This window comes from Dyella humi, from assembly GCF_044904605.1.
In the GTDB taxonomy this organism is placed as follows: domain Bacteria; phylum Pseudomonadota; class Gammaproteobacteria; order Xanthomonadales; family Rhodanobacteraceae; genus Dyella_B; species Dyella_B humi.
In genome coordinates, this window is sequence record NZ_JADIKI010000021.1 from 747,120 (window position 1) to 804,036 (window position 56,917).

The window sequence follows — 56,917 nt, forward strand, 5'->3', positions numbered from 1 at the left end:
TTCAGGCGAATACCGGTGGGGGCGTCGATGCTTTTCAGTTTTTCGGCATCACTGAGGTTGATCAGGCCAAGGCCGGAATCGAACTCCTCCATGCCCATTTCGAAGATGCCGCTAACGCGAAAACCGCGGATACGCGGCACCGCACCCATCGGCGTTGCGCGCAGCTCCGGCACTACCACGGTGACTTTATCGCCGACGTTCACGCCAAGCTGCAGCGCCAGATCTTTGCCGAGAATGATGTTCCAACTATCAGGCGTGAGCGAATCGAACGAGCCGGCGACCATGTGCTTGTTGATGTCCGACACGTTCGGCTCTTGCGTCGTGTCAATGCCGCGCACCATCGCACCGCCGGAGCGGTTTGCCTGCAGAAAGGATTGGATCTCCACATACGGCGCTGCTCCCTTCACATGCGAGTTGGCTTTCACCTGCTGCATGGCGTACTGCCAGTTCTGTATCGTCTCACCCGACAGGCTGGACACAGTTGCATCGGAAATGGCGCCGAGAATGCGCGAACGGAGCTGGTAGTCGAAGCCGTTCATCACCGACATCACTGTGATCAGCGCCATCACGCTGATGGTGATGCAGACGATGGATACGGTGGAAATGAAGGAAATGAACTGATTGCGCCGCTTGGCGCGGACGTAGCGCAGGCCGATGAAAAGCTCGAGCGGTCGGAACATGAGGGCTTCGCTTAGGGAATGTGGGCGGCGGGCCGGTGGAATTCATCAGACCGTGCCGCGCGCGCAGAGTGCCCGAAGTGGGCTTGGCGGGCAACTTGGACGAAACCTGCACGGATCGTAGGCTGGGATGCCAATCCCAGCAGCACCAGCAGGAAGCTGGGATTGGCATCCCAGCCTACGAACTCTCCTCCGCGTCATTGGCCAAAACAGCCAGCCGCATGCGCAGGCGCCGCCGGATATCCGCATCGGTGTTGTCCGGCATCAGCCAGAGCGTGAGCTTGCCGTAGCGAACACTGGCCAATCGCAGCAAGACCAGCTGGCGCATGATGCGAAACGACACAAGCGTTGCTACATCGTCCGCACCATCCAGGCCGCGCAGCGTCCAGCCGCTTTGACTTGCCCAGCCTACCGCGTAAATCGGTAGACGCAGGCGGCGAATGGCGTGAACGCAGGCCGCAGCCGAAGCCAGCGCCAGCGCGATCCGTGCAAGCAACGGCACGCCCGACATCATGATCGCCAGCGCGGCAAGACCCGTCACGACTACCAATAACCGCGAGGGCCAGCGCGAAGGCCGGTACTCAAAGCCGATGGCGGGTGCGGATGTCATCGATGATGGCCTGCCAGTCGTCGCGCGGCGGCCTGGCGTGACCCATCACCCAGTCCCATAGGTCCGGATCCTGCACGTCGAGCAGTTCGTCGAAGGCCTGTTGAAGGGCTTCATCCGCAGCGGGAAAGGAGGTGTCCAGCCAGCCGCCGAATAAGGAGTCGAGTTCGCGGGTGCCGCGTCGGGTGCGCCATCGCAAGCGTTTGAGGCGGGCTTCATCCATCTATCGCACCTCTCCCCTTACCAGCCGAGGTATCCCCTCCCTCGAGGCCGTCATTCCCGCGAAAGCGGGAATCCATCTTCGCCTTTTGATCCAGAGCAACATAGATTCCCGCTTTCGCGGGAATGACGGCAAGGTAAAAACTGCCCATCGCATCGAATTGAAATTCCAGGGCAGGAAAAGCGAATCAAGCCGACCGCCGCTCCACCAGCAACTTTTTGATCTCCGCAATCGCCTTGGCCGGATTCAAACCCTTCGGACACGTGCGCACGCAGTTCATGATGGTATGGCAGCGATACAACTTGAACGGATCTTCCAGATCGTCCAGGCGCGCGCCGGTGTCTTCGTCGCGCGAATCGACGATCCAGCGGTACGCCTGCAGCAGAATCGCTGGGCCCAGGTAACGATCACCGTTCCACCAGTAGCTCGGGCAGCTCGTGGAGCAGCACGCACACAGGATGCACTCGTACAGGCCGTCGAGCTTCTTGCGGTCTTCCGGCGACTGCGGACGCTCGCGGTCGGGCGCCGCGCTCTGCGTGCGCAGCCACGGTTTGATCGAAGCGAACTGGGCGTAGAAGTGTGTGAGATCGGGCACCAGATCCTTCACCACCGGCATGTGCGGCAGCGGGTAGATCTTCACATCGCCCGATGCGCATTCCTCGATGGACCTAGTGCAAGCCAGCGTATTGGTGCCGTCGATGTTCATCGCGCACGAACCGCAGATGCCTTCGCGGCAAGAACGGCGCAGCGTGAGCGTGGGATCGATCTCGTTCTTGATCTTCAGCAGCGCGTCCAGAACCATCGGGCCGCACGCGGCCAGATCGACCTCGTACGTGTCGATGCGCGGGTTCTGGCCGTCGTCCGGCGACCAGCGATAGACGCGGAACGTGCGCGGCTTTTTCGCGTCTTTCGCCGGATAGTGCTTGCCCGGCTGGATCTTTGAATTCTTCGGTAGCGTGAACTCGGCCACGATTGCCTCTCCAGTCGGTACTTAGTAAACGCGCTTCTTCGGCGGCACCACCTCGACCTCATTGGTCAAGGTGTACATGTGCACCGGACGGAAATCGAAGCTGGTCTTGCCGGCTTCGTCGACCTTCACCAGCGTGTGCTTCATCCAGTTGTGGTCGTCGCGCTCGGGGAAATCTTCGCGGGCATGCCCGCCGCGGCTCTCGATACGCTGCTCGGCCGAGTGCATGGTCGCCACCGCCTGATCGAGCAGGTTGGACAGTTCCAGCGTTTCCACCAAATCGGAGTTCCACACGAGGGAACGATCGCTTACGCGCACGTCCTTGAAGGAGTCGTGGACCTCGGAGATTTTCCGAGAGCCCGCCTTCAAGGTTTCACCGGTGCGGAACACCGCCGCGTCGTCCTGCATAGTGCGCTGCATGGCCAAGCGAATCTTCGCCGTGGGCGTGCCGCCGTCGGCATGACGCAGCCCATCGAAGCGGGCCAACGCCTTGTCTAGCACGCTGGCCGGCAGATCCTTATGGGCCGTGCCAGGCTTGATCAATTCGGCGCAACGATGCGATACGGCGCGACCGAACACCACCAGGTCCAGCAACGAGTTGGAGCCCAGGCGGTTCGCGCCATGCACCGACACACAGGCCGCTTCGCCGATGGCGAACAGGCCCGGCACCACTGCATCCACATCGTCGCCTTTCTTCTGTACGACTTCGCCGTGATAGTTGGTGGGAATGCCGCCCATGTTGTAGTGCACGGTAGGCAGCACCGGGATCGGTTCCTTGGTGACGTCGACACCGGCGAAGATGCGTGCGGATTCGGCGATGCCCGGCAGGCGCTCGTGGATCACTTCGGGACCGAGGTGCATCAGGTTCAGATGCACGTGGTCCTTGTGTTCGCCCACGCCGCGACCTTCGCGGATTTCCACCGTCATCGCGCGACTGACCACGTCGCGCGATGCAAGATCCTTCGCGCTGGGTGCATAGCGCTCCATGAAGCGCTCGCCCTTCGAATTGGTGAGATAACCACCCTCACCGCGCACGCCTTCGGTGATCAGGCAGCCCGCGCCGTAGATGCCGGTCGGATGGAACTGCACGAATTCCATGTCCTGCAGCGCAAGGCCGGCACGCAGCACCATGCCGCCACCGTCGCCGGTACAGGTATGCGCGGAGGTAGCGCTGAAATACGCGCGGCCGTAGCCGCCGGTCGCCAGCACCACGGCCTGTCCACGGAAGAAATGCAGCGTACCCTCGTTCAGATCGAGCGCCAGCACGCCGCGACACACACCTTCCTCGTCGAAGATCAGATCAATGGCGAAGTATTCGATGAAGAAGGTGGCGTCGTGCGCCAACGCCTGCTGATACAGCGTATGCAAGATCGCGTGACCGGTGCGGTCGGCCGCGGCGCAGGTGCGCTGCGCGGTGCCCTTGCCGTAATGCGTGGTCATGCCGCCGAACGGGCGCTGATAGATGCGGCCATCGTCGGTGCGCGAGAACGGTACGCCGTAGTGTTCCAGTTCCAGGATCGAGGGAATGGCCTCGCGGCACATGTATTCGATTGCGTCTTGATCGCCCAGCCAGTCCGACCCCTTGATGGTGTCGTAGAAGTGGAAACGCCAGTCGTCCTCGCCCATGTTGCCGAGCGCCGCGGCGATACCGCCCTGCGCCGCAACCGTGTGCGAGCGGGTCGGGAACACCTTGGTGATGCACGCGGCTTTGAGGCCCTTCTCGGCCAGGCCGAACGTGGCGCGCAGGCCGGCGCCGCCGGCGCCCACCACGATCACGTCGTACTTGTGCTGCTGAACTTTGTAAGCTTCCATCGACCTCAGGCTCCCAGCGCGATGCGCAGCACCGCCAGCGTGCCGGCCAGCACGCACAGCACGGCGATAAACTTGATGACAAGCAGAAGGGTGACTTCCTTCCAGCGGGTGTGGACGTAATCTTCGATGACCACCTGCAGGCCGAGCACCATGTGCCAGAACATGCTCACGAGGAACGCGACCAGCAGCACTGCGTCCCACGGCTTGGCCACCGCGGCACGCGCGGCAGCGTAGTCGCCATGCAGCAGACCGAGCACCAGGATCACGAACCACAAGCCCAGCGCGATCAAGGCGACCGCGGTGGTGCGCTGGGTCCACCAATGCGCCACGCCGGACTGGGCCGAACCCAGCCCGCGTGCCCGCTTCAGCGGATTCCGCAAATCTTTTGCGTTAGCGCTCATGCGGCACCTCCAGCGGAAAGCACATAGCCCCAGACGATCAAGGTCAGCACGAGGCTGCCGATCACCGTCAGCCAGCTCGAACGCACGAACTGGGCGATGGCGTAGCCCGCACCGGCGTCCTGCACCAGATGGCGGATGCCATTGCACAAATGATAGAAGAGCGACCAAGTCCAGCCGATCATCAGAATCATGCCGATCGGGCTGCCCATGCAGACTCTGAACTGGTGGAACGCATCTTCGCCGGCGGCCAGGGCGATCAGGCCCCATACGACGACCAGGGTGCCCACAGCCAGGGCAATGCCGGTGGCGCGATGCAGGATGGAGGTCACCATCTGCACTTGCCACTTATATATCTGTAGATGCGGTGAAAGCGGTCGTCGCGTGTCTGCCATGGCGGCTATCCTGGGGTGGAATCGCTGATGCCCGCACCGCCGCCTGTTCCCTACTTCATCACCGCACCATCGCGCAGTGGTGCAACGGATCAGAAGTCGATGCAGCGTCCGTTCTTTTCCCAATCGCCGTAGCGCGTGGGATCCGGCGCCGGCCGCTCGTTCTGATCCTTGCCCGGCACGGGCAAAACGGGCGTTGCTGCTCGCTCTTTCTCGGCGGGCTCGTTCGGCGTTGCGGGTTTGGAGGACGTGTCGGGCATGTTCGTATCGCCAAAAGCGTAATACTTGCCGCATAGCGGCACAACCAGTTGACGTAGGGCGCCGGGCGTTGCAGGCAAGTTAGGCGTACATCTTGCGCCGAGCTCCTGCCGCCCCCACTCCTACGCGCATGCCTACATTCCATACCGCCCACGCCGTTTTCATGGAAGGCCCGGACGCCATCGCGTTCGCGCAGAGCCAATTCGCCAGCCCGGTCACTGCGCTCGCGAACCTTCGCTGGCAATTTAGCAGTTGGCTCGATGCACAAGGGCGCGTGCGCAATCTGTTTCATCTTGCGCGCTTGAGTGACGAACGCTTGCTGCTGATTCTGCGCGGTGGTGATTCGACAAGCTTCATCGATGCGTTGCGTCGTTACGTGTTTCGTTCGCGCGTGAAGCTGACACTTGCCGAAGGATCGCTTGCGAGCGACGCAGCCATGTCTCTGTACGATGTCGAAGTGCGCGACGATGTGATTCGTATTGGTTGCGGATCGCACACCATGTTGTTCGGTGCAAATGTCAGCGGTGACGATGCATGGCAACTTGAACAATTGCGCGAAGGATGGCCATGGCTTCCGGATGACGCATTGAACGAACTGCTTCCGCCTGCTTTATCGCTGTATCGCATAGGTGCCGTCGCGATCGACAAAGGTTGTTATCCGGGACAGGAGATCGTCGCGCGACTGCATTATCGCGGCGGCAACAAACGGCACTTACATCATGTCGCGTTGTCCAAGCGCGTTGAAGATGGCACGTTGTTGCAACGCGAGAATCGCGAATTCGTGCGCTTACTCAACGTCGTTGCGCATGCGGAACGCGTAGAAGCGCTTGCTGTCATAAACGACGAAGTAGCAAGTCAATTCGGACAACAAGATAAAAAAATCATCAGTGACGAAGGTATTGACGTACAACTGCTAAACACTTGGTCTGCTTGACGTTTGCATCATGCTTGCTATGCGAGGATCGTGAGTGAAATGTGAATCGAACACGGCTGGCACTTGCAAAGACGAGCGCACCCCACTAGATTCCGCCAAACTTTTTCCGGCACCCACTTGCCCACAGGGTGCTGACATACGCGACGAACCGGAGGGGTCCGGATCGGCGCGACCCGGCAAGAAGAATGCCGGAGTACAACTCGCCGTATGCGCGAACACGCTGCACAAGTGCACTACGCACGCAGCGTAAATAGCCCGAGTCTTTCCCGGTCGACATCGGACATGTCGATCGATTTCGCCGCGTTACAGCGGTCAAAACGGCCTGCATCTCCAGTTTCGACGCAGGTCATATATCCAGGTGGAACGGCCTGCCCGCCCGTCCACCGCAACGGCGTTTTCGGCATACATGTGTGCCTGGACGTACAGCAAGCTGGAGGCAGATATGAAACTTTCCATGTTGTTGTGGCTGATGTCCGTACTGCCCCAACCGCTCGCAGACCAGACCTGTCTGGCTACCACCGTGTATCTCGAAGCACGGAGCCAGTCGACAGTTGGTCAGATGGCCGTGGCGGAAGTCGCCATGCGCCGGCGCGAACGCGGTCAGTGGGGCGGTACTGTGTGTGATGTGGTGAAGTCACCACATCAATTCGCGCTTTCCACCACCACGCCGAATCAGGAAATCGACAATCTCGTGGCGTTCCAGAAAGCATGGGACATCGCAGGCAAGTCGATGACCAATTGGCAGCTTCCGGTCGACGAGCGTCGTTTCTTCGTTCCGCATGCCGATCACTTCGCCACCGTCGCAGTTGCGCCGGCATGGTCACGCAACCAGCGGGCCATCACCATCGGCGACCACAAGTTCTATTCGATCAACTGATCGGCGCACATATGCCGTAAAAAAGGCCCTCGCAAGAGGGCCTTTCCATTTGGACGTCCAGACGTCTATTTTAAATACTTGGTCAGCGTGGATAAACCTGGTTGTTGCTGATCACCACGTAGTCGCCGGGACGCACACCCGGACTTGGAACCTGTGTCACCGTGGCGTACTGGCCGTTGTCCATGCGCACCACGATCTGCCACGCCGGGGTGGTGCCCGCCGGCTGGCTGTTTGCCTGACCGACCTTGTTGCCCACCACACCACCAACCACCGCGCCACCCACGATGGCCGCCGTATTGCCGCGACCATGACCGATGGTGCTGCCCAGCAAGCCGCCCGCGACCGCACCGATCACAGTGCCCAGACCGCTGTTATTGCTACCCTGCTGCTGGATGTAGATCTGCTGCACCTGCTGTACCACGCCGCAGTTCTGGCAGCCGTGATAGCCGTAGCTCGTCTGATAGGTTGTTGGCTGCGTCTGGCAACCCGACAGAGCCGCGACGGCCACCAGCACTGCCGCCATCGCACCGAATTTGAACGATTTGCCTTTCACGACGACCTCCTGTGTTTTTGATTTGGCAAGCGAACGCCGACCGGCGCGTCTTGATGTGCCGCATTGAAGCGCCCGCACGCTGAATGACGGCTAGACCGACATCATAGCTATCAGAACCGTCCCAAGATAACGCATCATGACAAGTATGTTTACGCTTGCCGACAGCCATGTGCATCTGGACGACGTTACCTTCGACCACGACCGGGACGCCGTCATCGAACGCGCCCGCGCGTCAGGCGTAGCACTGCAGGTGATCCCCGGCGTCGATGCCGCCAGCTGGCCGCGCATCCAGACGCTGTGCAAACCCGGCAGCGGCCTCTATCCCGCCTACGGCATGCATCCGATGTTTCTCGACCAGCACCGTCCGGAACATCTCGCGACGCTATCGCATTGGCTTGCGACGCAGCGCCCCGTCGCGGTGGGCGAAATCGGCCTCGATTTCCACCAGGAAGGCCTGGATGTCACAGATCAGCGCGACTACTTCCGGCAGCAGCTCGCCCTGGCGCGTGAGTTCGACCTGCCGGTGATCCTCCACGCCCGCGCCGCGCTGGACGAAGTCACTGCAACATTGCGCCGCATCGGCGGCCTGCGCGGCGTCGTGCACAGTTTTTCCGGTAGCCACCAGCAGGCCGAACAATTGTGGAAGCTCGGCTTTCACCTCGGCATTGGCGGTCCGGTGACCTATGAGCGCGCGCAGCGTTTGCGGCGCATCGTCGCGAGCATGCCGATCGACTATCTGATGTTGGAAAGCGATGCGCCGGATCAGCCTTTGTCCACCCATCGTGGCGAGCGCAATGAGCCGGCGCGGGTGGCAGAAGTCCTGCAGTGTGTTGCGGAGCTGCGTGATGAGAACCCACAAGCTGTGGCTGCCGCAACGACCGCAAACGTGCGGCGACTCTTCGCTATCTCCTGATCTCTCAACGCGCATTCGCTTGCCTGCGAGAAGCGGTCCCGATCCGGGGCGAACTTCGCACCGATACACATTAGTGACGTTGGGGTTCGGCTGCGCCTCATCTCCAACCTATGCGGAACATCGACACCCCTACGAGGGACTGACTCTCGGCTCAGCACTTGCAAACCACTATGCTTGCAGCGCATCATTTATTTCACCAGTGAAATATGCACCGATGAAATGTCTCTGATCGAGAAAATCAAGATGCTGGATGAAGGCGTTGCGGGCGTCCGCAGGCTCATCCCCGAGGTTCCGAAGGATGTCTCGATGTTCCGTATGCTGGTGCTGATCAGCGAACATCTGCAGGTGGAGCTCGAAGGCAAGCTGCGGCCACACAAGCTCAACGATAGTGAATTCCGCACGCTGGTCACCTTGTTTTCACGGCCGGACGGCACTTCCACGCCGGGCGAGATCTGCGTGTTCACCTCATTAGGTGTCACCAACATGACCCGCATCGCCAATGCGCTGGTCAAGCGCGGACTCATCACGCGCGGTCCCAGCGTGGAAGACCGGCGCCGCGTAGTCATGCAGATCACGCCCGCGGGCAGGCGATTCGTGCAGAAGATGCTGCCGACCATGTTCCCGCGCCTGAAGTTGCTTTTAGAAGGTTTCAGCAACGCCGACCGCAGCCAGTTGAACCGCCTGCTGCGCAAGTTCGCGCACAACCTCAGCCAACTCGAACACGCCGCGGGTGATCCGCCATGAATGCCGTCTCCTCCTCCACTTGCACGCGGCTGCGTCCGCTTGCGCTGTTGGCCGCGCTAAGCCTTGCCGGCTGCATGATTCCGGCCAAAGTGCAGCACCCCGCGTTGCGCGACGACGTGCCGCTCGCGGGCTTGCCGACCGCCGCCAGCGCAAACTGGCCGGCGACCGACTGGTGGCGCGTGTACAACGATCCGCAACTGGATCAGCTCATCACCCTGGCGATGAAGCAGTCGCCCGATCTGGCGCAAGCGCATGCGCGCGTTCAGACCGCCGAGCAATCGGTGCGTGTGGCCGCCGCGCAAGCCGGCTTGAATATCAACGGCAACGCACAGTTCACGCGCCAGCGCATGAGCGACCACGGCCTGTTTCCACCTTCTCTGCTCGGCTTCAACTGGTACAACCAGGCTGACCTCAGCGTGCAGTTGCAGTACGACTTTGACTGGTGGGGCAAGAAGCGCGCGTCGATCGAATCGGCGCTGGATCAAGCGCACGCCGCCGAAGCACAACGCAGCGCCGCGGCACTCGCGTTGCAGAACGCCGTGGCCGATACGTATTTCGCCTGGCTCGCCGATGAAAACCGACTGCAGCTCGCGCAACAGACGGTAGCCGTGCAGCAGCGCCTGCTGCATATCGCAGAACTGCGCGTGCGCCAGGGCGTGGATTTGCCCGATACCGTGCAACAGGCGCGCGCGCAGCTTGCCAGCGCTCAGCAGACGCAGGCGACGCTCGAAGGCTCGGTCGAGTTGCGCAAAGTGGTGTTAGCTGCACTGGCGAACGTATCGCCTGCCGACCTGCCACCGCTGCAGGCGCACGCGTTGCCTGAGATAGAAGGCGCCCTGCCCGACAACGTGCGCCTGGACCTGATCGCCCGTCGTCCGGACATCGCCGCCAGCCGCTGGCAGGTGGAAGCGGCGCTGAAACAAACCGACGTCACGCGTGCCGATTACTTCCCCGACTTCAGCATCAACGCCATGGCTGGGCTTTCCAGCACCGACCAAGGCGCACCGAAGATCGCCGGCTTCTCGAACGGTAGCAAGGGCGATCTCGGCAACCTGTTCGATCTTGGCAGCCGTGTCTTCGGCATCACGCCCGCGGTGCATCTGCCGATCTTCGAAGGCGGCCGGCTCAAGGCTAACTACGGCACAAGTCGCGCGCAGCTCGACGCCGCCATTTCCGATTACAACGTGGCAGTGACGAATGCCGCGCGTGACGTGGCCACGCAGGCTGTCACCGCGCAGCAGATCGTCGCGCGCCGCGCGAAACAAGAGGCGCAGGTGAAAGCCAATGAAGCGTTGCTTGCTAATGCGCAGTCACGCGCCGCGCACGGCACCAAGGACGCACGCGAAAGCCTCAACGCCGAAACGCAGCTCCTGCTGCAGCGCGACCAGGCGGTGAGCCTGCATGCCCAGGCGCTCAGTACGGATCTCGCGCTGATCAAGGCGCTGGGCGGCGGCTATCGCTCGGATGCCGAGCGTACGGCGCAATCGGCCAACACACCCTCTTCCATTTTGAATCCTGCAGGAGCCCCCTGATCATGAGCACCACTCCCAAGGACGCCAACGACAGCGGCCTTGCCGCGAAGGACCCCGCCAAGCGTAGCCGGGCGCTGCTGATCGTGGCCACCATCTTCGTGCTCGCAGGGTTGACCTGGTTCGTGCTGTGGTTCTTCGTGTTCTCCACGCGCGAGAACACCGACAACGCCTACATCGGCGGCAATCAGGTCGCGCTTTCCTCGCAAGTGCCTGGCACTGTGGTGGCGATCCTCACCGACGATACGCAACACGTCACCGCCGGCCAGGTGCTGGTCAAGCTCGACCCCACCGACGCCGACGTGAAGCTTCGCCAAGCCAGCAGTGCGCTGGCACAAGCCGTGCGGCAGGTGCGCCAGCAGAACGATTCGGTGAGCGAAGCCGATGCGACTGTGGCTGCACGTGAAGTTGATCTGCGCAAGGCGCAGGCCGATCTCAAGCGCCATCTGCCGCTAGTGGCGGCGCAGGCCGAATCGCCCGAAACCGTGCAGCACATGCGCGATAGCGTGTCTCAGGCGCAAGCCACGTTGAATGCGGCGAAGGCACAGGCGCAATCCGCGCGCGCCGCCGTGGAGGGCACCGACATCGCCAACAACCCGAACGTGATGCAGGCGCGCGCCAATTTCCGCGCCGCCTGGATCGCCGCGCAGCGCAACACCATCGTTGCGCCGGTGGACGGCTACGTCGCGCAGCGCAGCGTGCAGCTCGGCGCCAGCATCACGCCCGGCCAGCAGTTGATGACGGTCGTGCCGCTGCACGACCTGTGGATCGACGCGAACTTCAAGGAAAACCAGCTGCGCCACATCCGTATCGGTCAGCCGGTGAAGATTTCCACGGACCTTTACGGCGGCAGCGTGGAATACCACGGCAAGGTGATCGGCCTAGGCGCCGGCACTGGCAGCGTGTTCTCACTGCTGCCGGCGCAGAACGCGACCGGCAACTGGATCAAGGTGGTGCAACGCGTGCCGGTGCGCATCGCGCTGGACAATAACGAGCTTGATCAGCATCCGTTACGCGTGGGTCTGTCCGCCGACGTCACCGTCGATATCACCAACGACAAAGGCCCTGCGTTGGCGTCCGCTCCCGCGCAACCGCCTGCGGAAACGTCGGTGTATGACCAAGTGGCTGCGCAGGCCGAGGCGGAAGCCGAAAAGATCATCCGCGCCAATCTCGGCACGTCCACCGATGCGTCGAACTGATACACGTCTAACGAACCCGTCATGGCAGCCACACCCGAAAACGCCGCTCCGCTGAAGCCGTTGCACGGCATGCCGCTGGTCCTGCTGACGGTCGCCGTCGCGTTCAGCACCTTCATGGAAGTGCTGGACATGACCATCGTCAACGTGGCCGTGCCGCACATCGCCGGCAGCCTGGCGGTAAGCCCCAACGAGGGCACCTGGACGATCAGCTCCTACTCGCTGGCCAGCGCGATCATGCAGCCGCTCACCGGCTGGATCGCGCGCCGCTTCGGCGAGGTGCGCACCTTCGTCACTTCAGTGCTGCTGTTCGTCATCTTTTCCATGTTCTGCGGCCTGGCCACCACCATGCCGATGCTGGTGTTCGGACGCCTGATGCAGGGCGCGGGTTCCGGCCCGATGGTGGCGCTCTCGCTGACCTTGCTGTTGTCCAGTTATCCAAAGGAAAAACAGGGCATCGCGCTGGCGATGTGGGCGATGACGGTGGTGATCGCGCCGATCTTCGGCCCGATCCTGGGTGGCTGGCTCACCGACAATTTCTCCTGGCCGTGGATTTTCTACATCAACCTGCCGGTGGGCATCCTGGCCGCGATCGTCACCTGGACGCTGCTGCACAAACGCGAGACCAAAACGGTGAAGGCGCCGATCGACATGGTAGGGCTGGTGCTATTGGTGGCAGGCGTGGGTTGCCTGCAGTTCATGCTGGACAACGGCAACGACCATGACTGGTTCGCTTCGCCACTGATCCTCACGCTCGGCCTGATCGCATTTGTTTGCCTCACCTTCCTGGTGGTGTGGGAAATCCACGCCAAGCATCCGGTGATCGATCTCACCCTGTTCAAGCAGCGCAACTTCACCGTGGGCGTGATCAGCTTGTCGCTGGGCATGTTCGCCTTCTTCGGCATCAACGTGGTGTTTCCGCTGTGGCTGCAGACCACGCTGGGCTACACCGCTACCTGGGCCGGCCTGGCGGCGGCGCCGGTAGGGGTGCTGGCGTTCCTGCTTTCACCGATCGTCGGGCGCAACATGCACAAAGTCGATCTGCGTTTACTGGTGAGCTGGGCGTTCATTGTGTTCGCCATCACCACGTATTGGTTTTCCACCTTCGACAGCGCCGCCTCTTTCGGCACGCTGGTGGTGCCGCGCTTCGTGATGGGCTTGGCCATTCCGTGCTTCTTCATTCCGCTAAACCAGATCTACCTTTCCGGCCTACCGGCCTCGGAGATCGCCAGCGCCTCAGGGCTGTCCAACTTCTTCCGCACGCTGGGTTCCAGTGTGTCTACCGCGGTAATGGTGACGCTGTGGCAGCACCGCGGCATTGCCCATCATGCAAACCTTACCGAGTACGTAAACCCGGCCCAGCCGGGCGCCGCCCAATACATCCAGCAGCTTTCGCATTTGGGCTTCGGGGCGACCCAACGTCTGGGTTATATCGATCAAATCATCACTCGGGAGGGCTATACCCTGGCGGTTAACGACATCTTCTACGGTTGCGCCATTCTGTTCGTGATTCTGCTGCCCGTGCTCTGGTTCGCCCGCCCGCCATTCGGCAGCGCCGGCGGCGGCGTGGGGCACTGAACCGGAAGCATTGCTGCACCTTCGGGTGCAGCATAAAAAGCTGAACGCCGACTGGTGCGACGCAATACCTTCTGCTAGTTTGTGTGCATGGCACAAACTATCCGCATTATCAAGAAATACCCGAACCGTCGGCTCTACGACACGGAGATCTCCAGCTACATCACGCTGGAGGAAGTCCGTCAGCTGGTAATGGATGGCGAAACCTTCGAGGTCCGCGACGCCAAGAGCGGCGAGGACCTGACTCGCTCCGTGCTGCTGCAGATCATTTCCGAGCACGAGGATAAAGGGCAGCCGATGCTCTCGCCGCAGTTGCTGAGCCAGATTATTCGTTTCTACGGCGACTCCCTGCAGGGATTCATGGGGCCGTATCTGGAGCGCAGCCTGCAGGTGTTCCTCGACCAGCAGCAGCAGTTCCGCACCCAGCTCAACAGCATGATGGGGCAAACCCCCTGGGCGCTCTTGAACGAGCTGACGGAACGCAACATGGATGCGTGGAAGAACATGCAGCGCGGCTTCATGGACGCCGCCTCGCAGGCGGCCCCGCCGCCGGGCCAAACCGGACCGACCGGCCGCACCACGACAAAGAAACCCTGATCTTTTCGGGCATGCTGGCGCTGCAGCACAACACGTGCTGCCGCGCGGCATGTGCTGAAGGAAATTTGTCATGAGCTTGTCAAAGTCCGATTCGCGTGTCGCGTTGGTCACCGGCGGCATCGGCGGCATCGGCACTGAAATTTGCCTGCAGCTTGCTCAGGTCGGACGCAGAGTGATTGCGGTGGATCTGGCCACGCGCAGCGATCGCATCGAGGCCTTCCGCGAACTCACCGCCACCTGCCATGGCACCATCCGCTTCGAGCCCTGCGACGTCAGCGACTTCAAAGCCTGCGGTTCGCTGGTCGAACATATCGAACACCACATCGGCCACATCGACATCCTGGTGAACGCCGCCGGCATCACTCGCGACACTAGCCTGCGCAAGATGGATCCGCAGCAATGGCACGAGTTGATGCGTGTGAACCTCGACGGCGTTTTCAACACCTGCCGGCACGTGGTCGAAGGCATGACGGCGCGCGGCTTCGGTCGCATCGTCAATCTCAGTTCGGTGAACGGCCAGACCGGCCAGTTCGGGCAAACCAACTACTCTGCCGCCAAGGCCGGTGTGCACGGCTTCAGCATGGCGCTGGCACGCGAAACGGCTCGCAAGGGCGTTACCGTGAACACGGTTTCGCCAGGCTATTGCGACACGCCGATGGTGGCTGCCGTGCCGGAAGACATTCGCCGGCAGATCATCGCGGACATTCCGGTGGGGCGGCTCGGCATGCCGGCTGATATCGCGCGTGCAGTGGTGTTTCTTACTGCGGATGACGCGGACTACATCACCGGCGCGAATCTGCCGGTGAATGGCGGTTACTTCATGAGTTTCTGAATGAGTTTCTGAGCTGCACTGCTGCGTGGGTTGGGGTGAGTGCACAAGAACCCCACCTACCTGCTGGCACCGGCTTGCATGAAACGGGCAATTGCGGAACAGTGATGCGCTTCCTCCCACGGCACGCAGCATGACGCAACAAACAATCACCCTCATCGGCGGCGGTTTGGTAGGCGCGCTGCTCGCTCAGTTACTGGCCAAGCGCGGATTTGCCGTCGAAGTGTTCGAAAAACGCTCCGATCCGCGTCGCGCCGGTTTCGTTGGCGGACGCTCGATTAACCTCGCGCTAGCCGAACGCGGCCTACAGGCACTGCGCACGGCGGGTTTGGCAGACGATGTGCTGCAGCGCGCGGTGATGATGCGCGGTCGCATGGTGCATCCGGTCGACGGCGTTTCGGGCCTGCAGCGCTACGGCGTGGACGACAGCGAAGTGATCTGGTCGGTGTCGCGTGGCGGCCTCAACATGCTGCTGCTCGATGCGGCGGAAGCGGCCGGCGTGACGTTTCATTTCGACCAAAGCCTTGCTGCCGCGGATCTCGATGCCAGGCGCATCACCTTGACCGACGACCATGGCACGCAACGCCAACACCATGCGTCCGTGCTGATCGGTGCCGACGGCGCAGGCTCCGCCTTGCGTGCTGCGATGAACGATTATCTCCCGCTCGGCCAGCGCATCGAACCGCTCGGCCACGGCTACAAGGAACTGGAAATTCCGCCCGCGTCCGGCGCCGAGCGCTTCGCGATCGAGCCGCATGCGCTGCACATCTGGCCGCGCGGCGGCTACATGTGCATTGCGCTGCCGAACACCGAAGGCAGCTTCACGGTGACGCTGTTCCTGCCCGCACATGGACCGCATCCCAGCTTCGACACCTTGCCGGATGCTGCCGCGGCCAGCGCGTTTTTCCGCGAGGATTTTCCGGATCTTCTGCCACAGATTCCGCGCTTCGCTGAGGATTACGACGAGCATCCGGTCGGCAGCCTCTCCACGCTTTATCTCGATCGCTGGCATATCGACGGCCGTGCTCTGCTGATTGGCGATGCCGCGCACGCCATCGTGCCATTCCACGGCCAGGGCATGAACTGCGGTTTCGAGGACACCGTAGTACTGGCCGATCTGTTGGCCGAATCCGGCCGCGACACGGCCGATGCGTTCGCCGAGTTCCAGCGCATCCGCAAGCCGAATGCCGATGCGATCGCGGCGATGGCGCTGGAAAACTACATCGAGATGCGCGATTCGGTGGCCGACCCGCGCTATCTCGCCAAGCGCGAACTGGGCGCGCGGCTGGCCGCACGGGCGCCGCAGCATTTCATGGCGCGCTACCGCATGGTTACCTTCACGCACCTGCCCTACGCCTATGCCTACGAACGCGGCCGTGCGCAGGACGTACTGCTGGACCAATTGCTGCGTAGCTCCAACAAGGCCGACGATGTGTCGCTAGATGCCGCCGTGACCACGCTGCAGGCCACCCTGCCCCCGCTGCCGCCGCTGCGCCATGGATAGCGCGCTGATCGATGCCTATCGCAATACCGATTACCGCGTGCGGCTGTCGCAAGGCGGCTGGGCATCGATTCGCATCGATGCGCCCGTGCCCGAGCCGCTGCGCGCCTTGATCGGCCTGCATGGCTGGGCCTTCATCACCGCCTGGAATCCCTTTTCGCAGGTGCTGCCGCGCCCGCAGAACCGTGCTGCGCAGCAGGCTCTGCTCGGCGCGCTGCGCCGCCTGGCGGCCACCCCCACCATTTGTCCCGCCATGGGCGTAGGACGAGATTGGCGAGAGCCCAGCTTCTTCGTCGTCGGCCCGACGCTTGCGGAGACGGACGCGCTGGTGCAGCAATTTCGGCAAAACGCCTACGTGCACGGGCTGGCTGATGGCTACGCACGCCTGCGCCTGACCAGCGACGAGCCGCCGCGTGGACAAGCCGGCTAGGCATTACCCACAATGCCGGCGATGACTTACGCCACCCCTGCCGCCGCCTTGCTCGAAGCCCGCGCCCTTGCGTTCCACCGCCAGGACGAACCCGTATTCGGCCCGCTCGACTTTCGCCTCGACGCAGGCGAGCTGATGCTGATCGAAGGCGACAACGGCAGCGGCAAGACCACCTTGATGCGCATCCTCACCGGCTTGCTGCGCCCGGAAGAAGGTGAACTGCTGTGGCGCGGCGAACCGCTCACCTGGGATCGCTGCAGCGGCGAGGTGGTGTTCCTCGGGCACCAACTTGGCTTGAAAGCTGAATTGAGCGCGCGCGAAAACCTGGTATTCACCATCGGCCTGCATGGCCATCGCAACCATAGCGATATCGACAGCGCACTCACGCAGGTTGGGTTGACCGGATACGAGGATGAGCCAGTACGCAAACTTTCCGCAGGCCAGAAAAAGCGCGTGGCGCTCGCGCGACTGCTACTGATTCCCGCCACGCTATGGCTGCTGGACGAACCCTACGCCAATCTCGATCGTTCTGGCATCGAGCTAGTGGACGCTTTGCTGGAAGCGCATATCGCACACGGCGGCGCCGCGCTGGTGACCAGCCACGGCGCGGTGCAATTCCATGGCGGCGAGCCGCAGCGGATTCGCTTGCATGGCTGACACGCAACATCCCGGCCTGGCTCGCGCGTGCATGGCGGTGCTGCGTCGCGACCTTACGCTGGCATGGCGCCAGCGCGGCGACATGGCGCTGCCCGTGCTCTACGCACTGATCGTCACCTCGCTGTTTCCGTTCGCGCTCGGCCCGGAGAGTGCGCTGCTGCGGCGGATCGCCGGCGGCGTCGTGCTGGTGACGGTACTGCTCGCCATGTTGCTTGCGCTGGATGCGATGTTCCGCAGCGACATTGAAGACGGCTCACTGGAACAGCTGATGCTCGCACCGCAACCACTGGCGCCGATGATGGGCATGAAGATCCTTGCGCACTGGCTGGCCACTGCTCTGCCGTTGATCGTGATCGCGCCGCTGCTTGCCGGCATGCTGCACTTGCCTGCCGCCGTGATGCCGGTACTGCTGGCAGCGCTGCTGCTCGCCACACCGCTGCTGAGTCTGCTGGGTGGCATCCTGGTGGCGCTGACGGCCGGCACGCGGCGCTCTGGTATGCTGCTGGCCTTGATGCTGCTGCCGCTCTGCGTACCGGTGGTGATCTTCGCCGCCGGAGCACTGGCAGCCGCCCAGGAAGGGTTGCCCTGGATCGCCCCTATCGCCTGGCTCGGCGCGGCACTCGTCCTGGCTGTGGTGCTAGCCCCCTTGGCTTGCGCGGCTGCACTGCGCATCGCGCTGGATTCGTAGCATGGCTAACTGGATTCCCCTGTGGTTGCACAAGCTGAGTTCGCCGCCGGTGTTCTACCGCTTTGCCGGCACGTTGCAGCCGTGGGCAATCGCGTTGGCGCTGATCCTTGGCTTCGTCGCGCTGTATGGCGGCCTGGTGCTGGCACCGCCGGATTATCAGCAGGGCGATGACTACCGCATCATTTTCATCCATGTGCCCAGCGCCTGGATGAGCCTATTCATCTACGGCGTCATGGGCGTCGCCGCCTTTATTGCGCTGGTGTGGCGCATCAAGCTGGCCGAAGTGGTGGCGATGGCCTCCGCACCGATCGGCGCTGCTTTTACCTTCATCACGCTGGTCACCGGCTCGCTGTGGGGCGTGCGTATGTGGGGCACGTGGTGGACCTGGGATGCGCGGCTCACCTCCGAACTGGTGCTGCTGTTTCTGTATCTGGGCGTGATCGCGCTGTATCACTCGTTCGAGGATCGCCGTCAGGGTGCGCGCACGGCAGCGTTTCTTGCGTTGATCGGCATCGTCAACGTACCGATCGTGCATTTCTCGGTGAACTGGTGGAACACCTTGCATCAAGGCTCCACCATCAAACTGCTCGGCCCTTCCACCATTGCGCCGTCGATGGTGTGGCCATTGCTGACGATGATGATCGCGACCAAGCTCTATTACGTCGCCAGCTTGTGCGGGCGCACGCGTGCCGACTTGCTCGCCTTGGAAAGCGGTAAAGAATGGGTGCGGCAGATCGCCGAAGGCGAGGTGCGGTCATGAACGCAGCATCACTGCAATCGTTCCTTGCCATGGGCGGCTACGCGATCTATGTGTGGCCTGCATATGGCGTGTTCTTCATCGTGCTGCTGATCGACTGGCTTGCGCCGCAGCTCCGTCGCCGTCGTCAGTTGCGCGAGTTGCGCGCACGCATGGCGCGGCAGGATGCGCGCAAGGAACGCACGAACCGACCTTCTGCAGCTTCTACTTAAGCGTATCCATGAATCCGACGCGTCAACGCAGGCTTACCATCATCATCGCCATCCTCGCCGCCGTGATCGTGGCCGCGGCCTTGGTGGTGTACGCACTTCAGCAGAACATGAATTACCTGTTTACGCCCAGTCAGGTGCAAGCCGGGGATGCCACTAGCTACAAAACGTTCCGCCTCGGCGGCATGGTGAAGGCCGGCTCGATCCAGCGCAGCAGTGATTCACTGAAGGTCACCTTTACCGTGGTCGATGCAGTTGGCGTGATGCCGGTGGAATACAACGGCATCCTGCCGGACCTGTTCCGCGAGAACCAATCCGTGATCGCCACTGGTCATATGGACGGCGCCCGCTTCGTCGCCACGGAAGTGCTGGCCAAGCACGACGAAACCTACATGCCGAAAGAGCTGAAGGATGCGATGGCCAAAGCGCATGCCGGCAAGCGCATCGATGAAGCCGCCAATCAGGACAAGCAGCAGCTATGACGCCCGAACTCGGCCAGCTCGCACTCATCCTCGCGCTGTTCCTCGCCATCGCGCAGAGCGTGCTGCCGCTGATCGGAGCATGGCGCGGCAACCGGGCCTTGATGGCGGTGGCGCGGCCGGCGGCAACCGGACAGGCGGTATTCGTCGCGCTGGCGTTTGCGATCCTTGCATGGGCATTTGTGCGTTTCGATTTCTCGGTGCAGTACGTCGCCGCCAATTCGAATCTGCAATTGCCCTGGTATTACCGCATCGCGGCGGTGTGGGGCGCGCACGAAGGCTCGATGCTGCTGTGGGTGTTGATTCTTAACGTGTGGACCTTAGCGCTCACGCTGTTCAGCCGTCGCCTGCCGGAAGCATTCCTGGCGCGTGTGCTCGCCGTGCTCGGCATTATTTCGACCGGTTTTCTCTGCTTCATCCTGTTCACCTCCAATCCGTTCGCACGCCTGATGCCGATGCCGCCCGACGGCGCGGATCTCAATCCGATCCTGCAAGACCCGGGCATGACCTTTCATCCGCCCGTGCTGTACATGGGTTATGTGGGCTTCTCGGTAGCGTTCGCGTTTTCCATCGCCGCGCTGCTTGGCGGTTCGATGGAACAAGCGTGGGTGCGCTGGGCGCGGCCGTGGACGAATGCGGCGTGGGGCTTTCTTTCCTGCGGCATCGTCGCCGGCAGCTGGTGGGCGTATGCGGAACTGGGTTGGGGCGGCTGGTGGTTCTGGGATCCCGTGGAGAACGCCAGCTTCATGCCGTGGCTGGTGGGCGTGGCGCTGATTCATGCGCAAGCAGTGACGGAGAAGCGCGGTTCGCTGCGCGCGTGGACGATTCTGCTGTCGCTGTTCGCGTTCTCGCTGTCGCTGCTGGGCACGTTCCTGGTGCGCTCAGGCATTCTGACTTCGGTACATGCGTTCGCCTCCGATCCGCGCCGAGGCACGTTCATTCTGTGCTTCCTTGCCGTGGTGGTCGGTGGCTCGTTGCTGCTGTACGCCCTGCGTGCGCCGAAGGTGGCCGGTGGCAAGGCGTTCGCGCTGATCTCGCGCGAGAGCGCCATTCTTGTCGGCAACCTGATGTTCACCGTGGCGGCGGCGATGGTGCTGCTCGGCACGCTGTTTCCGCTGCTGGGCGATGCGTTGAACCTCGGCAAGATTTCAGTCGGTCCACCCTACTTCGGCCTGCTGTTTCCCTTGCTGATGCTGCCGGTGGTGGTGCTGCTGCCGTTCGGCCCGTATCTGCGCTGGGGCAAGAGCGATCTGCCGGTGCTCAAGCAGGTGCTGGTACGTGCCGGCGTTGCCGCATTGGCCTGTGCAGTAATTGCAGCGTTTTTCGTGCAGGGTCAGCTCAAGGCGATTGCCGGCGTGGCCAGCGCAGTGTGGGTGGGTATCGGCGTGGTGCTGTACTTGATCAAGCGCTGGCGCGAGATGCCGCGCGGACGACGCTATCCGGCCGAGATGGCGGGCATGCTGCTGGCGCACCTGGGCGTGGCCATCTTCGTGATCGGCGTGTTGCTGTCCGAATCGCTCAGCGTGACGCGCGACGTGCGCCTATCGCCCGGGCAAGTCGCCGTGGTTGGCGGCTATGCATTCCGCTTCGATGGCGTCACGCAAGCCACTGGCCCGAACTGGATTGCCCAGCAAGGCATCGTGACTGTGACACGCAACGGTGCGCCGGTGGCGGTGATGCATCCGCAGAAACGCACTTATTCGCACGAGCAAGTACAAACTTCGTCGGCCATCGATCCGGGTGTTACGCGTGATATCTACGTGGCGCTGGGCGAGCCGATGGATTCCAACCATGTGGAAGGCGCGTGGGCGCTGCGTCTTTACACCAAACCGTTCGTGCGCTGGATATGGGGCGGCGGGCTGTTCATGATGCTGGGCGGTTTCGTCAGTGCTGCCGATCGCCGCTTCCGCGTCAAACGCGAAACGGAAGCCGAAGCGACGCAGACCGTTACCGCAACGCTGCAAGAGTCGCAAGCATGAGCCGGCTGCTGCCGTTCTTCGCCTTCGTGCTGCTGGCCGCGCTGCTCGGCTTCGGTATCTGGTGGAACAGCGCGCACGATCCCACCGCCGTGCCTTCGCCGCTGATCAACAAGCCCGCGCCGTCCTTCGCACTACCCAAGCTAGATGAACCCGCCAGCACGGTGAGCAAGGCATCAATGCTGGGCAAGCCGTATCTAGTGAACGTATTCGCCAGCTGGTGCTTCGCCTGCGGCGAGGAACACCCGGTGCTGATGGCCGAGGCGAAGAACCTCGGCGTGCCGCTGATCGGCTACGACTACAAAGATGATCCCAACGACGCCAAGGCATGGCTGACGCAGCATGGCAATCCCTACGACATGGTGATTGCCGATGCGAGCGGCCATACCGCGATCGACTTCGGCGTATATGGCGCGCCAGAAACGTTTCTGATCGACGGCAAAGGAGTGATTCGCTATAAGCGCATCGGGCCGTTGACGCCGGAAGTGATTACGCAGCAGCTGAAGCCGGCGATCGAGGCGTTGCAGAAGGAAGCGCCGTAATGGTGAAGGCTGTACGCGCTGCCGCTCTGTTTGTGCTGATCGCCTTTGCGGGCCTCTCCGCGGCGCAAGCGATCGATCCCCTACCCTTCCGCGACCACACCGAAGAGCTGCGCTTCCAGCACCTCACCAGCGAGCTGCGTTGCCTCGTCTGCCAGGATGAAAATCTCGCCGACTCCAACGCCGACTTCGCGCGCGATCTGCGCCACAAGGTGTTCGAGCTGATGCAGCAGGGCAAGAGCGATGCCGAGATCAAGCAATATCTGGTGGATCGCTATTCCGACTTCGTGCTCTACGATCCGCCGGTCAACCATCGCACCTGGTTGCTGTGGTTCGGGCCGTTACTGATCCTGATCGCCGGGGGCTTCGTCGTCGTCAATACCATCCGCAAACGTAGCCGAGCCGGCGCGCCCAATGCACCGGCCGAGAATGGGGACGATTGGTGAAAACGTTTTTCTACATCGCCGCCGCAGTGATGATCGCTGTGGCGCTGGTCCTGCTGTTGCTTCCGTTACTACGGCATGGCCGGCAATCGGGCCGTCCTCGCAGCTTGTTCGTGCTGATGCTGTGCATTGCGCTGGTGGTGCCGGTGGGCGCGGCACTGCTGTACCGGCAGATCGGCACACCTACCGCGTTGGATGGCGTACCCACGCAGGCGCAGACCATCACCGACGTGAACAAGGCGCTGGATCAACTGCGCGCCCACCTGTCCAGCCAGCCGAATGACGTGCAAGGCTGGCTGCTCCTGGCGCAGGCTGAGATGGAAATGCAGCAGCCGGAGGAAGCGCGCAGGGCGTTCGAGCAGGCGCTCAAGCTGAGCCCGGACAACACCTCCGCGATGGTCGGCTGGGCGCAGGCCGATTCGACGGCGAGCGCGGATCACCATATCAGCGGCCACGCGCGCGAACTGCTGGAACGTGCCGTGAAATTGGAACCCAACAATCAGCGCGGTTTGTGGCTGCTTGGCATCAGCGATTTCCAGCAAGGTCGTTTTGCCGAAGCGGCGTCGACTTGGCGCACCTTGCAGCCGATGCTGGAGCCGGGTTCCAACGTTGCGCAGGCGGTCGCGCAGCAGATCACGCTGGCGGATGCGCGCGCCGGCAATACGCCGACTTCTGCTTCGAGCACGAGCTCTACGTCTTCGCCAAATGCCAATCAGGACAGCGGCCTACAGGTGAAAGTCACCTTGGCACCCGCGCTCAAAACCAAGTTGACCGCCGGTGATACGTTGTTCGTGTACGCCAAGGCAGAAAAAGGGCCACCCATGCCGCTGGCGGTGGCAAAGCTCGATGCCAGCCAACTACCTGCCACGGTAACGCTGACTGATGCGATGAGCATGCTACCGTCGATGAAGTTGTCCTCAGTGCCGCGCGTAGTAGTGGGGGCGCGCATCAGCCATAGCGGCAACGCCATCGCCCAAGCGGGGGATCTGGAAGGCAACGGCGGTACTGTCGACGTCGATAGCAAGGCACCGGTCAACGTGGTGATCGACAAGGTGCATGATTGAGGTATAGGCACTTCGGTGATGTCTGATTTCCTCACCGTCATTCCGGCGAAGGCAAGTTCGTCCATGCTCGTCAAGGCAAAACATCTCATCCAGCAAGGACCGGCCATGAGCGATGCACGCAAGTACTTCAACCTGGCCTCCCCCTTCGCGATGAAGCGCGGTGGCGCGTTGCGTGGCGCGCATGTGGCCTACGAAACCTGGGGCACGTTGAACGCAGCGCGCGACAACGCAGTGCTGATCCTCACCGGGCTTTCACCCAGCGCGCATGCCGCCTCCAATGCGGAGGACCCTTCGCACGGCTGGTGGGAAGACATGCTCGGCCCGGGCAAGGCAATCGATACCACACGTTGGTTCGTGATCTGCATGAATTCGCTGGGTAGCGACAAGGGTTCCACCTGCCCGGCGTCGATCGACTCGGCCACCAGCGAACCGTATCGTCTGAACTTTCCCGACCTTTCGCTGGAAGATGTCGCCAATGCCGCTCACGTGCTGGTCAAAAGCCTGGATATCGACAAGCTCGGCTGCCTGATCGGCTGCTCGATGGGCGGCATGAGCGCGCTGGCGTACATGGTGCTACACCCTGGCAGCGTGCGCGCACACATCAGCGTGGATACTGCACCACAAGCGCAGCCATTCGCCATCGCGATCCGCTCCCTGCAGCGCGAGGCAATCCGGCTTGATCCGAACTGGAACGGCGGTCAGTACGACGACGAGCGCTATCCCGATATCGGCATGAGCATCGCGCGCAAGCTCGGCGTGATCACCTACCGATCCGCGATGGAATGGAACGGCCGCTTCGCGCGCATCCGGCTCGAACCCGAGCAGCGCGAAGAGCAACCGTTCGGCTTTGAATTCCAGGTGGAGTCATATCTGGAAAGCCATGCGCGACGTTTCGTGCGCACCTTCGATCCCAACAGCTACCTCTATCTTTCGCGCGCCAGCGATTGGTTCGACATCTCTGAATACGGCGGCGGCAACGTGATGGAAGGCTTGAAGCGCATCCGCATCGAACAAGCGCTGGTAATCGGCGTAAGCACCGACATTCTGTTTCCGCTGGAACAGCAGGAGCAGATCGCCGAAGGGCTAGAGGCCGCCGGCGCGAAGGTGGAATTCGTAGCCCTGGATTCACCGCAGGGCCACGATGCGTTCCTGGTGGATATCGAGAACTACAGTCGCGCGATCGGTGGGTTCCTCGCGCGGCTTTGATCAAGCCATGTGTATTAAGCAACCGGGCAGCCTAAGGCCTGGCTACAGCTCCATCGGCCTGAACTCCGCGAACATCTTTTCCGTCTCCGGCAGCTCGCGCAGCGGCACATAGTCGCAGGCCGAGGAAAAGCGCTCCCACAACTCCACCACGCGGGAGCTTTTGTGGGCATCCTCAATGGCACCCTCCTTCCATTCGAACACCTCAAGGATGATGCCATCCAGGCCGCGCATCGCCTGTGCGGGGCGGTCGGTCACCAGGCCCAGCGCGCGCAGGCACGGCACATGCTCGCGAACCAGCGCTTCCAGGTCTTCCGCACACCCCGGCTTCGGGCGGTACGCTACAATCACCATCACACCCATGGATTCCCCCTCCGTGCCAGATCGGGCGCCGCTTGGGACAGGCTAGCAGAGAAGCTTCTTTCGGGCTTTAGCCGGTTTGTTTCCCATGGGCTAGCAATCCTTGGATTTAGCGAGACCTTCAATGCTCACCACGGAATTCCCCGGCTGTCAGAAACTAATCCAGGCAATCGACGCGGCTGTCGCCAAAAGCTCCACACCCGCCATCACGGACAGCCTGCGCAACAGCCTGTGCAAGCTGATCCAGGGCAAAGAAATCGAACTGCCCGCTTGCGTGTTCGAAACCGCCGAGGACCGTTACGCCCGCCGCGAGCTGTACCACAGTGACGACCACGGCTACTGCGTGGTCGCCATGACCTGGGGGCCCGGCCAGGGCACCCCGATCCACGACCACTGCGGTATGTGGTGCGTGGAAGGCGTCTGGAGCGGCGCACTGGAGGTGGTGCAGTACGAGTGCCTGGCTGCCACCGGCAACCAGGAAGGGCTGTATCGCTTCCAGCCGGTAGGCTCCATCCAGGCCGGCCCCGGCTCCGCCGGCAGCCTGATCCCACCCCACGAGTACCACACCATCCGCAACCCCAGCGACGATGCCATCGCGGTGAGCCTGCACATCTACTCCGGCAACATGACGCACTGTGCAGTGTTCAAGCCCACCGACGGCGACCGCTGCTACGAGCGCCAGGATCGCCAGTTGAGTCTCGACCCGGTGAACTGAAACCGGCATAATAGTCGTTCGTTCCATGCCGGTGTGGCGGAATGGTAGACGCGGTGGACTCAAAATCCACTGGCAGCGATGTCGTGTAGGTTCGAGTCCTATCACCGGTACCAATGACTGAGGCCGCTTATGCGGCCTTTGTTTTTTGTGCGTTGGTCTGCGCGTCATTCCGCCAATCAAGCCGCCACGCTGATGCCTGGCACGTGTGCGCGTCGCGCTGGGGACACGACGATCTCAACATGCTGGTCGAAGGCGACCAGTGCCTGCATTAGCCGCTCGAGCGAGATGTTCTGCAGTTTGTAGCGGCGGACCTGGGACACTTTGGGTTGCGTCATGCCAGTAATGCTGGCCACGTCCGTCTGACTGAGCCCTTGCTTGTCGATCAACTTATTGAGCTTGAAAGCGAGCATCGCCTTCGCCGACAACTCCTCCGCATCATCAAACCCGAGGTCTGCCAGCACGTTGTCGACACCTTTAGGGTTGTACTTGCGATTCATACTGTTCTCCCACTCGCTCGATAACGGGCGAGCACTGCCTTCAAGCGCTTCTCGATCAACATCACATCCGGCTGCGGTGTAGCGATGCCAGACTTGGATTTTTTCTGGAACGCATGAAGCACATGTACCGCGTCATCGATTTGCACCGTATAGACTGCGCGAAAAGTATCGCCTTTATAGTCATCCACCAATTCATATACTCCGGAGCCAAGCCCCTTCAAAGGCTTGGCAGACGTCGGCATACCACCCAACTGGACAACAAACAGTGCCACACCCATGTCCTTCTGGGTGGAAACCGGGAATGCCTTGAAATCTTTCTTCGAGGAACCCTCCCAGTACAGGAGCTTGCGTTTCTCCGTCATGAATTTATACCTTTACGGATATAAAGGACAAGTGAACCCTTGTCCCCTCAATATGACCAGCTACCGATGGAGCTTCCTCGGCTTTATGGATAGATCTGCAAGGCGAAGGCTAGAGGACTGATAAGACGGCACGCAGCAAGGCTTTGCGGGATCTGGCGTAGTCCCAGGCTATCTGTTGAGTTCTGTAACTTCAGTTATAGCGTCAGTTGATAGCCAAGCCACAAACAACCATGTGGATTTGCAATCACTGAAATACGATCCCACCCCGTTTTGCACGAGATGTGAACCGCTATGCCGCCGAAAGACTCTTGAACGCTGTGGTCAACGTACGCATGGCATTGCGCGAACGGCGATCGTTGAGCGCCGTGTACAGCACTACATCCTGGCTGGGCAACGGCGGAAGCGATAACGCCGGACCTACATCGGTGGTACCGCTTGGCGCCGTACGCCGGGCGAGTACGGCCACGGCCAGGCCGGCTGCTGCAGCCGCACCAACCACCGCGGCACCCTTGCCGATGAAAACCTCGGTCCAGGCAATACCGGCCTGATCAAGCGCGCGCACGGCCGCAGCGCGAATGCTGCACGACGCACCTTGGGTCGATAACGGCAAAGGCTGGCCGGGGCGCGGCTCCCAATTCACGGCAGCGATCCAGGCGAAGTTTTCGGTAAAGATGGTTTCGCCCTGGCTACGGCGACCTTCCGGCTGCAACACCAGTGCCGCATCCAGCTGACCTTCTTCATAAGCCTGCATGACTTCACGCGAACCGGCCACGTGCATTTCGATCACTAAGTTCGGATCGTGCTCGTTCATGCGGCGCAAAAGCGCGGGCAATTCGCTACCGACGATCTGCTGGCTGATGCCGATGGTCAGCCGACGCTGCTCAACTTGGAAAGAAGAAACGGCGCGTTCGTGCGCACCGACGAGGGCGCGTGCCGCATCGAGAAATACCGCCCCTTCCACCGACAAACGCACCTGCCGTGGTGTGCGTTCCAGCAATCGTCGACCAAGCTGATCTTCCAGACGCCGCAGTTTCAGGCTAATGGCCGATTGTGTTGTGTCGAGCACTTCCGCTGCACGGGTGAAGCTCTGCATGTCGGCAACAAAAACGAAAGCTTTGACGGCATCGAGATCGAGCGCTTTCACGGGTTCTGCCATGTCATTTTGCAATGACTGGAATATACATCAATGGCATTTACCAATGGCCAGCCTTGCTCAGTAGCATCTCGCCCTGTCACTTATGCATTGTGGCTGTTATCGAGAAACATCTGCCCATCATGTGCGAAGTGAATCACCGAGCGCCGTCCACTCCGTAGACGCCGTGCCGTTTCCACCGAGCTTGCCAATGCCGGCGCCATTTCGGTGATGTCGAGGTGGCGATTGCCGCGGCGCCGCTGCTTGCCCGCAAAACGGATGCGGTTGTATTGCGACCACGAGCCCATCGACAGCGTGCATACCACCGCTACTGTGACCACGATGCTCAGATCATTCGCAGCGTGCAACGGATGCATCAGGCCCAGTTGCCGGTAGGCGTCTTCCATGCCAAGCAACCATGCGATCAAGGTGAGCACGGGCAGCCACAGCGATATCCATAACGTCCACGCCACCATTGTGATCACGGCAAACAAGGTACGTTGCAGCGGTGCCTGCCGGTGCGGCCGGTTGATGATGAAGTCAGCTTTCATCGTATCCCCCTATCAGGACTGGTCCAGATCGCCAGCGTGCCCTTGCGTTTGAGTATGGCCTTGGGCAAGGCGACGATGGACGTGGCGGTGGTCAGCATCCAGTAAACCAGCGGATACCAGATCATCCAGTAGTAATTGCGGCCGATGCGCGACTCATAGCGGCGATCGATCATCAGACTGATGAGGAACTGCAGCATGCACACCATGCCCAGCACCACGCCGTTCCATTCGGGAAGCAACGCGGGCACGTGCAGCGACGGCGGCAGGTTCACGAACTGGCCGAGCAACCACAGCAGCATGATCGTCGCCATGTCGAACGACCATACCAAGCTCACCACGTATTCGAGCGCCACCATCCACATGCGCCGTTGCCGCCAGCGCAGTAGTTTCAATCCATAGCGCAGCAGCACTTCCGAGCCGCCCTGCGCCCAGCGCAGGCGCTGCTTCCACAAGCCGCGCAGCGTTTCGGGCATCAGGATCCAGCACAGCGCGTTAGGCTCGTAGCGAATTTCCCAGTGCCGCATCTGCAGGCGCCAACTCACGTCGATGTCTTCGGTCACCATGTCGGTGTTCCAGTAGCCGACGTCGTGCAAGGCCGATTTGCGAAATGCGGAGATGACACCGGAGACGGTGAAGATGCGCCCGTACACGCGCTGCGCGCGCTTGATCAAACCGATGATCGAGGAGAACTCACCCACTTGCAGCCTGCCCAGCAGTGTGGAGCGATTGCGGATGCGCGGATTGCCGGTGACCGCGCCCACGCGCGGGCTTTCCAGCATGTGCATGACCAGCCAGTGCGTGGCGTAGGCGTCGAGCAAGGCATCGCCATCGATGCATACCAGGTAGTCGCCTTCGGCAGCGAGCGCCGCCGCGCGCAGGCCGCTGGCCTTGCCGCGGTTGGTGGCAAAGTGCAGCACGCGCAATTCCGGGATTTCCTTCAGCAGTTGGTCCAGTTGCGCGCCGGTGTCGTCGGTGGAACCGTCGTTCACAGCGATGATCTCGAAACACGGATAGGTCTGCTTGGCCAACTGCTCGATGGTTTCGCGCACGTGATCGCTTTCGTTGTGGCAGGGCACGATCAGCGACACCATCGGGTATGACGGCAGTGCCGGCGGTTTCACGCGCGACGGTTCCTTGCGTTCCCAACGGAAGAAGTAGATCAGGCCGCCGCTCATCCAAATCAGCGACATGGCCAGCGGATAGAAGAAGGCGAATTCGAGGAAAGTATGGAGCGCGTGACCGTTCATGTTATCGCTCCGGATAGGGATAGTCGGCAATCGAGATCGCCGGGCGGATCGCTTCCAGTTGTGGCTGGTTGCGAATGAAATCGTCCGGGTAGTAGCCGAGGTGGCGTACGCCTTCGATCTGCAGCAAGCGGAAGCGCGCATCGACGTCTTCATCCGAGATCGCCTGGCCCGTGCGCCAGTCGCGCGTAGCCAATTCGAACAAGGTGTGGTCCAGCGCATGCGGATCGGCAGCGGCTACACGCGCGACCAACGTTCGGTACCAGCTGTCGTTGTCCGCCTGCTTATCCAGTTGCGGCATGGCCATCACGGCGGTGACGTCGTAACTGGCCAGGAATGCCGGCAGGCTTTGCGCGAACCATGCTTCGGATTTCGGATCCATGATCGGTCGCGTGTAGATGTTCCGCACTGTTTTCACCTGCGGGCGCCAGCGCCGCACGCGCGCGGTCAATTCGTTGGTGAAGTCGATCAGCGCGGTGGTGCGCTGTGCGGGCGTCTTGTTCGACCACGGGCCGAGTTGGTCCGTATCGCGGATGTATGCGTCGTCGGAGAACAGCAGACCGGCTTCGTCGGCATGCATGGCGAGATCTTCGTAGACGTCGCCGATCCATTGCCGCACGCGCGGATCCCACGGTGCAAGACGATAGTGATCGCCGCCCGGTTTCGGTTCGCCGCCTAGTGAGGGAAGATTCGGCGCATCCGGAAAATGGAAGGCGAGCACCGGCATCCATGCATACACGCGTACCTGGGCACGCGTGCGCAATTGCCAAGCCACGCGCGAGAACAGATCCGCGCGCATCGGCAAGTGACGGTTAGGGAAATACACCGCTTCGGCGACGCCATCGCCTTTCGGATCGGCGTAGGCCTGCAGCCACACCTGGCTGGGATGCATGCGGCGGATGCGGTCGAGCAGGTGCGACAGATTGCGTTCTTGCTGCGCCGGATCCGGATCGTAGACGTAGTCCAGATCCACCTGCACCGCGCGTATCGGGTCGATGCGCGAGTGATGGCGAATCAGCCAGCCGAGCCGATTGGCGCTGATGTTGCCACTGACCAGCAGGCGCGGCAGCGTGTGATCGTCGGGCGATACGGGGATCGCATCGTCCAGGCTGAAAGAAATGCTCATGCCTTCACTGGTCGCCGCCTGCAGCGCGATTTGGTTGTACGCGCCGTACGGCCACACGATCGCGCGCGGACGATGACCGGTGGCGCGCTGGATTTCATCTGCGCTCTCGCGCAGATCGTTGCGCAGGCGCGCGGCGTAGGCAGTTTCGCTTTCGTAGCTCGCCGTGCGCGGGTCGTACCACAGCGTCACCACGGCAGGTAGCTGATTGCCCTGCGGATTGGCGCTGATGCCTTCATGCAGATCCCAGGTATGCGAAGCGAATTCCACCAAGCCGGAGCCTTGCATCTCGCGCACCTGATCCCAGGTGAGGAAGCATTCGCGCATGCAGGTGCCGCCGCCGTAGGGCATCTTGCGGTTGGATGCCATGTCGATCCATGAGCCTTCCAACGCTGCTAGCGCCGGGTAACCGTACGCGCGTAGCAGCGGGTACACGCGCGTGTAGAAACTTTCCAGCCCGTCGTCGAAAGTGAGCAGCACGGCGTGCGGCGGCAATGGCGCTCCACCCTGCTGCGCCTTGATGACCTGATCGAGGCTCACCACGTGATAGCCGTTGGCTTTCAACCAGTCGAAATGCGCGATCAAGTGATCGGTGCTGGTCGCGTCCGGATCGCGATCACCCTGCAGGCCGACGTCGTCGCGCACGTCGTGATAAGCCAGCACGATCACGCCGGAGCGTTCGGACACGAACTCGTTGGCGCACGCCAGTTGCGCCATCACAAGCAGAAGCAAGGCGAGCAGGACCAAGCGCATCGCTACTCTCCCCAATGCATGGATACGTCCAGCACGACACGCGATTCGTGCCGGCCGTCGTAGGGTTGCCAACGCCAGCTCACGCCCCAGCCAAAGCGCAGGCCGGCATGTGGCTGGAAGGTTTGTCCGTAGCGCACGCTGGCCATCCAGCCGGTCGCGTAGTTGCGCTCGACATAGCGACCGATGGCCGCGTCGAAGCGCTCGTTCCATGAGCGGGTGTCGTATTGGTAGAGCGCGTTCTGCAGCGTGGTGGTCAATGCGTAGGAACGGTCCCAGGAAGGATTGAAGTACGGCCGGTCTTTTTCGCTGTTGGTCGATCCGCCGATTTCAACCCCGCCATCCAGACTAAGGTTCGGCCCGGTGTGCAGGCGTTGCACAAAGTCAACCAGCCAGCCCTTGCGCAAGTTGCCATCGGTGAAGTGATCGCGATACAGCGCCAGGCGCGCGGAGGTGAGTTCGCTCGCGCGCCACTGCACGGCGGTGTTCAAGGTGTTGCCGGTGATGCCGTAGTACTGCGCGCGCAGCGGAATATCCGCGCCCGCGCTGCTCGCATCGGCCGTCCACGACCAGTGATCGCTGATCGCCCAATTGAAGCCCGCTTCCACATCGGTGCGCCGCACGTAGTGATCTACCGCCGGCAGCGCCTGCAGATAGAACGCCACGTTCGGCATGAAGCCTTGCACACCCAGGCCCGCGCGATTCCTTTCCACATGGCCTTCGGGCAAGGCTGCGGATGCTGCGCGCGCCAGTGCCAGCACGCGCCAGTGATCGTCGATCAAGGGGCTGGCCAGCGTCGCCTGCGTTTCTTGGTCGCGATCGCCGTAGTCTGGGCTGCTGCCCCAGCCATTGTCGTGCGCCAGATCGAATTGCCAGCCGCGCTGGCGATCCCATGCCTGCAGCGCATCCTGCACGCGGCCGCTGCGGCCGGCTTGCTGTTGCGCCTGATCGAGGGAAGTTTGCGCGGCGGCGTAATCGTAGGTGGCACGCGCAACGTCAGCGTCATCCAGTGCGGCGCTTGCATCGTGTTCGTCTTCGAGTGTGGCGGCGATCTTCAAGGTGTCCGCCGCACGATGCGGCCAGCCGCGCGCCAGCTCCGCCATCGCCAGCTGACGGCGCAAGTCCACATTGCCTGGCGCGTCTGCGCACATGGCGGCGAGGCGCGTATAGGCATCCTGCAGTTCACCGACGTCAGCATGCAGTTGGGCTGCGGTGCTGTCGGCATCGGCTTTGTGCGAATTCTGCGTCACCCCGCGCGCGCCAGGCGGATCTAGCCAGCGCGGGTCGGTGGCGGCCACTTTGTCGATGGTGGTCAGCGCTTCGTGCGTGCGGCCGGCCGCGAGATACGCATAGGCCAGGTCGACGTGTGGATCGGCCTCGCCCGGCGCATATGGGCCGGGATCACGGTAAATACTGTCCTCGTACAGCGCGACGGCTTCGCCCGGCCGATGCTGCTGCATCAGCGCATCGGCCACCGCGCGCTCCGCATAAGGCGGCAGTTGCGTGCCCTGCTGTTTCAGTTGCGCGTAGCCAGCCAGGACTTCGTTCGCGCGATCGCCCTGATCCATCGCGACGAGTTGATCAAACTGCGCACGCCTGCGAATGTCCGCCGCGCCGCCGCCCTGGTCCGCCACCCGCTGTGTGTCGACGATAGCCTGGTCGGCATCCGCGTAAGGATGGGTGGCATCGGCGGGCATACCCTTGGCCCAGCGCACTTCATGCGAGGCGTAGTCGGCCTGCAGCCGCGCCTGCTCAGCTTGGCTGAGCGGCGGTGAAAGTCTCGCGGCCAGTTCCCGGGCGCGCGCGGCACCGCCCAGTTCCGATAGAAGCTGGATGGCCAGCAATTGCGCATGGCGGTCGTCGGGCCAGTGCGCCAGCACTTCCTCGCAATGCGCGAGTGCCTCGACACGATGTCCCGCGTCCCGCTCGGAGCGCGCTTGCGTTAACAAGGCTTCGCGATCAGGCGCACTCTGCGCAGCGACCGCTTCGCCCGTCACGCACAAGGCCAGCGTAACGAAGACTGCCAGCGCCACACGCCGCAGCATGGCTACTTGCGCGGCCGAATCCTTTCTTATTTGCACGCACTTTCCCATCGCCAGAGTCGCTCTTCGCGTCCAACGTGAAAACGCCCAGTTCGGTGAAGCCACTTGTGCCCCTGCTCCGTCGAACCCCCTCGTTGCAGGAATAAAGCGGCAAGAATCAGGCCATTAGGCGATCGAGAGGATTCTCACGTGACAAAGACGCCGCCCTTTGGCAGGCGCTGGTGTGAAGAAATATGCGGCAGAGCGCGATGGAACTGACGTAAGCAGCTGTTTTACATTCGAATGGTCACGCCTGGAGGGCTCAATTCGCTGCCGCGGAGCGTCGAGAGAAACGTGACGCAAATCACACTGACCAAAAGAGGACAACCGACTGTTTATGTCACTTTCGCCCCTTCCGGCTCATCGGGACGACACGCTGCCTGCGGGCAATGCCACCGTTATCGGCTGGATGACGAACGCAGCCCGAACAGGATCAGCAGCACCGCCCCCACCGAGATGCCGCAATCGGCCACATTGAAGGTGGGGTAGTACCAGTCGCGGTAGTACACCTGGATGAAGTCAGTGACCTGCGAGGCATGCAGGCGGTCGATCAGGTTGCCCAGCGCACCGCCGATCACCAGTGACAGTGGCAAGGCCGTGCGCCATTCGCGACGGGCCGTGCGCGTCAGCCACACCACCAGCGCCGTAGTGATCGCCACCGCCAGCACCACGAAGAACCAGCGTTGCCAGCCGCTGCTTTGCGCGAGGAAGCTAAAGGCGGCGCCGGTGTTGAAGGCCAGCGTCCAGCTGAGCAAGCCAGGGATCACTGGGTGCGGCAGGCCTGGCGGCTGCAGCGCAGTGAGTGCCCACCACTTGGTGAGCTGGTCGAGGCCGATCAGCAGGGCAGAGATAAGCAGCCAGGGGAGTGCGTTGGGTTTAGGGTGCATGGTGTTCCTTCTTTTCTCCCTCTCCCCTCCGGGGAGAGGGTCGGGGTGAGGGGAAAATCTTGCGTGGATTTGGAATCGGAGCGGCGCTTCGATGAAATATCAGGCGAGCGTCGCCCCTCACCCAAACCCTCTCCCCAGAGGGGAGAGGGCTCTGTTTTCGCTAGAACCAGCGACGATCCTCGCCCGGCCCTTCCACATTGCTCACGCAACGACCGCAGATTTCCGGATGATCGGGATGGCTACCGACATCATCGCGGCGATGCCAGCAGCGGATGCATTTGGGCGCCAGCGTCACCGCCGCCCTCACCCACGCCGTCTTGCCTTCGATGTCCGCCGCATTGACCAGAGCACTTTCACCGTCCAGCCCCACCAGTGGCTCCACTTTGGTCGCCGCGTGCAGCTTCACGTCCGAGGTGATGAAGAAGAAGCGCAACTCGTCCGCCATCGCCGTGAAGCGCTGGATCAGTTCGGGTTCGGCGTGAATGGTCAGCTCCGCCTCCAACGCCGCACCGAGCTTTTCGTTCTTGCGCATTTCTTCCAGTACGCGCGAAGCGGTATCGCGAATTGCCAGCAACTCGGACCAGTAACGGCGCTGCGCCGGCGAACCCTGCGTATTGGCCAAACCGTCGTACCAGGTTTCGAACAGCACGCTTTCGCCGCGTTCGCCCGGCATGTGCTGCCAGATTTCCTCCGCGGTGAACGACAACATCGGCGCCAGCCAGCGCACCATCGCTTCCAGGATGCGATACATCGCGCTCTGCGCACTGCGCCGGCCATGGCTGTCGGTCGGCGTGGTGTAGAGCCGGTCCTTGGTGATATCCAGATACAGCGCGCCCATTTCGGTGGTACAGAAGTTCTGCACGCGTTGCACGATTTCGGGAAAGTCGTAGCGCTCGTACGCGGCGATCACCGTCTGCTGCATTTCATGCGCCTGACTGATCGCCCATTGGTCAAGCAGCAGGCTCTGTTCCACCGGCACCATGTGCTTGGCCGGGTCGAAGCCATCCAGATTGCCGAGCAGGAAGCGCGCGGTGTTGCGGATACGGCGATACATATCCGACACGCGCTTCAAGATTTCCTCCGACAAGGACATCTCGTAGCGGTAGTCGGTGGACGCTACCCACAGGCGCAGAATGTCCGCGCCCATGCGATTCATGATGTCCTGCGGCTCGATGCCGTTGCCCAGCGACTTGGACATCTTGCGGCCCTGCGCGTCGACGCTGAAGCCGTGCGTGAGCAGTTGCTTGTACGGCGGCTTGCCGTCGAGCATCGAGGCGGTGAGCAGCGAGGAATGGAACCAGCCGCGATGCTGGTCCGAACCTTCCAGGTAAAGATCGGCTGGAAACGCTTGCACGTCGGCATGCGAGCCGCGCAGCACGTGCCAGTGCGTGGTGCCGGAATCGAACCACACGTCCAGCGTGTCACGGTTCTTTTCGTAATTTTCGGCATCGGTCCCCAGCAGTTCGGCGGGATCGAGTGTCTGCCAGGCTTCGATGCCACCTTGCTCGACGCGCTTGGCGATTTCTTCCAGCAGTTCCGGCGTGCGCGGGTGCAGCTCGCCGCTTTCGCGATGAACGAAGAAGGCCATCGGCACGCCCCATTGGCGCTGGCGCGACAAGGTCCAATCAGGGCGATCGACGATCATGCTGTGCAGACGCTGCTTGCCCCAGGCGGGGAAGAACTGCGTGGCTTCGACGCCTTCCAGCGCCACTTCACGCAGCGTCTTGCCGCCATCCTTGGGTGTGATGTCCATGCCCGCGAACCACTGCGAAGTGGCGCGATAGATGATCGGCGTCTTGTGCCGCCAGCAGTGCATGTAGCTGTGCGCGTACTTGTGTTGATGCAGCAGCGAGCCGGCCTGATCCAGCGCTTCGACGATCTTGGGATTGGCTTTCCACAAGAACATGCCACCGAACAGTGGCAGCCAGGAGGCGTAGACGCCATTGCCCATCACCGGATTGAGGATGTCGGCATCCTTCATGCCGTGCGCCTTGCACGACTGGAAGTCTTCCACGCCGTAAGCGGGCGAGGAGTGCACGACGCCGGTACCGGTATCCAAGGTGACGTAGTCGCCGAAGTAGACCGGTGACAGACGCGCATAACCCGGATCGACTGCATACAGCGGATGGCGGAACTTCAAATCGCTTAGTGCCTGACCCGGTACCGAAGCGATGATTTGGCCGTCCAAACCGTAGGTCTTCAGGCATTCCTCCACGCGTTCGGTGGCGAGGATCAGCAAACCCTTGGTCGTGTCGACCAGGCTGTAACTGAATTCTGGATGCAGGTTGAGTGCCTGGTTGGCGGGAATGGTCCAGGGCGTGGTGGTCCAGATCACGATCTGGCCATTGGGCTTCGGCAACTTTTCCAACCCAAACGCTTTGGCAACGGCCGCGGGATCATCGAAGGCGAAGCCGACGTCAATTGCGATGTCGACCTTGTCCTCGTACTCCACTTCCGCTTCAGCCAGCGCCGAACCGCAGTCGAAGCACCAGTTCACCGGCTTCAAGCCGCGGTAGATGTAGCCCTTGCGCAGCAGCTCGGCCAGCGCGCGGATTTCACCGGCTTCGTTCTGCGGCGCCATGGTGAGGTAAGGACGATCCCACTCACCCAACACACCCAGGCGCTTGAAGTCGGACTTCTGCTTGTCAATCTGCGCGTTGGCGTAGGCGCGCGCCTTGCTCATCACGTCGAGCGTGGGCAGTTCCTTGCCGAACTGTTTTTCGATCTGGATTTCGATCGGCATCCCGTGGCAATCCCAGCCGGGCACATAAGGCGCGTGGAAGCCGGCCAGCAGCTTGGACTTCACCACGACGTCCTTGAGGATCTTGTTGATCGCATGACCCAGATGGATCGCGCCGTTGGCGTAGGGCGGGCCGTCGTGCAAGACGAACATCGGGCGGCCTTTCGCCTTTGCCTGGATCTGCGCGTAGCGGTCGGCCTTTTCCCATTCGGCCAGCCAGCCCGGCTCGCGCTTGGGCAGGTCGCCGCGCATCGGGAAAGTGGTTTGCGGCAGGTTGATGGTGCTTTTGTAGTCCTGGGTCATCGTTCGGGTGCCGTCTCTGGGAGTCGTTCCGCTTCGATGCCCGCAGGGGAACCGAAGCCTCATGCTGCTTGCCACGCGCGGCGGCAAGCGCACGCGCTTCGGCGGGTGCTTCAAATAATAATGATCGCGATGCTGCGGGAGAGGGTCATGGCGGTGCTGTTCACGGCGTGGCCTGGCTCGCGTCGATCAATACGGGGTTCATGCCCAGGATCTCCCGGGCCGAACGCTCATCATGCCGCATTTGCGCCTTCAATGCGTCCAATCCGTCGAATTTCATCTCGTCGCGCAGCTTGGCCACGAACTCCACCGCCATACGCTGGCCGTAAAGATCACCCTCGAAATCGAACAAGTGCACTTCCAGCAGGGGTTCGTCGACCTCGTTGACGGTGGGCCGCGTACCCAGGCTGGCCACGCCGGGCCAGCTGCATTCGGCTTCGCCCAGTCCCACGCGCACGGCGAAGATGCCGTGGACCGGGGTGACGCGATCGCGCAGATGGATATTGGCGGTTGGGAACCCCAACTCGCGGCCGAGTTGGTTGCCGTATTCCACCTTGCCCTCGATCACAAACGGCCGGCCGAGCAGCGGCGCGACCGCACCGAAATTTCCGGCCGCCAGCAGTGCCCTTACCCGACTGGCCGAAACGCGTTCGCCATCCAGCAGTACCGCCGGCATGGTGTGCGCGACAAAGCCGTGTTCCTTGCCGATCCGCTCCAGCATGGCCACGTCGCCGGCGCGCTTGTGGCCGAAGCGGAAATCCGCTCCCACCCACACTTCGCGCACGTTGAGCCGCTCGATCAGCACGCGCTGTATGAATTCCTCGGGCGACATCGCCGTCAACGCCCGGTTGAAACGCAGCAGCAGCGTGTGCGTCATGCCAGCGGCGGCGAAGCCCAGCAGCTTCTCGCGCACGCTGGACAAGCGCGGCACCGGCTCCTTGGAGAAGAAGGCGCGCGGCAGCGGTTCGAAGCTCACCACGATCGGCGTGCAGCCCAATGCCTGCGCACGCTGGCGCACTTCGCTGAGCAAGGCTTGATGGCCGCGGTGCAGGCCATCGAAAGCGCCGACCGCAACCACGCTGCCGCCGGGGGCCAGGCACGGCCCCGCAACGTCCCGGGACAGTTTCATCATCCGCCCAGTATAGCGTTCAGTCATGTTGCAAATCGCGCAGACGGAAACCGGTGGCAAACAGCACTGCAACGTACGTCGCGCCGCCTCCGCCGACCAGCACGGCCAATCGCCAGACGCGTCCGATCACCTGCAACTGCGTCCAGTCCGGCCAATACCAGCGCCCCAGTAACAGCATCGCTACCATCGCCGCGCAGGCCAGCGCGAGCCGCGTCAGATGACGTCCCCAACCCGGCTGTTGCTGATAGATATCCGCCCGCCGCAGCCAGCGCCACAGGAGCGCCAGATTGATGTAACTGGCCACCGCGCTGGCCATGCCCAACGCCAGATGTAAACCAGGAACCTTTGACAAACCATCGAGCAACGGCCCGGCCTTCAGTCCGGGCGGCGCCCATAGCGCATACAACGCGTACAGAAACACGCCGTTGAGCAGCATGTTGGAAAGCAGTGACGCCACGCCGGCACGCACCGGTGTACGCGTGTCCTTGCGCGCATAGAACGCCGGCAACAGCACCTTCACCAGCGCATAGGCGGGCACGCCGAAGCTCAATGCCGTGACCGACAGCGTAGCCATGCGTGTATCGAACGGGCGGAACTGGCCGTTCTGGAACAACGTGGCGACTAATGGCTGCGCCAGCAGCATCAAGCCGAACATCGCCGGCATCGCGATCAGCAGCGTGGTGCGCAAGCCCCAATCCAATGCTTTCGAGAAACCTTCGTGATCGGTCGCCACGTGATGGCGCGACAACGAAGGCAGGATCACCGTACCCAACGCCACGCCGAATACGCCCAGCGGCAATTCGAGAAAACGATCGGCCTGCGACAGCCAGGTCTGCGAACCGGAAATCAGCAGCGAGGCGATCACCGTGTCGAACAATAGATTGATCTGCGACACCGACGAACCGAACAGCGTCGGCACCATCTGCTGCATGATCCGCCGCACCGGTGGATGGCTCCAACCCCAGCGCGGCCATGTCAGCAGATCCAGTTGGCGCAGCGCCGGCAGCTGAAACAGCACCTGCAGAATGCCTGCCGCAAACACCGCCCAGCCCAGCGCCAAGATCGGTGTCTGCAAGCGCCGCGACAGCCACCACGCACCGGCGATCATGCATAGGTTGAGAATCACCGGCGTCAACGCCGGCAGGCCGAAGCGATGGAAGCTGTTGAGTGCGCCACCCGCCAGCGCGGTTAGCGAAACGAACAACAGGAACGGAAACGTGAGCCGCAGGAGCTCCACCGTGAGTGTGAACTTGTGCTGCTCCGCCACCGCCCCTGGCGTAAACACCGTGGCCACCTGCGGCGCGAACAGCACGCATAGTGCCGTCACCACCAGCAGCACCCCGCCCAACGTGCCGGCCACGCGCGACATCAGTTCCTTCAGCTCGGCATGCGTGCCCTTCTCCTTCACCTCCGTGAATACCGGCACGAAGGCGGTGGAAAACGAACCTTCCGCGAACATGCGGCGCATGAAGTTGGGAATGCGGAACGCCACCCAGAACGCGTCGGTGGCCACGTTGGCGCCGAACACGTGACTGATCGAGATATCCCTGAGCAGCCCCAGTACGCGCGAAACCATGGTCATGCTGCTAAACGAGAGAAGCCCGCGTAACATGCTGGGGGATTTCATGTGTGGGGCGGGGTCCTGAGCCAAACGGTGCGTAGTTTGGCAGTAGTGCACGGGCCGCGAAAACGCGTCACACTCTCCTTGAGGAAAGGGGATAAAGGCGAGAACCCTAACCACTTGACCTATCGGCAAATTGACGTCATAATTGCCGCCTTTTTCCAGCCCTATATTTCATTTCGGAGTTCTACCTTGGCTAACATCAAGTCCGCGAAGAAGCGTGCGCGCCAGTCCGAGCAGCGCCGCCTGCGCAACGTCAGCGCCCGTTCCATGGTGCGCAGCGCCCTCCGTAAGGTCGTCAAGGCCATCGAAGCCAAGGACAAGGCCGGCGCCGTAGCCGCCTTTGCCGTTGCCCAGCCGGTGATGGATCGCTACGCCGCCCGCGGTCTGATCCACAAGAACAAGGCCGCTCGCCACAAGAGCCGCCTGAATGCCAAGATTCACGAGCTGGCCTAAGGCCGAGCAAGCATAAGGGTTGGTGAAAAAGCCGGCGGAAGCGCCGGCTTTTTTTCGTGCGTGGGATTTACTTCCCTCTCCTACTGGGACAGGGGTTAGCCGGCAAGCTGCGCCTTCATCGCCCGCACCTCTTCCGCGCTGCTCTGCTCGATATCCGGCGCCAGATCCTGCAACGCCGGATTGAGATACCGCATCGAGGACTTCAACACCGTACGCGCCGAGCCATGGAACTCATGCGCTCCAGTAAGCCGTGCGATTTCAGCCAGATTGCCGGAACGAATTCCTGCCCCGGCCATCACACTGATCCGGTCGCGAGCTTGCTTCACCAGCCCAGCAATGACCTGTGCACCCGCAAGTGCATTCGCGCATCCGCCCGAGGTGAGCACACGCTCGCAGCCGAGCGCAATGATGTCTTCCAGCGAACGGTTCAAATCCGCACTCGCATCGATCGCGCGATGAAAGGTCACACCCAGCGCGCCGGCTGTTTTCACTAACTGGCGACAACGTGGATCGATAGTGCCGTCAGCATCCAGCGCGCCAATCACCACGCCATCGCAGCCCACGCGCTCGCAAGTTTCCACATCGCGCCGCATGATCTCGAATTCGGTATCGCTATAAAGAAAATCGCCACCGCGCGGACGAATCAGCACGTACACCGGGATGCGCACGCGATCGCGCACCAGCGCAAGCGTTCCGTATGACGGCGTGATACCGCCCTCGGCTAGACTGCCGCAGAGTTCCACGCGATCGGCGCCGCCTTCCTGCGCAGCTATGGCCGACGCGAGCGAGCCGGCTGCGATTTCAAGCAAGGGTTGTTGTGTCATCAGGAATACGTCGTCTGATAAACGCTGGGCGAGGCCAGCAAGCGATCTTGTTGCTGCGCGTCGCACACCGCATAGGTGAAACCTTTCTGGATGGCGTAGGCACCGCACTCGCCATCGCGCCGCAGAGCAAGAAACCCTACCTGCAATTCCTTCGCTGCATCCGGGCGCTTCTTCACGATGCGGCGCACGGCTTCCTCGCAGGCTTCTTGCGGGCTGCGCCCCTGCCGCATCAGCTCCACAACCAGGAAGCTGCCGGCATTACGGATCACTTCCTCGCCTACACCGGTGGAGGTGGCGCCGCCCACTTCGTTGTCTACGTACAGACCTGCGCCAATGATCGGGCTATCGCCCACGCGGCCATGCAGCTTCCACGCCATGCCGCTGGTGGTGCATGCACCGGCCAGCCGGCCGTTGGCATCGACCGCCAGCATGCCGATGGTGTCGTGATTGTTCTTGCCGCCCGGCATGCCCACGCTTTGCAGGCTGCGGTGATAATCGCTGTTCTCGCTATTGGCCACCGGCTTGTACTTGGACTGCTTCAGCCATTCGTGCCAAGCCTTTTCCGATTCGGGCGTGAGCAGTTCTTCTTTCTTGAAGCCCTGCTGCAGCGCGAACTCCAAGGCACCGTCGCCGACCAGCAGCACGTGCGGCGTGTTCTCCATCACCTTGCGCGCGACGTTGATCGGATGAGCGATATGTTCCAGCGCCGCCACCGCCCCACAGCGACCATCGCCGTCCATGATGCTGGCATCTAGCGTCACCTTGCCATCGCGATCCGGATAACCCGCGCGGCCCACGCTGTGATTGTTGAGATCCGACTCGGGCACCATCGCGCCCTTCTCCACTGCATCCAAGGGCTTGCCGCCCTTACCGAGTACCACCCACGCCGCCTGATTAGCAGGCACACCGAAATCCCAGGTGGAGACGACGCGTGCGCCGACGTTACCGGGAACGCTACCGGCCAGGGTTGCGGCGCTGCGCGACAATTTGGGCAGGGCCAGGGCGGACGTTGCGAACAACGTGGTTTTTAGAAAGTTACGGCGATCGGTCATGGGCATCTCCGATGTAGCAGTGCTGGATGATGCCGGATAAATGGGTACATGTGCACCGTGCGGTGTCACCTCTTGGGCAAAGCGCCATATTTCCGAGCCGTCATTCCGACGAAGGCCGAAATGACAACAAGGCAAGACTTGATATCGCACCAGCCGAGATATTTAGGCAGAGCAAGCGTTTACTACGCGATGCATACCCAATTCCAAGCAATACGCTTCAGTTGCGGCGCTGGTTTTTCCAGCGCGCATCCAGTCGCTTGCGCAGTTCTTCAGGCGCCCGCATCAGCCTGTGCCTGGCGCGCTTTCTCCGGCAAAGCCAATCGCTTGTTGTCTTTGTCGTATTCGATCAGCAGCACGCCTGAAGAGTGTCGGCCGGAGATGTCGACGAAGCACGCGCCGCCGATAAACGGCTCCAACGTCATCACCGATTTTAGCGGCGTGGCCACCACCATCTGGAAGCCGAAGTTATCGAAGATGTTCATCGCCAGCGCGGTGAATTCGTTGTCGGCTTTGTCGAAGGCTTCGTCGAGCACGACCGGCGCGTAGCGCGGCAGATGACCGTCGTCGCCGCCGAGCTGGTAGCGCAACGCAGCGGCAAGGCACGTGGTCGCCAGCTTCTGGCGTTGTCCGCCGGATTTGCCGGCGCCGCTGCGATACACCTCCACTGTGTCCTGCGTGTTGGCGTCCTTTTCCACGCCCACGAACTCCACGTGCTGACGTACATCCAGCACCTGTTCGCGCCAGCGCTTGTGCTCGGGATCGTCGGCGGCGAGCTTGGCCACCAGTTGGCGCAGCACAGCGAATTGCGACTCGGCGCGTTCGCGATCTTCGGTCTGGTGATGCGAGAGCACTTCGCGCAATTGCAACTGGAATTCGCGCACTTCCGGCAGGTTGCGGTCAGCAAGGTCGATCTGCAGAAGGGTGCCGCGGTTGAATGGCACGCGCTCAAGGCTTTCGTTCACCTCGTCCATGCGCTGACCGATCGACTTGCGCGCCTCGGTCATGTGTTTCTGCAGCACCAGAAGGTTCTGCTTGCTCTGGCTTTGCAGCAGTTCGAAGAAGCGCGCCTCATGCTTGGGCAAGCCGTCCAGTTCCAATCGGCGCAATCGCGAGAGAAAGCCTTCCACCGAATCCATGTTGGGCGTGAAATCGGCACTGTCTTGCGGCCATTTGCGACAAAACGTGCGGAAGCATTCCTCGACTGCCTGCACCAGCGCGTTGTCCTGCTGCGCGTGCTCTGCCAGTGCCACACTCAGGCCATCCTTGACCTGATTGATCTGGCGATCGAGGTTGTCCAGCATCAGCGGGGGATGTGCCGGCAAACGAGTTGCCAAGGCGTCCGTCTGTGCAGCCGAAAGCGTCATCGCCAGGGCCAGCGGCCGGCAGGATTCACGCTGCTTGTTGAAACCGTTCCGCTCGCGTTCCAGCGACAGGCGTTCGGCGGATGCATCTTCCAGGGTATTGGCTGCACGTCCACGCGCGATGCGCTCGGTATCCAACTGCCGCATGATTTCCTGCAGTGTGGCGTCGCCGGCGCGCAATTGCTGCAATTGGTTTTCGATATCGCCCAGGCGGCGCAGCTTGGGTGCTACATCGATCTCTTCCCATTCCAGATTGGCCAGCTGCGAAGCGGCAAGACGGCGATCGCCATCGGCATCGCGTTCGGCCTTAAGCCGATCCAACTCGGCGGCGCTTTGCGCGATTGCTTGAGCCAGCTCCTGCCCTTCGCGCTCGAACAGCGCCAGCTTGTCGCGATTGTCGAAACCCAGCACCCAGTTGCGACGATCGTCCACCGCACGACGGTCGTCTTTTTCGTGGCGGTCGCCGCCATGCTTCACCAAGCCTTCGCGGGTGATGGCACGATCAGCGTTGCGAAGGGCGGCAGGCGAATCCACGCAGGCGTAATCGAAGCGTCGCTCCAACTCATGGGTCAGCCAGTCGCGATGCGCGTGGTCGCGGATATCCAGCCGGTGTACCAACGAACGGGATTCGGGCCTGCGATTGCCGAGCGCATCGACGCGGCTGACGCGGTAATACACCAGCTTGCCGCCCAGATGCGTCTTGTTGACCCAGTTGGACACCTCGGCGTAGTGACGCTCGTCCACCAGCAGCGACAAGGCGAAACCGTGCAACACGCGCTCGATCGCGCCACGCCATGCTGTGTGTTCGGATTTCACCTGCAGCAGCTCGCCTACGAACGGCAGCGTGTTCTCGGACCAGCCGAGTTCGTTGCACAGACGTGCGCGCATCGCCTGAATTGGCGCCGGAATATTGGAGGGATTGCGCTTGAGCGCTTCGATTTCGGCACGCACCGCGCCAAAACGCTGACTGGCCTGGTCACGTTCGCGCTTGAACACATCCATGCGCTCTTCCAGGCTGGCGGCGCGGTCGCGCGCGCCGTCCAGCAATTCGCGCGAGCGGCCGACGATCTCGGCGAAGCCTTGTGCGGTGGAAGGTACGATCCAGCCCAGTTCGCCGCAGGCGCGTTCGGCCTTGTCGCGGCGCTTCATGCGCTCGTCGCGTTCGCGCGCGACCTGTTCGTGTTCGCGCTCGAGCTGATCGATCAGGTCGCCGCCCTGCTCGCGACGCTGCTGTTCCAGATCGGCCAGATGGCGGTCATGATTTTCCAGAGTCTGGCGGCGCTGCGCGATTTCGCCTTCCAGCGCCACGTCGCGTATCTTGAGTTCAGCCAGCCGTTCGTCCAGCAGCACTAACCGGCGCTGCTCGCGCCAGGTATCCACGCACAGGTGCAGCTCGCGCAACGTGCTTATTTCTCGCCGCAACTTCAACAGGTTTTCGTGCGCGATGCGCGCGGGCACCAGCGTGTCGACCTGTTCGCGCGCGATCACTACCGCCTTGTGTGCAGCATCCAGTTCGCCGAAGTCGGTCACCAGGCGATTAGCGGCGGCGAAGGTTTCCGGCTCATCCAGCATGAAGCCGCGCAGGAAGGTGTTCAGATCGCCCAGGTTCTTCGCCGACTGCGTCTTGTGCAGCAGCTTGAGCGCCATCTCGTTCTGGATGCCGAGCAGACGGCGGAAGCGTTCCGCGTAGCCGGCGAAGGTGTCGAAATGATGCACGTCCTCGCCGAAGCGCGCCTTGAGCTTGCGCAGGTCAAGGTCGAAGCCTTGCAACTCGCTGGCGACGTCGAACCCTCGCTCGCACACCATGTAATGCTTTTTCACGTCCGCCGCGGTCGAGCCGTTGCCGGCGATCCAAAACAGCCGGATCAGGCTAACCGTTTCGCCCTGTGCATTGCGGTACTCCAGCACCAGCGCAGACCACGTACTGCCCTTGCGCAGGTACTGCGTGGCGATTTCACCGGATTCGCCGTCGTGCTGATCAGCCCACGCGCCACGCACGTAAGAAGCCAGGCTGCGATCGCGGCCGCTGCGCTCGGCCTCGCGCGCGGCGGCATTGAAGTCCACTAGGTTGGGTGGTACCAGCAGCGCCGACATCGCGTCGAGCAAGGTCGATTTGCCCGAGCCGGAGCGGCCCACGAACAGGAAGCCGCGCTCGGCGATGGGAACGTCCACCAAGCCGTTGAAAGTTCCCCAGTTGAGCACCTGCAGGCGCCGCATGCGGAACTGTTCCTCGCGCGGATCGGGCAGGTCAGACATGAACAACGTGGGCGTCGTATCGCGCTTGGCCTGCTTGCGCGCCGCCTTGGGTTTAGCGTTCATCCGCAACCTCTTTGGCGACTTCATCTGTCTCGCGCAGCTGGCGGTAGATCTGCGCCAAGGCCTGCACGTCTTCGGCGGAGAACAGCAGTTTCAATGCCGGCGACACTTCGTAGCGATCCTCGCTACCGCGCAGTTTTTCCAGCACGTGGTTTTCCTTCATCTTGCCGATGGACGCCGCCACACGCTTGTTGAAGCCCGCGCGATCGGTGGAGAGATTTTTCTCGTACACCGACAAGGCGTCCACCAGCGTGCTTTCCTCTACCACTGCGCGATGGCCTTGCGCATCGGCTTCGGCCAATTGCTGACGCAAGTGCAACAGCAACACCGAATCGATGAACGTGAGCGGCGAGGAACGCAGCAGCACCGGCGTTTCCAGTTCGCCAGTATCAGCCTGGCGCGTGAAAGCCACGCCGGCATCGCGGTCGAGCACCAGCTCCAGGAACAGATCGTTGAGATGCGAGCGGAGCTGCGCTTCGTAGCGCAGTACAGCCGGCCACAGCTGGCTGTGCCGTCCTTGATCGACGCTGGGACCACTCAGCAACTGACAGAGCGCGCGGCGCGCATCCAGCGGCAGAGTGCCGGCGTCGCCATCGAACAGGCTGTCGTGCTTCGAGGGTTTCGGCGCCGGCTCGATGGCCAGCGGTTCGTCTTCAAGCAAATTCATGACGTTTCTCTTTCAGAAACCACACCAGGGGAATGCGCGCGTGACGCCACTGGCCATCGCCGCCTCTCCAGCTCACTGCTTCCTGTTCGCCGCTTGCGATCACGCCATGGCGCGTAGCCAGCGAGAGATAACCCACCACGCTGCCCAGCCCTTGTTCGGCCGGCTTGCGGTCAAGCACCTGACTGATGGAAAGCTGATCGTGTCCGGCAAGCAGTTCATGCAGATCGCGCCGCAGGCTGCGGAAATCGATTTCCGACTGCGCCACCAGCTCACTCACGCTGCCCAACGAAATCGCCGCGCCTTCGCTGCGCAGGATGCTGCCGTCCACTTGGGCATTGCGCGGATCGTGCAGACGCCATTGTGAAAGCGAGCGCAAACGACTGGTGGTGAGTTGCAGCGTGTACGGCGTGCGCTGGCGCACGCTGACCGAATCGCGCAATTGCAGCGCCTCGGCCTGCGCCTGCTTTAGCAACTGATTCAAACGGCGCTGTTCCAGATAGCCGCGGCTTTGGACGAAACCGCGCAAGCTGCGCGCGAAGTGCTGCAATACATCGTGCACGTGGCCGCCGCGTTCCAGCATCACGCCCGTGAGACCGCGCAGGAACTGCCTCTCGTGGCGCTGCAGCTTTTTTGCGAAACCACGCGATAGCACATTCTCCAGTGCGACATCCAACTGCGCACTTTGCTCCACGTCGTTGAGCAGGCTCCAGAACGCTTTGAAGCTGCGGCCGGCCTCGCTCTCGGCGATCACGTCGACGCCTTCGAACAGGCGATCGAGCACGTCGCCGCGCTCGCCTTCGTCGTCGATGATGCGCTCGCGGAATTCGCGATTTAGATGTTCGAAGTCGTCGCGTACGCGGCGGAAGTCCTCGGCCAATTCGTCGGCAAGCTGGATGACTTCGCGTGCGCGCTCCAATGCGCGCTTGCCGTCCAGCGCGGCCACTTTGCCAATGCTGACGCGCGCGATCTCGGCATCCAGGCGATCGCGTTCGGCATACAACGCCTGTAGGCGCGTAGTGGGGTCGGTTTCGGTCTGCTCGGCCAAGCGCACCAGTTGCTCGATCACTAGCGACAGGCGGCTTTCGGTGGCGGCACTGCGTGGTGTATCCAGCGTGCTGACGAAGCGAAGCGCCTGCGCAGTTTGCGCGGAAAGTTCGTATTCCTCTTCGCTGGCGCCTTCGGGAAGGCGGCGCTCCAGAAAGCCTTTTGCCAACCAATCGGCAACATACGCCTGCGCGGTGCGCGGCAACTCGCGCGGCAGATCGGAAGCGTTGATGGTGTCGAGATGGTGCTGTAGGCGCTCGAACAGAATGGATGCGCTCAGCTTGCGCTCAACGTCCATCAGTAGGGTTTGCAGCAGGCCGATGATTTCCGGCGCGTGATCGGCGGCGAGCAGACGCCAGAGCGGTTCTTCGCGCAGGCGCCGATAGGTGGCGATGCGGGCTTGCAGCTTCATGCTGGTTTCAACTCCCTCTTCCCCATCCTCATTTCTATTTGGGGGAGAGGGTTGGGGTGAGGGGTGGGGCTTGCCGTAAAGCAAATCATTGCGTTGTGTGGTTGCTGCTTTTCCAAGAGCTGTATTTATAACCTCTATCGCAAGATTGTCCCCTCACCCTCTCCCCCATCCTTAATGAAAGATGGGGGAGAAGGAACTGGTGTAAGGCTAGGTCACGTCTCCCCGCGCAACCGCACGTCACCAGGCAACATATCGGTGCGCCCTTCGCGCGCCTCGTGCTGCGCTTCGAAGAAACGCTGCACTTGCTGGCACACAGTCATGGTGTTTTCGCGCGCGATGGCCGACACCACGAACCACGGCTGCGTCCAGCCCAGACGCTTGACGATGTCTTCGGCTACTGCTTGGCGTTCGTCCACTGGCAGCACGTCGGCCTTGTTGAGCACCAGCCAGCGTTGGCGGTGCAGCAGTTCGGAGTCGAACTTTTCCAGTTCATGCTCGATGGCGTGCACTTGTTCGACCACGTCGGAGCCGTCGATCGGCGCAATGTCCACGATCTGCAGCAATAGGCGTGTGCGTGCCACGTGGCGCAGGAACTGGATCCCTAAGCCCGCGCCTTCCGCAGCGCCTTCGATCAGGCCGGGGATGTCGGCGATCACAAAACTCTGATCGGTGCCGAGGCTGACCACGCCCAGGTTCGGATGCAGGGTAGTAAACGGATAATCAGCCACGCGCGGCGTAGCGGCGGAGACGGCGCGGATGAACGTGGATTTGCCCGCATTCGGGAAGCCGAGCAGGCCCACGTCTGCGAGCAGCTTCAGCTCCAGCTTCAGCTCGCGCACTTCGCCCGGCGTACCCGGCGTGGATTTGCGCGGCGCGCGGTTCACCGAGCTTTTGAAGTGGATATTGCCTAGGCCGCCTTTGCCGCCCTGCGCCACCAGCAGGCGCTGGCCGTGCGCGGTGAGGTCGCCGATGATTTCGTCGGTGTCGAGGTTAGTGACGACGGTGCCGACCGGCACACGGATTGTCGTGTCGTCGCCGCCCTTGCCGTACATGTCGCTGCCCATGCCATTCTGGCCGCGCTGCGCCTTGAAGCTGCGCTGGTGGCGGAAATCGATCAGCGTGTTCAGGCCCTCGTCGGCGATCAGCCAGACCGAGCCGCCCAAACCACCGTCGCCACCGTCCGGACCGCCGAACGGAATGAATTTTTCGCGACGGAAGCTGATGCAGCCGTTGCCACCGTCTCCGGCGTGGACTTTGATGATCGCTTCGTCGACGAATTTCATGGGATTGGATGCCGGGATTCGGAAGTCGGAAATCGTACCCCCATGGCCGTTATTTCCGCTTTCGCGGGAATGGCGGCCATGAGCCGGGAATCAGCTTTTGATGATTGACGATTCCCGCTAATAAAACAAAAGCCCCGCCGGAGCGGGGCCTTCGTGCTTACGTCAAAACGGGCTTAGCCCTTGATGACGTTGACGTACCTGCGATTGTTCTCGCCGCGCACCTTGAACTCGACCTTGCCGTCGATCAGCGCAAACAGCGTGTGGTCACGGCCCAGGCCCACGCCGGTACCGGGATGGAACTGGGTGCCGCGCTGGCGAACGATGATGTTGCCGGCCTCGATGGCCTGGCCGCCATAGATTTTCACGCCAAGGTATTTCGGGTTCGAATCGCGACCGTTGCGGGATGAACCTACGCCTTTTTTATGTGCCATGACTGATTACTCCAGATTGGCGGATCAGGCGTTGATGCCCGTGATCTCGACTTCGGTGAAATGCTGACGATGTCCCTGCTGCTTCTTATGGTGCTTGCGGCGGCGGAACTTGATGATGCGGACCTTATCGGCGCGGCCATGCTTGCGCACGGTGGCGGAAACGCTGGCGCCGTCTACGGTCGGGGCGCCGACGGTGATGGTTTCACCGGAACCGACCAGCAGCACCTGGTCGAACTTCACGCTGGCGCCTTCTTCGGCGTTCAAGAGTTCCACGCGCAGGACATCGCCCTGCTGAACGCGGTACTGCTTGCCGCCGGTCTTGATGACTGCATAACTCATGGGAATGGCCCTTCTGTCGTTATTCTCTTGGGTTCGCTGCCACCCTTGCGGGCGTAGCGAACTGCGGATTTTAGCGATAGAGCACCCCGCTGGTCAATCACTGACCACCCACCACCGCCCTACTGCCCTTGGGCGCCGCCGGTACCCGGGCAGCGGCCCTGGCCGTCCAGTTTTCCTTGCTTCTGCAGGTCCGCGAACATGTCGGAGGTGCGTTGGCGACCCCATTGCTGGCCGCTCTGGGCAGCCTCGGCCATGGTGGCCGGCATCTGGGCGACCAGCTTCTGGCCTAGCGGGGATTTGTAGAACTTGATCAGCCCTTCCACCTCGTCGGACGAGAAATGGTGCTGATAGGCCGGGATCATGGCGGTGAGCAGCTCTTCCTGGCCGCTCTTGTCGATGTAGTTCTGCCAGTAGGTGGCCGGCACGCAGGGGAGCTGTTGGCTCATCATCGACGCCATCTGGTTGTTCATCACGGTGAACTGGCCGGGGACGTTCATGACCTGCATCAGTTCCCGCACCAGCGCCTCAGACGGCTGGGCCGCCCAAGCGGAGCCGGCCGCCAGCGCTGCGCACAACCCCATGCCGATCACCCATTTACCAGCCATATGTCACCCCGTCACGTCAGGAATCCGCTACCCAAGCCGGCGAGCATAGTCGGGTGCCAAGCGGCTGCCTAGTCGGCCGACGAATCGGCCTGCTGACACCATGCTGTCAGCAGGTTTATGAACTCGCCATGGGGTCTTGATACGGCCAGTTGTTATAGTGCGAGGTCCCCCAAATAGTCAGGCGTGATGGACACCATACGCATCCGCGGCGCGCGCACGCACAACCTCAAGAACATCGACCTGGACCTGCCCCGCGACCGGCTGATCGTGATCACCGGTCTGTCCGGTTCGGGCAAGTCTTCGCTGGCGTTCGACACCATCTATGCCGAGGGTCAGCGGCGCTATGTCGAGTCGCTCTCGGCCTATGCGCGGCAGTTCCTGTCGATGATGGAAAAGCCGGATGTGGACCATATCGAGGGCCTGTCGCCGGCGATCTCGATCGAGCAGAAATCCACCTCGCACAACCCGCGCTCGACCGTGGGCACCATCACCGAGGTCTACGACTACCTGCGCCTGCTTTACGCCCGCGTCGGCACACCGCGCTGCCCGGATCACGGCATTCCGCTGGAAGCGCAAACGGTGAGCCAGATGGTGGACACCACCCTGGCGATGAACCCGGAAAAGCGCTTCATGTTGCTGGCGCCGGTGATCCGCGAGCGCAAAGGCGAGCACGTGCAAGTGTTCGAACAGTTGCGCGCGCAAGGCTTCGTGCGCGCCCGCGTGGACGGCGCCGTGTACGACCTGGACGCCGTACCACCGCTCACCCTGCGCCAGAAGCACACCATCGAAGCGGTGATCGACCGCTTCCGCCCACGCGATGACATCAAGCAACGCCTGGCCGAATCCTTCGAGACCGCACTGCGCCTGGGCGACGGCCTGGCGATCGTGGTGGACATGGACGATCCGAAAGCGAGCGAGCAGTTGTATTCCTCGCGCTACTCCTGCCCGGTGTGCGACTACTCGCTGCCGGAACTGGAACCGCGCCTGTTCTCCTTCAACTCGCCGGTGGGCGCCTGCCCCAGTTGCGATGGCCTTGGCGTCACGCAAGTGTTTTCGCCCGATCGCGTGGTCGGTCATCCGGAACTATCGCTGGCGGGCGGCGCAGTACGCGGCTGGGATCGCCGCAACGCACATTACTTCCAGCTGATCATGTCGCTGGCCAAGCACTACAGTTTCGACGTGGATACGCCGTGGCAGAAGCTGACCAAGACGGTGCAGCAGGCCATTCTGTACGGTAGCGGCAAGGAGAAGATCCAGTTCCGCTACCTCACTGAGCGCGGCGGCAAGGTGACGCGTGAACATGCGTTCGAAGGCATCCTGCCGAACCTGGAACGCCGCTACAAGGAAACTGAATCGTCCGCAGTGCGCGAAGAGCTGGCGAAGTACATCAGCGATCATCCCTGCCCCGACTGCGGCGGCCAGCGTTTGAACCGTTCGGCACGCAACGTGTTCGTTGCCGATCAAGCGCTGCCTGTGCTTACCGCGCGCTCCATCGACGATGCGCTCGCCTTCTTCGAAACGCTCAAGCTCACCGGCTGGCGCGGTGAGATCGCGGTGAAGATCGTCAAGGAAATCCGTGAGCGCCTGAGCTTCCTCAACGACGTCGGCCTGAACTACCTCACGCTCGATCGCCAAGCCGACACGCTGTCCGGTGGCGAAGCGCAGCGCATTCGTCTTGCCTCGCAGATCGGCGCCGGTCTCGTCGGCGTGATGTACGTGCTGGACGAACCCTCCATCGGCCTCCACCAGCGCGACAACGAACGCCTGCTTGGTACACTCACGCGGCTGCGCGATCTGGGTAACACCGTGATCGTGGTGGAACACGACGAAGATGCGATTCGCGCCGCCGACCATGTGCTGGATATCGGCCCCGGCGCAGGCGTGCACGGCGGCGAAATCGTCGCGCAAGGCACCCTGAAAGACATTCTCGCTTCGCCGCGTTCGGTCACCGGCCAATACCTTTCCGGCAAACGCGAAATCAAAATACCCGAGGAACGCCGCGAACAGCTCGACAAGGATTCGTGGCTGCATCTGCGTGGCGCCAGCGGCAACAACTTGAAGAACGTGGATCTGGCGATTCCGGCCGGCTTGTTCACCTGCGTCACGGGCGTCTCCGGCTCCGGCAAATCCACGCTGATCAACGACACGCTGTTCGCCCTTGCCGCGGCCGAATTGAACGGCTCCAGCGTCCAGCCCGCCACCTACAAGTCAGTGGAAAACCTGGAACTGTTCGACAAAGTGGTGGATATCGATCAATCACCGATCGGCCGCACGCCGCGCTCCAATCCGGCCACCTACACCGGCCTGTTCACACCACTGCGCGAACTGTTCGCGCAGGTGCCGGAATCGCGCTCCCGCGGCTACACGCCGGGACGCTTCAGTTTCAACGTGCGCGGCGGCCGCTGCGAAGCCTGCGAAGGCGACGGCATGATCAAGGTAGAAATGCACTTCCTGCCGGATGTGTACGTACCTTGCGACGTCTGTCACGGCAAGCGCTACAACCGCGAAACGCTGGAAATTCTCTACAAGGGCCACACCATCGCTGACGTGCTCGACATGACGGTGGAAGATGCCGCCAAGCTGTTCGAGAACGTGCCGGTCATCGCGCGCAAACTCGACACGCTGCGCGCGGTGGGCCTGGATTACATCAAGCTCGGTCAGAGCGCGACCACGCTGTCCGGCGGCGAAGCGCAGCGCGTGAAGCTGTCGAAGGAATTGTCCAAGCGCGACACCGGGCGCACGTTGTACATCCTCGACGAGCCCACCACCGGTCTACACTTCCACGATATCGAGCAACTGCTCGACGTGCTGCATCAACTCGTCGAGCAGGGCAACACCGTGGTGGTGATCGAACATAACCTCGACGTGATCAAGACCGCCGACTGGATCGTCGATCTGGGCCCCGAAGGCGGCGCAGGCGGCGGACGCATTCTCACCGCCGGCACGCCGGAAATCGTCGCGGCCACGCCGGGCTCGCATACCGGCCGCTTCCTCGCCTCGCACCTCAAGCCGGTGAAGGCTATACGCGCCAAAGCCGACAATGGCAATGCCAAACCCAAACGCAAAGTGGCTTCATGACTACTGCAACCGACTCCTCTTCCGCATCAGTCCCGGTGTTGTACACGGCGGCGATCAGCGTGCGCTGGCGCGATCTGGACGCGTTCAATCACGTCAACAACTCCACCTATCTCACCTATCTGGAAGAGGCGCGCGTGCAATGGCTGCAGCACCTGCCGGGTTCGTGGTCGGACGAACATGCCGTGCCGGTGATGGCGGCCAGCGAACTCCATTACCGGCGCCCCATCGAGTGGCCTGGGCAAGTGCACGTGGAACTGTTTTGCACGCGGCTCGGCAACAGCTCCATGACAGTGGGCCACCGCATCGTAGATGCGACCGACAACAGCAAGCTTTATTGCGATGGCAACGTGGTGATGGTGTGGATGGATCCGGCTACCGGCAAGTCCGTGCCGCTACCGCAGACATTGAGAAACGCCGTAGTATCGTGACCGCCGACGCTCAGCGTCCGAAGACGACTACCCACATCGCCGCATAATGGCAATAACAAAGAAATGTAAATGCGCGTAGGGGAAGCCCCCTCCAAGACGCGCGTCAAATAGTCCGCGCTTGTCAATTTAGGACTAGGACTACTACTAACCCGGTGCCAATCGGCCCGGGCCGACTGATCGCCAGACACCCGATTCTTACTATTTCCTCATCCCCTACCAAGCAGATGAGGAGCACGCCATGAACGTGCGGAATCGTGACATCCAGAACACGGCGACGAACACTTCGGCAGCCCCCACCAACACCACACAGAAGCGCACGAAGGGCACGGTTGTGCGTCGCCTGATCGCATTAGCGCTGGCCGAAGCCATCATGGGCACGGCCATAGCCAGCGGCGTCGACGTGACCGATACGCCGGTTGCAGCGAGCTACGACACAACGACTGACGCTGACGTCGAGAGCAAAGAAACCTCGACCGACGCGCCGTCGTACGCAGCAAATCAATTCACCTCCACGGCGGCTTCGCGCAATGCCGGCTCCATCGGTGTCATGGACGTGACCGACCCGCTGATCGCCATCGAAGGCGCGCGTAACAACAACCTCGCGTCCGTGAACGGCGCAGATCCGACGCTCACCACCGCGCTTGCCATGGGCTCGAGTTCGATTGCCAGTGGTGGCGACACGGTCGCATTCGGCTTGCAGGCAGTAGCGCTATCGGACAACTCCGTCGCTCTCGGCAGCAACACCTCAACGGGCGCAGGTACGCCTTATTCGGTAGCTGTAGGGGCCGACGCTCAGACCACGGGCACACAGGCCATCGCCTTGGGTTCACATGTTCAGGCCAACGCCGATAACGCGCTGGCGGTCGGCAACAACAATACCTGGGCCCTGGGCCAAAGTTCGGTCGCAATCGGCAACGGCGCGAAAGTACGCAGCGGCGCAGTCAACTCGATAGCCATGGGCACCAGCGCGAACGTGGCTAATAACGTCAGCAACGCGCTGGCGCTAGGTGCGAATACCAGCGTGACCGCAGGCTCCAACGGCGGCGTAGCCTTGGGTGCCGGCTCCGTCGCCAGCCGCGGGAATGCACTGTCCATCGGCGCAGCCGGCGCGGAACGCCAGATCATCAACGTGGCGGCAGGTACGCAACTCACCGACGCGGTGAATGTGAGCCAGCTCAAAGGCGTGACGGATGCACTGGGCGGCGGCGCTGGCATTGCGCCAGACGGCAGCATCACGCAGCCTACTTACATCGTCCAGGGTAACCGTTACTCCACTGTCGAGCAGGCCATTCAAGCGGCGACACAATCTGGCACCACCGATCCGAATGCCGTGCGGTACGACCTGAATTCGGATGGCTCGGTGAACTACGGTTCGGTGACGCTGGGCGGCCCCGCTGCGGCTCCGGTGGTGTTGACCAACGTGGCGGATGGCAAGAATCAGTATGACGCCGTCAACTACGGCCAGCTCAGCGATCTGCAGGGCCAAGTCACCAACTTGAACCAGTCCGTCACCAACATCGGCGACCGCGTCACGAACATCGAGAACAACGGCGGCGGCGGTGGTGATGGTGGCGGCAATGGCGGCCAGTGGAACTACGACGCTCAGGGCAACAAGATCACCAACGTCGGCGATGGCGCCGTGAACGCGGGAAGCAAAGACGCCGTCAACGGTTCACAGTTGGCCGCTACAGCGCAGAGCACGGCCGATGCACTGGGTGGCGGTTCCACCGTCAACGCGGACGGCACGATCACTACACCGACTTACACGGTGGGCGGTCAGCAAGTCCGTGGTGTCGAAGGGGCTGTAAATCAGCTCGACCGACGCATCGACGGAATGCAGGGCCAGATCGACGGCCTGCAAGGCCAGCTCAACAACACCGCACGCGGTGCTTACTCCGGCATTGCAGCCGCCACGGCCTTGACGATGATTCCGGGCGTCGATGTGGGCAAAACGCTGTCGGTTGGTGCCGGTGTTGCGAACTACAAGGGCTATACCGCTGCTGCGCTGGGTGGTGAAGCTCGCGTCAGCGAAAACTGGAAGGTTCGTGCAGGCGTAGGCCTGTCCAGCAGTGGCAATACGGTAGGTGTGGGTGCTTCGTTCCAGT

At 62.0% G+C, this 56,917-nt stretch carries 55 protein-coding genes, 1 tRNA gene and 1 pseudogene (2 of these 57 only partly in view); 27 read left to right on the forward strand and 30 right to left on the reverse strand.

All coding sequences use genetic code 11. The features are described 5' to 3' along the window. The 8 genes from ISP18_RS03950 to ISP18_RS03985 form a co-directional block, all read right to left on the reverse strand. Positions 1–680, reverse strand: partial view of a lipoprotein-releasing ABC transporter permease subunit gene (locus tag ISP18_RS03950; RefSeq protein ID WP_380017214.1) — the 5' portion only. Its footprint begins 565 nt before the window's first position; only the first 680 of its 1,245 coding nucleotides appear in the window; its start codon is at positions 678–680; the stop codon falls past the left edge of the window. A 175-nt stretch (positions 681–855) separates the two neighbouring features. Further along, entirely contained in the window at positions 856–1,287 is a 432-nt protein-coding gene (locus tag ISP18_RS03955) for a YgfX family protein (protein WP_380017216.1), read from the reverse strand. Beyond that, positions 1,259–1,507: an FAD assembly factor SdhE gene (locus ISP18_RS03960; protein ID WP_380017218.1), complete on the reverse strand. Its 249-nt coding sequence runs from the start codon at positions 1,505–1,507 to the stop codon at positions 1,259–1,261. Before ISP18_RS03960 ends, ISP18_RS03955 begins: the two co-directional genes overlap by 29 nt. Positions 1,508–1,691: 184 nt before the next feature. Beyond that, a complete protein-coding gene (locus ISP18_RS03965) occupies positions 1,692–2,474 on the reverse strand; it encodes a succinate dehydrogenase iron-sulfur subunit (RefSeq protein WP_380017220.1) in 783 nt (260 codons plus the stop codon). Positions 2,475–2,495: 21 nt separating this feature from the next. Continuing rightward, positions 2,496–4,283: a succinate dehydrogenase flavoprotein subunit gene (gene sdhA, locus ISP18_RS03970; protein ID WP_380017222.1), complete on the reverse strand. Its 1,788-nt coding sequence runs from the start codon at positions 4,281–4,283 to the stop codon at positions 2,496–2,498. A gap of 5 nt (positions 4,284–4,288) precedes the next feature. Then, positions 4,289–4,684, reverse strand: a complete 396-nt coding sequence (gene sdhD / locus ISP18_RS03975; RefSeq protein ID WP_380017224.1) for a succinate dehydrogenase, hydrophobic membrane anchor protein — start codon at positions 4,682–4,684, stop codon at positions 4,289–4,291. After that, positions 4,681–5,076 (reverse strand): succinate dehydrogenase, cytochrome b556 subunit, encoded by a 396-nt coding sequence (gene sdhC / locus ISP18_RS03980; RefSeq protein WP_380017226.1) that lies wholly within the window; start codon positions 5,074–5,076, stop codon positions 4,681–4,683. The genes sdhD and sdhC overlap by 4 nt, the downstream gene beginning before the upstream one ends. A gap of 89 nt (positions 5,077–5,165) precedes the next feature. Beyond that, a complete protein-coding gene (locus tag ISP18_RS03985) occupies positions 5,166–5,333 on the reverse strand; it encodes a DUF1674 domain-containing protein (RefSeq protein WP_380017228.1) in 168 nt (55 codons plus the stop codon). 314 nt (positions 5,334–5,647) lie between these two features. On the opposite strand from ISP18_RS03985, the gene ygfZ reads away from it, so the two are divergent. Both ygfZ and ISP18_RS03995 read left to right on the forward strand, forming a co-directional pair. Continuing rightward, positions 5,648–6,265, forward strand: a complete 618-nt coding sequence (ygfZ, locus tag ISP18_RS03990) for a CAF17-like 4Fe-4S cluster assembly/insertion protein YgfZ (protein WP_404559244.1) — start codon at positions 5,648–5,650, stop codon at positions 6,263–6,265. A 442-nt stretch (positions 6,266–6,707) separates the two neighbouring features. Then, positions 6,708–7,142, forward strand: coding sequence for a cell wall hydrolase (locus tag ISP18_RS03995; protein WP_380017232.1), 435 nt, complete (start codon positions 6,708–6,710; stop codon positions 7,140–7,142). 82 nt (positions 7,143–7,224) lie between these two features. On the opposite strand, the gene ISP18_RS04000 is transcribed toward ISP18_RS03995, so the two are convergent. Continuing rightward, positions 7,225–7,695 carry an outer membrane lipoprotein gene (locus ISP18_RS04000; protein ID WP_380017234.1) on the reverse strand — a complete coding sequence of 157 codons (471 nt, stop codon included), beginning with the start codon at positions 7,693–7,695 and terminating at the stop codon, positions 7,225–7,227. Between the two features lie 145 nt (positions 7,696–7,840). Between ISP18_RS04000 and ISP18_RS04005 the strand changes: the two genes are divergently transcribed. The 19 genes from ISP18_RS04005 (at position 7,841) to metX (ending at position 25,027) form a co-directional block, all read left to right on the forward strand. After that, on the forward strand, positions 7,841–8,608 hold the full coding sequence (locus ISP18_RS04005) for a TatD family hydrolase (protein ID WP_380017611.1): 768 nt from the start codon (positions 7,841–7,843) through the stop codon (positions 8,606–8,608). Between the two features lie 306 nt (positions 8,609–8,914). Then, on the forward strand, positions 8,915–9,352 hold the full coding sequence (locus tag ISP18_RS04010) for a MarR family winged helix-turn-helix transcriptional regulator (protein WP_380017236.1): 438 nt from the start codon (positions 8,915–8,917) through the stop codon (positions 9,350–9,352). Beyond that, the gene (locus tag ISP18_RS04015; RefSeq protein WP_380017238.1) at positions 9,349–10,884 is read left to right on the forward strand and encodes an efflux transporter outer membrane subunit; all 1,536 of its coding nucleotides are present in this window, start codon (positions 9,349–9,351) and stop codon (positions 10,882–10,884) included. Before ISP18_RS04010 ends, ISP18_RS04015 begins: the two co-directional genes overlap by 4 nt. A 2-nt stretch (positions 10,885–10,886) precedes the next feature. Next, the gene (locus ISP18_RS04020) at positions 10,887–12,080 is read left to right on the forward strand and encodes an HlyD family secretion protein (protein WP_380017240.1); all 1,194 of its coding nucleotides are present in this window, start codon (positions 10,887–10,889) and stop codon (positions 12,078–12,080) included. 21 nt (positions 12,081–12,101) lie between these two features. After that, the gene (locus ISP18_RS04025) at positions 12,102–13,655 is read left to right on the forward strand and encodes a DHA2 family efflux MFS transporter permease subunit (protein WP_380017242.1); all 1,554 of its coding nucleotides are present in this window, start codon (positions 12,102–12,104) and stop codon (positions 13,653–13,655) included. Positions 13,656–13,742: 87 nt separating this feature from the next. Further along, a complete protein-coding gene (gene phaR, locus ISP18_RS04030; protein WP_380017244.1) occupies positions 13,743–14,249 on the forward strand; it encodes a polyhydroxyalkanoate synthesis repressor PhaR in 507 nt (168 codons plus the stop codon). Positions 14,250–14,319: 70 nt separating this feature from the next. Continuing rightward, the gene (phbB, locus tag ISP18_RS04035) at positions 14,320–15,081 is read left to right on the forward strand and encodes an acetoacetyl-CoA reductase (protein WP_380017246.1); all 762 of its coding nucleotides are present in this window, start codon (positions 14,320–14,322) and stop codon (positions 15,079–15,081) included. A gap of 130 nt (positions 15,082–15,211) precedes the next feature. Beyond that, positions 15,212–16,582 (forward strand): FAD-dependent oxidoreductase, encoded by a 1,371-nt coding sequence (locus tag ISP18_RS04040; RefSeq protein WP_380017248.1) that lies wholly within the window; start codon positions 15,212–15,214, stop codon positions 16,580–16,582. Continuing rightward, positions 16,575–17,009, forward strand: a complete 435-nt coding sequence (locus ISP18_RS04045) for a DUF3293 domain-containing protein (RefSeq protein WP_380017250.1) — start codon at positions 16,575–16,577, stop codon at positions 17,007–17,009. The genes ISP18_RS04040 and ISP18_RS04045 overlap by 8 nt, the downstream gene beginning before the upstream one ends. Before the next feature lie 21 nt (positions 17,010–17,030). Beyond that, positions 17,031–17,666, forward strand: coding sequence for a cytochrome c biogenesis heme-transporting ATPase CcmA (gene ccmA, locus ISP18_RS04050; RefSeq protein ID WP_380017252.1), 636 nt, complete (start codon positions 17,031–17,033; stop codon positions 17,664–17,666). Further along, positions 17,659–18,354 carry a heme exporter protein CcmB gene (gene ccmB, locus ISP18_RS04055; RefSeq protein WP_380017254.1) on the forward strand — a complete coding sequence of 232 codons (696 nt, stop codon included), beginning with the start codon at positions 17,659–17,661 and terminating at the stop codon, positions 18,352–18,354. Before ccmA ends, ccmB begins: the two co-directional genes overlap by 8 nt. Position 18,355: 1 nt before the next feature. Continuing rightward, positions 18,356–19,114, forward strand: a complete 759-nt coding sequence (locus ISP18_RS04060) for a heme ABC transporter permease (RefSeq protein ID WP_380017256.1) — start codon at positions 18,356–18,358, stop codon at positions 19,112–19,114. Then, a complete protein-coding gene (gene ccmD, locus ISP18_RS04065; RefSeq protein WP_380017258.1) occupies positions 19,111–19,323 on the forward strand; it encodes a heme exporter protein CcmD in 213 nt (70 codons plus the stop codon). Before ISP18_RS04060 ends, ccmD begins: the two co-directional genes overlap by 4 nt. A gap of 8 nt (positions 19,324–19,331) precedes the next feature. Then, positions 19,332–19,802 (forward strand): cytochrome c maturation protein CcmE, encoded by a 471-nt coding sequence (gene ccmE / locus ISP18_RS04070; protein WP_380017260.1) that lies wholly within the window; start codon positions 19,332–19,334, stop codon positions 19,800–19,802. Continuing rightward, positions 19,799–21,778 (forward strand): heme lyase CcmF/NrfE family subunit, encoded by a 1,980-nt coding sequence (locus tag ISP18_RS04075; protein ID WP_380017262.1) that lies wholly within the window; start codon positions 19,799–19,801, stop codon positions 21,776–21,778. Before ccmE ends, ISP18_RS04075 begins: the two co-directional genes overlap by 4 nt. Then, a complete protein-coding gene (locus tag ISP18_RS04080) occupies positions 21,775–22,317 on the forward strand; it encodes a DsbE family thiol:disulfide interchange protein (RefSeq protein ID WP_380017264.1) in 543 nt (180 codons plus the stop codon). The genes ISP18_RS04075 and ISP18_RS04080 overlap by 4 nt, the downstream gene beginning before the upstream one ends. After that, a complete protein-coding gene (locus ISP18_RS04085) occupies positions 22,317–22,760 on the forward strand; it encodes a cytochrome c-type biogenesis protein (protein WP_380017266.1) in 444 nt (147 codons plus the stop codon). The genes ISP18_RS04080 and ISP18_RS04085 overlap by 1 nt, the downstream gene beginning before the upstream one ends. After that, positions 22,757–23,821: a tetratricopeptide repeat protein gene (locus tag ISP18_RS04090; RefSeq protein WP_380017268.1), complete on the forward strand. Its 1,065-nt coding sequence runs from the start codon at positions 22,757–22,759 to the stop codon at positions 23,819–23,821. The genes ISP18_RS04085 and ISP18_RS04090 overlap by 4 nt, the downstream gene beginning before the upstream one ends. Before the next feature lie 105 nt (positions 23,822–23,926). Beyond that, on the forward strand, positions 23,927–25,027 hold the full coding sequence (metX, locus tag ISP18_RS04095; protein WP_380017612.1) for a homoserine O-acetyltransferase MetX: 1,101 nt from the start codon (positions 23,927–23,929) through the stop codon (positions 25,025–25,027). Positions 25,028–25,069: 42 nt separating this feature from the next. Here metX and ISP18_RS04100 read toward each other — a convergent pair whose 3' ends face one another. Next, positions 25,070–25,387: a hypothetical protein gene (locus ISP18_RS04100; RefSeq protein ID WP_380017270.1), complete on the reverse strand. Its 318-nt coding sequence runs from the start codon at positions 25,385–25,387 to the stop codon at positions 25,070–25,072. 121 nt (positions 25,388–25,508) lie between these two features. Between ISP18_RS04100 and ISP18_RS04105 the strand changes: the two genes are divergently transcribed. Both ISP18_RS04105 and ISP18_RS04110 read left to right on the forward strand, forming a co-directional pair. After that, positions 25,509–26,099: a cysteine dioxygenase family protein gene (locus tag ISP18_RS04105; RefSeq protein WP_380017613.1), complete on the forward strand. Its 591-nt coding sequence runs from the start codon at positions 25,509–25,511 to the stop codon at positions 26,097–26,099. A 27-nt stretch (positions 26,100–26,126) separates the two neighbouring features. Next, positions 26,127–26,212 (forward strand) — tRNA-Leu (locus tag ISP18_RS04110). 63 nt (positions 26,213–26,275) lie between these two features. On the opposite strand, the gene ISP18_RS04115 is transcribed toward ISP18_RS04110, so the two are convergent. From ISP18_RS04115 to murJ, 11 genes are all read right to left on the reverse strand, one after another. Continuing rightward, the gene (locus tag ISP18_RS04115) at positions 26,276–26,596 is read right to left on the reverse strand and encodes a helix-turn-helix domain-containing protein (RefSeq protein ID WP_380017272.1); all 321 of its coding nucleotides are present in this window, start codon (positions 26,594–26,596) and stop codon (positions 26,276–26,278) included. Next, entirely contained in the window at positions 26,593–26,958 is a 366-nt protein-coding gene (locus ISP18_RS04120) for a type II toxin-antitoxin system RelE/ParE family toxin (RefSeq protein ID WP_380017274.1), read from the reverse strand. Before ISP18_RS04120 ends, ISP18_RS04115 begins: the two co-directional genes overlap by 4 nt. A gap of 289 nt (positions 26,959–27,247) precedes the next feature. Continuing rightward, on the reverse strand, positions 27,248–28,114 hold the full coding sequence (locus tag ISP18_RS04125; protein WP_380017276.1) for a LysR family transcriptional regulator: 867 nt from the start codon (positions 28,112–28,114) through the stop codon (positions 27,248–27,250). Positions 28,115–28,194: 80 nt separating this feature from the next. Next, positions 28,195–28,641, reverse strand: coding sequence for a poly-beta-1,6-N-acetyl-D-glucosamine biosynthesis protein PgaD (gene pgaD / locus ISP18_RS04130; RefSeq protein ID WP_380017278.1), 447 nt, complete (start codon positions 28,639–28,641; stop codon positions 28,195–28,197). Continuing rightward, complete coding sequence (gene pgaC, locus ISP18_RS04135) at positions 28,638–29,888, reverse strand: poly-beta-1,6-N-acetyl-D-glucosamine synthase (protein WP_380017280.1); 1,251 nt, start codon at positions 29,886–29,888, stop codon at positions 28,638–28,640. The genes pgaD and pgaC overlap by 4 nt, the downstream gene beginning before the upstream one ends. A gap of 1 nt (position 29,889) precedes the next feature. Further along, positions 29,890–31,761: a poly-beta-1,6-N-acetyl-D-glucosamine N-deacetylase PgaB gene (pgaB, locus tag ISP18_RS04140; RefSeq protein ID WP_380017282.1), complete on the reverse strand. Its 1,872-nt coding sequence runs from the start codon at positions 31,759–31,761 to the stop codon at positions 29,890–29,892. Positions 31,762–31,763: 2 nt separating this feature from the next. Further along, positions 31,764–33,839, reverse strand: coding sequence for a poly-beta-1,6 N-acetyl-D-glucosamine export porin PgaA (gene pgaA, locus ISP18_RS04145; RefSeq protein WP_380017284.1), 2,076 nt, complete (start codon positions 33,837–33,839; stop codon positions 31,764–31,766). A gap of 398 nt (positions 33,840–34,237) precedes the next feature. Beyond that, complete coding sequence (lspA, locus tag ISP18_RS04150; RefSeq protein ID WP_380017286.1) at positions 34,238–34,726, reverse strand: signal peptidase II; 489 nt, start codon at positions 34,724–34,726, stop codon at positions 34,238–34,240. A gap of 160 nt (positions 34,727–34,886) precedes the next feature. Further along, a complete protein-coding gene (ileS, locus tag ISP18_RS04155) occupies positions 34,887–37,769 on the reverse strand; it encodes an isoleucine--tRNA ligase (protein WP_380017288.1) in 2,883 nt (960 codons plus the stop codon). A gap of 160 nt (positions 37,770–37,929) precedes the next feature. Then, the gene (locus ISP18_RS04160; protein ID WP_380017614.1) at positions 37,930–38,898 is read right to left on the reverse strand and encodes a bifunctional riboflavin kinase/FAD synthetase; all 969 of its coding nucleotides are present in this window, start codon (positions 38,896–38,898) and stop codon (positions 37,930–37,932) included. Positions 38,899–38,914: 16 nt separating this feature from the next. Next, positions 38,915–40,507 (reverse strand): murein biosynthesis integral membrane protein MurJ, encoded by a 1,593-nt coding sequence (gene murJ / locus ISP18_RS04165; RefSeq protein ID WP_380017290.1) that lies wholly within the window; start codon positions 40,505–40,507, stop codon positions 38,915–38,917. 201 nt (positions 40,508–40,708) lie between these two features. On the opposite strand from murJ, the gene rpsT reads away from it, so the two are divergent. Further along, positions 40,709–40,972 (forward strand): 30S ribosomal protein S20, encoded by a 264-nt coding sequence (gene rpsT / locus ISP18_RS04170; protein ID WP_325363706.1) that lies wholly within the window; start codon positions 40,709–40,711, stop codon positions 40,970–40,972. A gap of 95 nt (positions 40,973–41,067) precedes the next feature. Here the strand turns inward: rpsT and ISP18_RS04175 are convergent, their stop codons facing one another. The 9 genes and pseudogenes from ISP18_RS04175 to ISP18_RS04215 form a co-directional block, all read right to left on the reverse strand. Then, positions 41,068–41,796 carry a copper homeostasis protein CutC gene (locus tag ISP18_RS04175; protein ID WP_380017292.1) on the reverse strand — a complete coding sequence of 243 codons (729 nt, stop codon included), beginning with the start codon at positions 41,794–41,796 and terminating at the stop codon, positions 41,068–41,070. Next, the gene (locus ISP18_RS04180) at positions 41,796–42,848 is read right to left on the reverse strand and encodes a N(4)-(beta-N-acetylglucosaminyl)-L-asparaginase (RefSeq protein ID WP_380017294.1); all 1,053 of its coding nucleotides are present in this window, start codon (positions 42,846–42,848) and stop codon (positions 41,796–41,798) included. The genes ISP18_RS04175 and ISP18_RS04180 overlap by 1 nt, the downstream gene beginning before the upstream one ends. A gap of 278 nt (positions 42,849–43,126) precedes the next feature. Beyond that, positions 43,127–46,528: pseudogene (locus ISP18_RS04185) on the reverse strand (ATP-binding protein); the annotation flags it as partial. After that, positions 46,518–47,192 (reverse strand): DUF4194 domain-containing protein, encoded by a 675-nt coding sequence (locus ISP18_RS04190; protein WP_380017296.1) that lies wholly within the window; start codon positions 47,190–47,192, stop codon positions 46,518–46,520. The pseudogene ISP18_RS04185 and the gene ISP18_RS04190, both read right to left, overlap by 11 nt. Beyond that, entirely contained in the window at positions 47,179–48,648 is a 1,470-nt protein-coding gene (locus tag ISP18_RS04195) for a DUF3375 domain-containing protein (protein WP_380017298.1), read from the reverse strand. Before ISP18_RS04195 ends, ISP18_RS04190 begins: the two co-directional genes overlap by 14 nt. 212 nt (positions 48,649–48,860) lie before the next feature. Beyond that, positions 48,861–49,931 (reverse strand): Obg family GTPase CgtA, encoded by a 1,071-nt coding sequence (gene cgtA, locus ISP18_RS04200; RefSeq protein ID WP_380017300.1) that lies wholly within the window; start codon positions 49,929–49,931, stop codon positions 48,861–48,863. 173 nt (positions 49,932–50,104) lie between these two features. Beyond that, positions 50,105–50,362 carry a 50S ribosomal protein L27 gene (rpmA, locus tag ISP18_RS04205; RefSeq protein WP_380017302.1) on the reverse strand — a complete coding sequence of 86 codons (258 nt, stop codon included), beginning with the start codon at positions 50,360–50,362 and terminating at the stop codon, positions 50,105–50,107. A gap of 24 nt (positions 50,363–50,386) precedes the next feature. Next, entirely contained in the window at positions 50,387–50,701 is a 315-nt protein-coding gene (rplU, locus tag ISP18_RS04210; RefSeq protein WP_380017304.1) for a 50S ribosomal protein L21, read from the reverse strand. Between the two features lie 119 nt (positions 50,702–50,820). Beyond that, positions 50,821–51,306 carry a DUF2059 domain-containing protein gene (locus ISP18_RS04215; RefSeq protein ID WP_380017306.1) on the reverse strand — a complete coding sequence of 162 codons (486 nt, stop codon included), beginning with the start codon at positions 51,304–51,306 and terminating at the stop codon, positions 50,821–50,823. 186 nt (positions 51,307–51,492) lie between these two features. Between ISP18_RS04215 and uvrA the strand changes: the two genes are divergently transcribed. From uvrA to ISP18_RS04230, 3 genes are all read left to right on the forward strand, one after another. Further along, a complete protein-coding gene (gene uvrA / locus ISP18_RS04220) occupies positions 51,493–54,384 on the forward strand; it encodes an excinuclease ABC subunit UvrA (protein ID WP_380017308.1) in 2,892 nt (963 codons plus the stop codon). Continuing rightward, a complete protein-coding gene (locus tag ISP18_RS04225) occupies positions 54,381–54,812 on the forward strand; it encodes an acyl-CoA thioesterase (protein WP_380017310.1) in 432 nt (143 codons plus the stop codon). The genes uvrA and ISP18_RS04225 overlap by 4 nt, the downstream gene beginning before the upstream one ends. 238 nt (positions 54,813–55,050) lie before the next feature. Then, a protein-coding gene (locus ISP18_RS04230; protein WP_380017312.1) for a YadA-like family protein crosses the window boundary here: on the forward strand, positions 55,051–56,917 show its 5' portion. Its footprint extends 5 nt past the window's final position; only the first 1,867 of its 1,872 coding nucleotides appear in the window; its start codon is at positions 55,051–55,053; the stop codon falls past the right edge of the window.

Bases quoted from the DNA above. Each gene is read 5' to 3' on its own strand.
- cgtA (WP_380017300.1), bottom strand. From the start codon at position 49,931: ATGAAATTCGTCGACGAAGCGATCATCAAAGTCCACGCCGGAGACGGT.
- ISP18_RS04160 (WP_380017614.1), bottom strand. From the start codon at position 38,898: ATGATGAAACTGTCCCGGGACGTTGCGGGGCCGTGCCTGGCCCCCGGC.
- ISP18_RS04005 (WP_380017611.1), top strand. From the start codon at position 7,841: ATGTTTACGCTTGCCGACAGCCATGTGCATCTGGACGACGTTACCTTC.
- ISP18_RS04115 (WP_380017272.1), bottom strand. From the start codon at position 26,596: ATGAATCGCAAGTACAACCCTAAAGGTGTCGACAACGTGCTGGCAGAC.
- ISP18_RS04015 (WP_380017238.1), top strand. From the start codon at position 9,349: ATGAATGCCGTCTCCTCCTCCACTTGCACGCGGCTGCGTCCGCTTGCG.
- rplU (WP_380017304.1), bottom strand. From the start codon at position 50,701: ATGAGTTATGCAGTCATCAAGACCGGCGGCAAGCAGTACCGCGTTCAG.
- murJ (WP_380017290.1), bottom strand. From the start codon at position 40,507: ATGTTACGCGGGCTTCTCTCGTTTAGCAGCATGACCATGGTTTCGCGC.
- ISP18_RS04040 (WP_380017248.1), top strand. From the start codon at position 15,212: ATGACGCAACAAACAATCACCCTCATCGGCGGCGGTTTGGTAGGCGCG.
- ISP18_RS04120 (WP_380017274.1), bottom strand. From the start codon at position 26,958: ATGACGGAGAAACGCAAGCTCCTGTACTGGGAGGGTTCCTCGAAGAAA.
- ileS (WP_380017288.1), bottom strand. From the start codon at position 37,769: ATGACCCAGGACTACAAAAGCACCATCAACCTGCCGCAAACCACTTTC.
- sdhC (WP_380017226.1), bottom strand. From the start codon at position 5,076: ATGGCAGACACGCGACGACCGCTTTCACCGCATCTACAGATATATAAG.
- pgaC (WP_380017280.1), bottom strand. From the start codon at position 29,888: ATGAACGGTCACGCGCTCCATACTTTCCTCGAATTCGCCTTCTTCTAT.
- ccmD (WP_380017258.1), top strand. From the start codon at position 19,111: ATGAACGCAGCATCACTGCAATCGTTCCTTGCCATGGGCGGCTACGCG.
- sdhD (WP_380017224.1), bottom strand. From the start codon at position 4,684: ATGAGCGCTAACGCAAAAGATTTGCGGAATCCGCTGAAGCGGGCACGC.
- ISP18_RS04175 (WP_380017292.1), bottom strand. From the start codon at position 41,796: ATGACACAACAACCCTTGCTTGAAATCGCAGCCGGCTCGCTCGCGTCG.
- ISP18_RS04100 (WP_380017270.1), bottom strand. From the start codon at position 25,387: ATGGGTGTGATGGTGATTGTAGCGTACCGCCCGAAGCCGGGGTGTGCG.
- ISP18_RS04195 (WP_380017298.1), bottom strand. From the start codon at position 48,648: ATGAAGCTGCAAGCCCGCATCGCCACCTATCGGCGCCTGCGCGAAGAA.
- ISP18_RS04085 (WP_380017266.1), top strand. From the start codon at position 22,317: ATGGTGAAGGCTGTACGCGCTGCCGCTCTGTTTGTGCTGATCGCCTTT.
- ISP18_RS04020 (WP_380017240.1), top strand. From the start codon at position 10,887: ATGAGCACCACTCCCAAGGACGCCAACGACAGCGGCCTTGCCGCGAAG.
- phaR (WP_380017244.1), top strand. From the start codon at position 13,743: ATGGCACAAACTATCCGCATTATCAAGAAATACCCGAACCGTCGGCTC.
- uvrA (WP_380017308.1), top strand. From the start codon at position 51,493: ATGGACACCATACGCATCCGCGGCGCGCGCACGCACAACCTCAAGAAC.
- ISP18_RS04075 (WP_380017262.1), top strand. From the start codon at position 19,799: ATGACGCCCGAACTCGGCCAGCTCGCACTCATCCTCGCGCTGTTCCTC.
- ISP18_RS04215 (WP_380017306.1), bottom strand. From the start codon at position 51,306: ATGGCTGGTAAATGGGTGATCGGCATGGGGTTGTGCGCAGCGCTGGCG.
- ISP18_RS04045 (WP_380017250.1), top strand. From the start codon at position 16,575: ATGGATAGCGCGCTGATCGATGCCTATCGCAATACCGATTACCGCGTG.
- ISP18_RS04125 (WP_380017276.1), bottom strand. From the start codon at position 28,114: ATGGCAGAACCCGTGAAAGCGCTCGATCTCGATGCCGTCAAAGCTTTC.
- ISP18_RS04060 (WP_380017256.1), top strand. From the start codon at position 18,356: ATGGCTAACTGGATTCCCCTGTGGTTGCACAAGCTGAGTTCGCCGCCG.
- ccmB (WP_380017254.1), top strand. From the start codon at position 17,659: ATGGCTGACACGCAACATCCCGGCCTGGCTCGCGCGTGCATGGCGGTG.
- ISP18_RS04225 (WP_380017310.1), top strand. From the start codon at position 54,381: ATGACTACTGCAACCGACTCCTCTTCCGCATCAGTCCCGGTGTTGTAC.
- rpmA (WP_380017302.1), bottom strand. From the start codon at position 50,362: ATGGCACATAAAAAAGGCGTAGGTTCATCCCGCAACGGTCGCGATTCG.
- ccmA (WP_380017252.1), top strand. From the start codon at position 17,031: ATGACTTACGCCACCCCTGCCGCCGCCTTGCTCGAAGCCCGCGCCCTT.
- ISP18_RS03955 (WP_380017216.1), bottom strand. From the start codon at position 1,287: ATGACATCCGCACCCGCCATCGGCTTTGAGTACCGGCCTTCGCGCTGG.
- lspA (WP_380017286.1), bottom strand. From the start codon at position 34,726: ATGCACCCTAAACCCAACGCACTCCCCTGGCTGCTTATCTCTGCCCTG.
- ISP18_RS04190 (WP_380017296.1), bottom strand. From the start codon at position 47,192: ATGAATTTGCTTGAAGACGAACCGCTGGCCATCGAGCCGGCGCCGAAA.
- pgaB (WP_380017282.1), bottom strand. From the start codon at position 31,761: ATGCGCTTGGTCCTGCTCGCCTTGCTTCTGCTTGTGATGGCGCAACTG.
- phbB (WP_380017246.1), top strand. From the start codon at position 14,320: ATGAGCTTGTCAAAGTCCGATTCGCGTGTCGCGTTGGTCACCGGCGGC.
- ISP18_RS04180 (WP_380017294.1), bottom strand. From the start codon at position 42,848: ATGACCGATCGCCGTAACTTTCTAAAAACCACGTTGTTCGCAACGTCC.
- ISP18_RS04025 (WP_380017242.1), top strand. From the start codon at position 12,102: ATGGCAGCCACACCCGAAAACGCCGCTCCGCTGAAGCCGTTGCACGGC.
- sdhA (WP_380017222.1), bottom strand. From the start codon at position 4,283: ATGGAAGCTTACAAAGTTCAGCAGCACAAGTACGACGTGATCGTGGTG.
- metX (WP_380017612.1), top strand. From the start codon at position 23,927: ATGAGCGATGCACGCAAGTACTTCAACCTGGCCTCCCCCTTCGCGATG.
- ISP18_RS03995 (WP_380017232.1), top strand. From the start codon at position 6,708: ATGAAACTTTCCATGTTGTTGTGGCTGATGTCCGTACTGCCCCAACCG.
- ISP18_RS04010 (WP_380017236.1), top strand. From the start codon at position 8,915: ATGTTCCGTATGCTGGTGCTGATCAGCGAACATCTGCAGGTGGAGCTC.
- pgaD (WP_380017278.1), bottom strand. From the start codon at position 28,641: ATGAAAGCTGACTTCATCATCAACCGGCCGCACCGGCAGGCACCGCTG.
- ISP18_RS04080 (WP_380017264.1), top strand. From the start codon at position 21,775: ATGAGCCGGCTGCTGCCGTTCTTCGCCTTCGTGCTGCTGGCCGCGCTG.
- ccmE (WP_380017260.1), top strand. From the start codon at position 19,332: ATGAATCCGACGCGTCAACGCAGGCTTACCATCATCATCGCCATCCTC.
- ISP18_RS03960 (WP_380017218.1), bottom strand. From the start codon at position 1,507: ATGGATGAAGCCCGCCTCAAACGCTTGCGATGGCGCACCCGACGCGGC.
- ISP18_RS03985 (WP_380017228.1), bottom strand. From the start codon at position 5,333: ATGCCCGACACGTCCTCCAAACCCGCAACGCCGAACGAGCCCGCCGAG.
- ISP18_RS04105 (WP_380017613.1), top strand. From the start codon at position 25,509: ATGCTCACCACGGAATTCCCCGGCTGTCAGAAACTAATCCAGGCAATC.